The organism is Streptomyces sp. NPDC047880 (assembly GCF_040706515.1).
Lineage (GTDB): Bacteria > Actinomycetota > Actinomycetes > Streptomycetales > Streptomycetaceae > Streptomyces.
The window spans coordinates 223619-278565 of sequence record NZ_JBEZOK010000004.1; the positions used below are offsets into that span (position 1 = coordinate 223619).

The 54947-nt window shown below is 69.7% G+C and carries 61 protein-coding genes and 2 pseudogenes (1 of these 63 cut by a window edge); 22 read left to right on the forward strand and 41 right to left on the reverse strand.

From position 1 onward, the window contains the following. The 8 genes in view from nuoH to AB0937_RS08920 are tightly spaced (at most 13 nt apart) and all read right to left on the reverse strand, a layout consistent with a single transcriptional unit that may run on beyond the window. Nucleotides 1–266 carry the start of an NADH-quinone oxidoreductase subunit NuoH gene (gene nuoH, locus AB0937_RS08885; RefSeq protein WP_366710494.1) on the reverse strand. It extends 1108 nt beyond the left edge of the window, so the window shows 266 of its 1374 coding nt (coding positions 1–266); its start codon is at nt 264–266; the stop codon falls past the left edge of the window. Next, nucleotides 263–2767 (reverse strand): NADH-quinone oxidoreductase subunit G, encoded by a 2505-nt coding sequence (locus tag AB0937_RS08890; protein WP_366710495.1) that lies wholly within the window; start codon nt 2765–2767, stop codon nt 263–265. The genes nuoH and AB0937_RS08890 overlap by 4 nt, the downstream gene beginning before the upstream one ends. Beyond that, nucleotides 2764–4113 carry an NADH-quinone oxidoreductase subunit NuoF gene (nuoF, locus tag AB0937_RS08895; protein WP_366710497.1) on the reverse strand — a complete coding sequence of 450 codons (1350 nt, stop codon included), beginning with the start codon at nt 4111–4113 and terminating at the stop codon, nt 2764–2766. Before nuoF ends, AB0937_RS08890 begins: the two co-directional genes overlap by 4 nt. Next, a complete protein-coding gene (gene nuoE / locus AB0937_RS08900) occupies nt 4110–4970 on the reverse strand; it encodes an NADH-quinone oxidoreductase subunit NuoE (RefSeq protein ID WP_366710498.1) in 861 nt (286 codons plus the stop codon). The genes nuoF and nuoE overlap by 4 nt, the downstream gene beginning before the upstream one ends. Continuing rightward, the gene (locus AB0937_RS08905; RefSeq protein ID WP_053669589.1) at nt 4967–6289 is read right to left on the reverse strand and encodes an NADH-quinone oxidoreductase subunit D; all 1323 of its coding nucleotides are present in this window, start codon (nt 6287–6289) and stop codon (nt 4967–4969) included. Before AB0937_RS08905 ends, nuoE begins: the two co-directional genes overlap by 4 nt. Further along, nucleotides 6286–7026 carry an NADH-quinone oxidoreductase subunit C gene (locus tag AB0937_RS08910; RefSeq protein ID WP_366710500.1) on the reverse strand — a complete coding sequence of 247 codons (741 nt, stop codon included), beginning with the start codon at nt 7024–7026 and terminating at the stop codon, nt 6286–6288. Before AB0937_RS08910 ends, AB0937_RS08905 begins: the two co-directional genes overlap by 4 nt. Next, the gene (locus AB0937_RS08915; protein ID WP_007383964.1) at nt 7023–7577 is read right to left on the reverse strand and encodes an NADH-quinone oxidoreductase subunit B family protein; all 555 of its coding nucleotides are present in this window, start codon (nt 7575–7577) and stop codon (nt 7023–7025) included. Before AB0937_RS08915 ends, AB0937_RS08910 begins: the two co-directional genes overlap by 4 nt. Nucleotides 7578–7590: 13 nt before the next feature. After that, the gene (locus AB0937_RS08920; protein WP_003992243.1) at nt 7591–7950 is read right to left on the reverse strand and encodes an NADH-quinone oxidoreductase subunit A; all 360 of its coding nucleotides are present in this window, start codon (nt 7948–7950) and stop codon (nt 7591–7593) included. Between the two features lie 724 nt (nt 7951–8674). Here AB0937_RS08920 and AB0937_RS08925 point away from each other — a divergent pair. Beyond that, complete coding sequence (locus AB0937_RS08925) at nt 8675–9514, forward strand: C40 family peptidase (protein ID WP_366710661.1); 840 nt, start codon at nt 8675–8677, stop codon at nt 9512–9514. A gap of 419 nt (nt 9515–9933) precedes the next feature. Here AB0937_RS08925 and AB0937_RS08930 read toward each other — a convergent pair whose 3' ends face one another. Continuing rightward, complete coding sequence (locus tag AB0937_RS08930; protein WP_366710502.1) at nt 9934–11226, reverse strand: geranylgeranyl reductase family protein; 1293 nt, start codon at nt 11224–11226, stop codon at nt 9934–9936. Nucleotides 11227–11324: 98 nt separating this feature from the next. Here AB0937_RS08930 and AB0937_RS08935 point away from each other — a divergent pair, with 98 nt between their 5' ends. Beyond that, complete coding sequence (locus tag AB0937_RS08935; protein ID WP_366710503.1) at nt 11325–11849, forward strand: GNAT family N-acetyltransferase; 525 nt, start codon at nt 11325–11327, stop codon at nt 11847–11849. Nucleotides 11850–11923: 74 nt separating this feature from the next. Beyond that, nucleotides 11924–12271 carry a PASTA domain-containing protein gene (locus AB0937_RS08940; RefSeq protein WP_366710504.1) on the forward strand — a complete coding sequence of 116 codons (348 nt, stop codon included), beginning with the start codon at nt 11924–11926 and terminating at the stop codon, nt 12269–12271. On the opposite strand, the gene AB0937_RS08945 is transcribed toward AB0937_RS08940, so the two are convergent. The 3 genes and pseudogenes from AB0937_RS08945 to AB0937_RS08955 form a co-directional block, all read right to left on the reverse strand. Beyond that, on the reverse strand, nt 12258–12953 hold the full coding sequence (locus AB0937_RS08945; RefSeq protein ID WP_366710505.1) for a demethylmenaquinone methyltransferase: 696 nt from the start codon (nt 12951–12953) through the stop codon (nt 12258–12260). The two genes, AB0937_RS08940 and AB0937_RS08945, sit on opposite strands and share 14 nt — an antisense overlap. Next, a pseudogene (locus AB0937_RS08950) lies at nt 12950–13102 on the reverse strand (acyltransferase); the annotation flags it as partial. The pseudogene AB0937_RS08950 and the gene AB0937_RS08945, both read right to left, overlap by 4 nt. Beyond that, nucleotides 13093–13325, reverse strand: a pseudogene (locus AB0937_RS08955) (bi-functional transferase/deacetylase); the annotation flags it as partial. The pseudogenes AB0937_RS08950 and AB0937_RS08955, both read right to left, overlap by 10 nt. Before the next feature lie 573 nt (nt 13326–13898). On the opposite strand from AB0937_RS08955, the gene AB0937_RS08960 reads away from it, so the two are divergent. Continuing rightward, entirely contained in the window at nt 13899–14921 is a 1023-nt protein-coding gene (locus AB0937_RS08960; RefSeq protein ID WP_366710506.1) for a chitinase, read from the forward strand. A gap of 13 nt (nt 14922–14934) precedes the next feature. Here AB0937_RS08960 and AB0937_RS08965 read toward each other — a convergent pair whose 3' ends face one another. The 3 genes from AB0937_RS08965 to AB0937_RS08975 all read right to left on the reverse strand — a co-directional run bounded on the left by AB0937_RS08965 (nt 14935) and on the right by AB0937_RS08975 (nt 17864). Next, on the reverse strand, nt 14935–15612 hold the full coding sequence (locus AB0937_RS08965) for a hypothetical protein (RefSeq protein ID WP_366710508.1): 678 nt from the start codon (nt 15610–15612) through the stop codon (nt 14935–14937). A 7-nt stretch (nt 15613–15619) separates the two neighbouring features. Continuing rightward, nucleotides 15620–16819, reverse strand: a complete 1200-nt coding sequence (gene mqnC, locus AB0937_RS08970; protein WP_030839983.1) for a cyclic dehypoxanthinyl futalosine synthase — start codon at nt 16817–16819, stop codon at nt 15620–15622. A 70-nt stretch (nt 16820–16889) separates the two neighbouring features. Further along, nucleotides 16890–17864 carry a type II CAAX endopeptidase family protein gene (locus AB0937_RS08975; protein WP_366710510.1) on the reverse strand — a complete coding sequence of 325 codons (975 nt, stop codon included), beginning with the start codon at nt 17862–17864 and terminating at the stop codon, nt 16890–16892. A gap of 80 nt (nt 17865–17944) precedes the next feature. Here AB0937_RS08975 and AB0937_RS08980 point away from each other — a divergent pair, with 80 nt between their 5' ends. Next, nucleotides 17945–18253: a hypothetical protein gene (locus AB0937_RS08980; protein ID WP_366710511.1), complete on the forward strand. Its 309-nt coding sequence runs from the start codon at nt 17945–17947 to the stop codon at nt 18251–18253. Nucleotides 18254–18278: 25 nt separating this feature from the next. Here the strand turns inward: AB0937_RS08980 and AB0937_RS08985 are convergent, their stop codons facing one another. Both AB0937_RS08985 and AB0937_RS08990 read right to left on the reverse strand, forming a co-directional pair. Further along, the gene (locus AB0937_RS08985) at nt 18279–19007 is read right to left on the reverse strand and encodes a prepilin peptidase (protein WP_366710512.1); all 729 of its coding nucleotides are present in this window, start codon (nt 19005–19007) and stop codon (nt 18279–18281) included. After that, nucleotides 19004–22006 carry a BTAD domain-containing putative transcriptional regulator gene (locus AB0937_RS08990; RefSeq protein WP_366710513.1) on the reverse strand — a complete coding sequence of 1001 codons (3003 nt, stop codon included), beginning with the start codon at nt 22004–22006 and terminating at the stop codon, nt 19004–19006. The genes AB0937_RS08985 and AB0937_RS08990 overlap by 4 nt, the downstream gene beginning before the upstream one ends. 319 nt (nt 22007–22325) lie before the next feature. Here AB0937_RS08990 and AB0937_RS08995 point away from each other — a divergent pair, with 319 nt between their 5' ends. The 4 genes from AB0937_RS08995 to AB0937_RS09010 all read left to right on the forward strand — a co-directional run bounded on the left by AB0937_RS08995 (nt 22326) and on the right by AB0937_RS09010 (nt 25057). Further along, on the forward strand, nt 22326–22973 hold the full coding sequence (locus AB0937_RS08995) for a hypothetical protein (protein WP_366710514.1): 648 nt from the start codon (nt 22326–22328) through the stop codon (nt 22971–22973). Further along, nucleotides 22970–24022: a hypothetical protein gene (locus tag AB0937_RS09000; RefSeq protein ID WP_366710515.1), complete on the forward strand. Its 1053-nt coding sequence runs from the start codon at nt 22970–22972 to the stop codon at nt 24020–24022. Before AB0937_RS08995 ends, AB0937_RS09000 begins: the two co-directional genes overlap by 4 nt. Nucleotides 24023–24348: 326 nt before the next feature. Next, nucleotides 24349–24603 carry a contact-dependent growth inhibition system immunity protein gene (locus AB0937_RS09005; RefSeq protein WP_366710516.1) on the forward strand — a complete coding sequence of 85 codons (255 nt, stop codon included), beginning with the start codon at nt 24349–24351 and terminating at the stop codon, nt 24601–24603. 100 nt (nt 24604–24703) lie between these two features. Beyond that, on the forward strand, nt 24704–25057 hold the full coding sequence (locus AB0937_RS09010) for a hypothetical protein (protein ID WP_366710517.1): 354 nt from the start codon (nt 24704–24706) through the stop codon (nt 25055–25057). Nucleotides 25058–25122: 65 nt separating this feature from the next. Here the strand turns inward: AB0937_RS09010 and AB0937_RS09015 are convergent, their stop codons facing one another. From AB0937_RS09015 to AB0937_RS09060, 10 genes are all read right to left on the reverse strand, one after another. Beyond that, entirely contained in the window at nt 25123–25350 is a 228-nt protein-coding gene (locus AB0937_RS09015; RefSeq protein ID WP_366710518.1) for a hypothetical protein, read from the reverse strand. Nucleotides 25351–25672: 322 nt separating this feature from the next. Then, on the reverse strand, nt 25673–26119 hold the full coding sequence (locus AB0937_RS09020; protein WP_366710662.1) for a pilus assembly protein TadG-related protein: 447 nt from the start codon (nt 26117–26119) through the stop codon (nt 25673–25675). Nucleotides 26120–26148: 29 nt separating this feature from the next. Continuing rightward, on the reverse strand, nt 26149–26577 hold the full coding sequence (locus AB0937_RS09025; RefSeq protein WP_366710519.1) for a TadE/TadG family type IV pilus assembly protein: 429 nt from the start codon (nt 26575–26577) through the stop codon (nt 26149–26151). Continuing rightward, nucleotides 26578–27039 (reverse strand): TadE family protein, encoded by a 462-nt coding sequence (locus AB0937_RS09030; protein ID WP_366710521.1) that lies wholly within the window; start codon nt 27037–27039, stop codon nt 26578–26580. It abuts the gene before it with no gap. A gap of 46 nt (nt 27040–27085) precedes the next feature. Then, nucleotides 27086–27337 (reverse strand): hypothetical protein, encoded by a 252-nt coding sequence (locus AB0937_RS09035; RefSeq protein WP_010041603.1) that lies wholly within the window; start codon nt 27335–27337, stop codon nt 27086–27088. Nucleotides 27338–27410: 73 nt separating this feature from the next. Continuing rightward, nucleotides 27411–28334, reverse strand: a complete 924-nt coding sequence (locus AB0937_RS09040) for a type II secretion system F family protein (protein WP_366710522.1) — start codon at nt 28332–28334, stop codon at nt 27411–27413. Further along, on the reverse strand, nt 28334–29284 hold the full coding sequence (locus tag AB0937_RS09045) for a type II secretion system F family protein (protein WP_366710664.1): 951 nt from the start codon (nt 29282–29284) through the stop codon (nt 28334–28336). The genes AB0937_RS09040 and AB0937_RS09045 overlap by 1 nt, the downstream gene beginning before the upstream one ends. 46 nt (nt 29285–29330) lie before the next feature. Next, nucleotides 29331–30638: an ATPase, T2SS/T4P/T4SS family gene (locus AB0937_RS09050; protein ID WP_234848657.1), complete on the reverse strand. Its 1308-nt coding sequence runs from the start codon at nt 30636–30638 to the stop codon at nt 29331–29333. Continuing rightward, on the reverse strand, nt 30635–31525 hold the full coding sequence (locus AB0937_RS09055; protein WP_366710524.1) for a hypothetical protein: 891 nt from the start codon (nt 31523–31525) through the stop codon (nt 30635–30637). The genes AB0937_RS09050 and AB0937_RS09055 overlap by 4 nt, the downstream gene beginning before the upstream one ends. 17 nt (nt 31526–31542) lie before the next feature. Beyond that, entirely contained in the window at nt 31543–32280 is a 738-nt protein-coding gene (locus AB0937_RS09060; protein ID WP_366710526.1) for a hypothetical protein, read from the reverse strand. Between the two features lie 608 nt (nt 32281–32888). Between AB0937_RS09060 and AB0937_RS09065 the strand changes: the two genes are divergently transcribed. The 3 genes from AB0937_RS09065 (at nt 32889) to AB0937_RS09075 (ending at nt 36971) form a co-directional block, all read left to right on the forward strand. Continuing rightward, nucleotides 32889–34940 (forward strand): hypothetical protein, encoded by a 2052-nt coding sequence (locus AB0937_RS09065; protein ID WP_366710527.1) that lies wholly within the window; start codon nt 32889–32891, stop codon nt 34938–34940. Beyond that, entirely contained in the window at nt 34930–36189 is a 1260-nt protein-coding gene (locus AB0937_RS09070) for a hypothetical protein (protein WP_366710528.1), read from the forward strand. The genes AB0937_RS09065 and AB0937_RS09070 overlap by 11 nt, the downstream gene beginning before the upstream one ends. Before the next feature lie 77 nt (nt 36190–36266). After that, entirely contained in the window at nt 36267–36971 is a 705-nt protein-coding gene (locus AB0937_RS09075; protein ID WP_366710529.1) for a hypothetical protein, read from the forward strand. A gap of 59 nt (nt 36972–37030) precedes the next feature. On the opposite strand, the gene AB0937_RS09080 is transcribed toward AB0937_RS09075, so the two are convergent. From AB0937_RS09080 to AB0937_RS09090, 3 genes are all read right to left on the reverse strand, one after another. Next, complete coding sequence (locus AB0937_RS09080) at nt 37031–38089, reverse strand: LCP family protein (protein ID WP_366710530.1); 1059 nt, start codon at nt 38087–38089, stop codon at nt 37031–37033. Between the two features lie 151 nt (nt 38090–38240). Continuing rightward, entirely contained in the window at nt 38241–40166 is a 1926-nt protein-coding gene (locus AB0937_RS09085) for a glycosyltransferase (RefSeq protein ID WP_366710532.1), read from the reverse strand. Nucleotides 40167–40565: 399 nt separating this feature from the next. Further along, the gene (locus AB0937_RS09090; protein WP_033309133.1) at nt 40566–40793 is read right to left on the reverse strand and encodes a GntR family transcriptional regulator; all 228 of its coding nucleotides are present in this window, start codon (nt 40791–40793) and stop codon (nt 40566–40568) included. 162 nt (nt 40794–40955) lie between these two features. On the opposite strand from AB0937_RS09090, the gene AB0937_RS09095 reads away from it, so the two are divergent. From AB0937_RS09095 to AB0937_RS09110, 4 genes are all read left to right on the forward strand, one after another. Continuing rightward, nucleotides 40956–41258: a hypothetical protein gene (locus AB0937_RS09095; protein WP_366710534.1), complete on the forward strand. Its 303-nt coding sequence runs from the start codon at nt 40956–40958 to the stop codon at nt 41256–41258. 11 nt (nt 41259–41269) lie between these two features. Next, the gene (locus AB0937_RS09100; RefSeq protein WP_366710535.1) at nt 41270–41596 is read left to right on the forward strand and encodes a hypothetical protein; all 327 of its coding nucleotides are present in this window, start codon (nt 41270–41272) and stop codon (nt 41594–41596) included. Nucleotides 41597–41812: 216 nt separating this feature from the next. Continuing rightward, the gene (locus AB0937_RS09105; protein WP_366710536.1) at nt 41813–42484 is read left to right on the forward strand and encodes a hypothetical protein; all 672 of its coding nucleotides are present in this window, start codon (nt 41813–41815) and stop codon (nt 42482–42484) included. Nucleotides 42485–42537: 53 nt separating this feature from the next. Beyond that, nucleotides 42538–43566 carry a hypothetical protein gene (locus AB0937_RS09110; RefSeq protein ID WP_366710537.1) on the forward strand — a complete coding sequence of 343 codons (1029 nt, stop codon included), beginning with the start codon at nt 42538–42540 and terminating at the stop codon, nt 43564–43566. 77 nt (nt 43567–43643) lie between these two features. On the opposite strand, the gene AB0937_RS09115 is transcribed toward AB0937_RS09110, so the two are convergent. The 5 genes from AB0937_RS09115 to AB0937_RS09135 all read right to left on the reverse strand — a co-directional run bounded on the left by AB0937_RS09115 (nt 43644) and on the right by AB0937_RS09135 (nt 45748). Beyond that, nucleotides 43644–43937: a hypothetical protein gene (locus tag AB0937_RS09115; protein WP_366710539.1), complete on the reverse strand. Its 294-nt coding sequence runs from the start codon at nt 43935–43937 to the stop codon at nt 43644–43646. Nucleotides 43938–44048: 111 nt separating this feature from the next. Beyond that, the gene (locus AB0937_RS09120; protein ID WP_366710540.1) at nt 44049–44222 is read right to left on the reverse strand and encodes a hypothetical protein; all 174 of its coding nucleotides are present in this window, start codon (nt 44220–44222) and stop codon (nt 44049–44051) included. Between the two features lie 70 nt (nt 44223–44292). Continuing rightward, nucleotides 44293–44721 carry a hypothetical protein gene (locus AB0937_RS09125; RefSeq protein WP_366710541.1) on the reverse strand — a complete coding sequence of 143 codons (429 nt, stop codon included), beginning with the start codon at nt 44719–44721 and terminating at the stop codon, nt 44293–44295. Further along, nucleotides 44718–45020 (reverse strand): hypothetical protein, encoded by a 303-nt coding sequence (locus AB0937_RS09130; protein ID WP_366710542.1) that lies wholly within the window; start codon nt 45018–45020, stop codon nt 44718–44720. Before AB0937_RS09130 ends, AB0937_RS09125 begins: the two co-directional genes overlap by 4 nt. 65 nt (nt 45021–45085) lie before the next feature. After that, nucleotides 45086–45748 carry a hypothetical protein gene (locus AB0937_RS09135; protein WP_366710543.1) on the reverse strand — a complete coding sequence of 221 codons (663 nt, stop codon included), beginning with the start codon at nt 45746–45748 and terminating at the stop codon, nt 45086–45088. A 687-nt stretch (nt 45749–46435) separates the two neighbouring features. Here AB0937_RS09135 and AB0937_RS09140 point away from each other — a divergent pair. The 5 genes from AB0937_RS09140 (at nt 46436) to AB0937_RS09160 (ending at nt 49851) form a co-directional block, all read left to right on the forward strand. Next, a complete protein-coding gene (locus tag AB0937_RS09140; RefSeq protein WP_366710544.1) occupies nt 46436–46750 on the forward strand; it encodes a hypothetical protein in 315 nt (104 codons plus the stop codon). 3 nt (nt 46751–46753) lie between these two features. After that, nucleotides 46754–48055, forward strand: coding sequence for a putative T7SS-secreted protein (locus AB0937_RS09145; protein ID WP_366710545.1), 1302 nt, complete (start codon nt 46754–46756; stop codon nt 48053–48055). Between the two features lie 196 nt (nt 48056–48251). Then, on the forward strand, nt 48252–48521 hold the full coding sequence (locus tag AB0937_RS09150; protein ID WP_366710546.1) for a hypothetical protein: 270 nt from the start codon (nt 48252–48254) through the stop codon (nt 48519–48521). After that, nucleotides 48518–49201, forward strand: coding sequence for a hypothetical protein (locus AB0937_RS09155; protein ID WP_185012749.1), 684 nt, complete (start codon nt 48518–48520; stop codon nt 49199–49201). Before AB0937_RS09150 ends, AB0937_RS09155 begins: the two co-directional genes overlap by 4 nt. After that, nucleotides 49198–49851, forward strand: a complete 654-nt coding sequence (locus AB0937_RS09160; RefSeq protein ID WP_185012750.1) for a hypothetical protein — start codon at nt 49198–49200, stop codon at nt 49849–49851. Before AB0937_RS09155 ends, AB0937_RS09160 begins: the two co-directional genes overlap by 4 nt. 276 nt (nt 49852–50127) lie before the next feature. On the opposite strand, the gene AB0937_RS09165 is transcribed toward AB0937_RS09160, so the two are convergent. Genes AB0937_RS09165 through AB0937_RS09185 form a run of 5 tightly spaced genes read right to left on the reverse strand, consistent with a single transcriptional unit; the run spans nt 50128 to nt 53534 of the window. After that, entirely contained in the window at nt 50128–50667 is a 540-nt protein-coding gene (locus AB0937_RS09165) for a hypothetical protein (RefSeq protein ID WP_366710547.1), read from the reverse strand. Between the two features lie 32 nt (nt 50668–50699). Further along, on the reverse strand, nt 50700–51368 hold the full coding sequence (locus AB0937_RS09170) for a hypothetical protein (protein ID WP_366710548.1): 669 nt from the start codon (nt 51366–51368) through the stop codon (nt 50700–50702). Further along, entirely contained in the window at nt 51349–51942 is a 594-nt protein-coding gene (locus tag AB0937_RS09175; RefSeq protein WP_366710550.1) for a hypothetical protein, read from the reverse strand. The genes AB0937_RS09170 and AB0937_RS09175 overlap by 20 nt, the downstream gene beginning before the upstream one ends. 36 nt (nt 51943–51978) lie before the next feature. Continuing rightward, nucleotides 51979–53226, reverse strand: a complete 1248-nt coding sequence (locus AB0937_RS09180) for a putative T7SS-secreted protein (protein ID WP_366710551.1) — start codon at nt 53224–53226, stop codon at nt 51979–51981. Further along, nucleotides 53223–53534, reverse strand: coding sequence for a WXG100 family type VII secretion target (locus AB0937_RS09185; RefSeq protein ID WP_031105198.1), 312 nt, complete (start codon nt 53532–53534; stop codon nt 53223–53225). The genes AB0937_RS09180 and AB0937_RS09185 overlap by 4 nt, the downstream gene beginning before the upstream one ends. A gap of 141 nt (nt 53535–53675) precedes the next feature. Here AB0937_RS09185 and AB0937_RS09190 point away from each other — a divergent pair, with 141 nt between their 5' ends. Continuing rightward, nucleotides 53676–54356 (forward strand): hypothetical protein, encoded by a 681-nt coding sequence (locus AB0937_RS09190; RefSeq protein WP_366710553.1) that lies wholly within the window; start codon nt 53676–53678, stop codon nt 54354–54356. Between the two features lie 104 nt (nt 54357–54460). On the opposite strand, the gene AB0937_RS09195 is transcribed toward AB0937_RS09190, so the two are convergent. Then, nucleotides 54461–54763, reverse strand: a complete 303-nt coding sequence (locus AB0937_RS09195; protein WP_033309092.1) for a WXG100 family type VII secretion target — start codon at nt 54761–54763, stop codon at nt 54461–54463. Between the last annotated feature and the right edge of the window lie 184 nt (nt 54764–54947).

Sequence of the window (54947 nt, forward strand, 5' to 3'; positions counted from 1 at the left end):
ACCGCCTTGTCCGCGCGCTTGACGATCACGTCCTCCTTGAGCATCAGCTTGATGCCGTCGGCGAGCGACTGGAGCATGCCCCAGGGGCCGTGCCGGTTCGGGCCGATGCGCAACTGCATCCAGGCGACGACCTTGCGCTCCATGACGATGGAGATCAGCACGGTCACCATCAGGAAGGCGAAGCAGAACACCGCCTTGATGACGACCAGCCACCACGGGTCGGTACCGAACATGGAGAGGTCTTCTGCGGCGAGGTACGGGCTCATGCCTCCACCTCCTTGGGGGCCTCGCCGGCGAGCGTCGCCGGGCCGATGCGGACGAGGGAGCCGAGCCGCGCCCCGGTGTCGGAGGCGACGCCGCCGCCGGTGGAGTTCAGCGGCAGCCACACCACCCGGTCGGGCATGTCGCTGATCTGGAGCGGGAGTTCCACGACCCCCTGGGGGCCGGTCACCGCGAGCAGGTCGCCGTCCTTGACGCCCGCCTCGGCGGCCGTCGGGGCCGACACCCGCGCGCGTGCCGCGTGCCGGGTGCCGGCGAGTGCCTCGTCGCCCTGCTGGAGGAGGCCCTGGTCGAGCAGCAGCCGGTGCCCCGCGAGGACGGCTTCTCCGACGGCGGGCCGCGGCAGCGCGGCCGCGGTCTCCAGGGGCTCACCGGCCCGCGGGCCGCCCCAGGCGCCGAGCCGGTCGATCTCGCCGCGCACGGTGCGCAGGTCCGGCAGCCCGAGGTGGACGTCCATGGCGTCGGCGAGCATCTGCAGCACGCGCGCGTCGGTGGGCGCGGAGCGGCGGGTCAGATGGTCCGGCTTGAGCGCGGCCTCGAAGAAGCGGATCCGGCCTTCCCAGTTGAGGAAGGTGCCGGCCTTCTCGGCGACCGCGGCGACGGGCAGGACGACGTCGGCCTTGCGCGTGATCTCGCTCGGCCGCAGTTCCAGCGAGACCAGGAAGCCCACTTCGTCGAGCGCCGCACGCGCGCGTGCCGGGTCGGGCAGGTCGGCGACCTCCACACCCGCCACCAGCAGGGCCTGGAGCTCTCCGGTGGCGGCGGCCTCCACGATCTGGCCGGTGTCACGGCCGTAGCGGTGCGGGAGACCGGCGACGCCCCACAGGGCGGCGACCTCGTCCCGCGCGCGCGGGTCGGTGGCCGGGCGCCCGCCCGGCAGCAGCGACGGCAGCGCGCCCGCCTCGATCGCGCCGCGCTCCCCGGCCCGGCGCGGGATCCACACCAGCCGGGCGCCGGTCGCGGCGGCGGTGCGGACGGCGGCGGTGAGCCCGCCGGCCACCGACGCCAGCCGCTCGCCGACGACGATCACCGCACCCTCGGCCCGCAGCGCCTCGGCGGCGAGCGCGCCGCCGTCCTCCAGGCCGGTGCCGCTCGCGAGCGCGTCCAGCCACTCGGTCTCGGTGCCGGGAGCCGCCGGAAGCAGGGTGCCGCCGGCCTTCTCCAGCCCCCGGGTGGCGTGCGTGGCGAGCGAGAAGGTCCGCTGCCCGTGCTTGCGCCAGGCCTTGCGCAGCCGCAGGAAGACGCCGGGAGCCTCCTCCTCCGCCTCGAACCCGACCAGCAGGACGGCGGGGGCCTGCTCCAGCGCGGTGTACGTGACGCCCGTGCCGTCGAGGTCCCGGCCGCGCCCGGCGATCTGGGCGGCCAGGAAGTCGGCCTCCTCGCTGCTGTGCACGCGCGCGCGGAAGTCGATGTCGTTGGTGTCGAGCGCCACGCGCGCGAACTTGCTGTACGCGTAGGCGTCCTCGACGGTGAGGCGGCCACCGGTCAGGACGCCGGTGCGGCCCCGGGAGGCCAGCAGCCCCTGGGCCGCGATCTGGAGCGCCTCCGGCCAGGAGGACGGTTCCAGCTCGCCCTCGGCGTTGCGCACCAGCGGCGTCTGAAGCCGGTCCCGCTGCTGGGCGTAGCGAAACCCGAACCGCCCCTTGTCGCAGATCCACTCCTCGTTGACCTCGGGGTCGTTCGCCGCGAGGCGCCGCATGACCTTGCCGCGCCGGTGGTCGGTGCGGGTGGCGCAGCCGCCGGAACAGTGCTCGCACACCGACGGGGAGGACACCAGGTCGAAGGGCCGGGAGCGGAATCGGTACGCCGCCGAGGTGAGCGCGCCGACCGGGCAGATCTGGATGGTGTTGCCGGAGAAGTACGACTCGAACGGGTCGCCCTCGCCGGTGCCGACCTGCTGGAGCGCGCCGCGCTCGATCAACTCGATCATCGGGTCGCCCGCGACCTGGTTGGAGAACCGGGTGCAGCGGGCGCACAACACGCACCGCTCGCGGTCGAGCAGCACCTGCGTGGAGATCGGGACGGGCTTCTCGTAGGTCCGCTTGCGGCCGTCGAAGCGGGAGTCGGCGTCGCCGTGCGACATGGCCTGGTTCTGCAGCGGGCACTCGCCGCCCTTGTCGCAGACCGGGCAGTCCAGCGGGTGGTTGATGAGCAGGAGCTCCATCACACCCTTCTGGGCCTTCTCCGCGACCGGCGAGGTGAGGTGGGTCTTCACCACCATCCCGTCGGTGCAGGTGATGGTGCAGGACGCCATGGGCTTGCGCTGGCCCTCGACCTCGACGATGCACTGGCGGCAGGCGCCGGCCGGGTCGAGCAGGGGGTGGTCGCAGAACCGGGGGATCTCGATGCCGAGCTGCTCGGCGGCCCGGATGACCAGGGTGCCCTTGGGCACGCTGATCTCCGCGCCGTCGATCGTCAGCGACACGAGGTCCTCCGGCGGGACCGCCGCCGCTCCCCCGCCGGAGGGAGAGCTGGTGGTCACGGTCATGCGTTCACCTCCGTGCGGTCGGCCCAGGCCGTCGACTTGGCCGGGTCGAAGGGGCAGCCCCGGCCCGTGATGTGCTGCTCGTACTCCTCGCGGAAGTACTTGAGCGAGGAGAAGATCGGCGAGGCGGCGCCGTCGCCGAGGGCGCAGAACGACTTGCCGTTGATGTTGTCGGCGATGTCGTTCAGCTTGTCGAGGTCGGACATCCGTCCCTTGCCGGCCTCGATGTCACGCAGCAGCTGCACGAGCCAGTAGGTGCCTTCGCGGCAGGGCGTGCACTTGCCGCAGGACTCGTGGGCGTAGAACTCCGTCCAGCGTGTGACGGCACGGACCACGCAGGTCGTCTCGTCGAAGCACTGGAGTGCTTTCGTGCCGAGCATGGAACCCGCGGCGCCCACTCCTTCGTAGTCAAGGGGGACGTCGAGGTGTTCGTCGGTGAACATCGGCGTCGAGGAGCCGCCCGGCGTCCAGAACTTGAGGCGGTGCCCGGGCCGCATCCCGCCGCTCATGTCGAGCAGCTGGCGGAGCGTGATCCCGAGCGGCGCCTCGTACTGGCCGGGGCTGGCGACGTGGCCGGAGAGGGAGTAGAGCGTGAAGCCGGGCGACTTCTCGCTCCCCATCGACCGGAACCATTCCTTGCCCCGCTGCAGAATCGCGGGAACCGACGCGATCGATTCGACGTTGTTCACCACAGTCGGGCACGCATAGAGGCCCGCGACGGCAGGGAAGGGGGGACGAAGCCGCGGTTGGCCCCGGCGGCCTTCGAGCGAGTCCAGCAGTGCGGTCTCCTCACCGCAGATGTACGCGCCCGCGCCCGCGTGCACGGTGATGTCGAGGTCGAGTCCGCTGCCCAGGATGTCCTCGCCGAGGAAGCCCGCCTCGTAGGCCTCGCGCACGGCGGAGTGCAACCGCCGCAGTACGGGGACGACTTCACCCCGCAGATAGATGAAGGCGTGCGACGACCTGATGGCGTAACACGCGATGATCATGCCCTCGATGAGGCTGTGCGGGTTCGCGAAGAGGAGCGGGATGTCCTTGCACGTCCCGGGCTCCGACTCGTCGGCGTTGACAACTAGATAGTGCGGCTTTCCATCCCCCTGGGGAATGAACTGCCACTTCATCCCGGTGGGGAATCCCGCGCCGCCGCGCCCGCGCAGACCGGAGTCCTTGACGTACGCGATCAGGTCGTCCGGCGACATGGCGAGCGCCTTGCGAAGCCCTTCGTAGCCGTCGTGCCGCCGGTACACGTCCAGCGTCCAGGACCTGTCCTCGTCCCAGAAGGCCGACAGCACCGGTGCGAGCAGCTTCTCCGGGCTCATGTCCTTCAGCTCGGGTGCCAAGGTCATCACTCCCCCTCCTCGGCGGTGGGCCCGGCCGGGTGGGCCGGGTCGGAGGCCGACGTGTCCTGCGGCGCGTCGTGCGAGCTCAAGTGCTCCGTCGGTGACGGCTCGTGCGGTGCCCCGGTCCGGGCCGCCTCACCACGCGGGTGCACCACGCGCGCGGGAGAGGCCTCGCCCTTGGCGAGCTTCAGGCCGACCAGGGAGGCGGGTCCCGCGCTTCCCCCGGACTCCACGGCCCCCTCCCGCTCGTCGGGGAAGCCGGCCAGGATCCGGGCGGTCTCCTTGAAGGTGCACATGCGCGCCCCGCGGGTGGGGGTGACCGGCCGTCCCGCGCGCAGGTCGTCGACGAGGCTCTTGGCGCTGGCGGGCGTCTGGTTGTCGAAGAACTCCCAGTTGACCATCACGACCGGCGCGAAGTCGCATGCCGCGTTGCACTCGATGTGCTCGAGGGTGACCTTGCCGTCGCCGGTGGTCTCGCCGTTGCCGACCCCGAGGTGCTCCTGGAGCTCCTCGAAGATGGCGTCCCCGCCCATCACGGCGCACAGGGTGTTGGTGCACACCCCGACCTGGTAGTCACCGCTCGGCCGGCGGCGGTACATGGTGTAGAAGGTGGCGACCGCGGTGACCTCGGCCGTGGTCAGGCCGAGCACGTCAGCGCAGAACTGCATACCGGTGCGGGTGACGTGCCCTTCCTCGGCCTGCACCAGGTGCAGCAGCGGCAGCAGGGCGGACCGGGAGTCCGGGTAGCGGGCGACGACCTCGCGCGCGTCCGTCTGCAGACGGGCCCGGACGTCGTCCGGGTAGGCGGGTGCGGGCAGTTCGGGCATGCCCAGGCTGACGCCCCGCTCGGAAGACGATGTGGTCACCGGTCGACGCCTCCCATCACGGGGTCGATGGACGCCACCGCGACGATGACGTCGGCGACCTGGCCGCCCTCGCACATCGCCGCCATGGCCTGCAGGTTGGTGAAGGACGGGTCGCGGAAGTGGACCCGGTAGGGGCGGGTGCCGCCGTCGGACACGACATGCACCCCGAGTTCGCCCTTGGGTGACTCGACCGCCGCGTACGCCTGTCCCGGCGGGACGCGGAAGCCCTCGGTGACCAGCTTGAAGTGGTGGATCAGGGCCTCCATGGAGGTGCCCATGATCTTCTTGATGTGGTCGAGGGAGTTGCCGAGGCCGTCGGGCCCCAGGGCGAGCTGGGCCGGCCAGGCGATCTTCTTGTCGGCGACCATGACCGGGCCGGGCTGGAGCCGGTCCAGGCACTGCTCGACGATCCTCAGCGACTGGCGCATCTCCTCCAGCCGGATGAGGAAGCGGCCGTAGGAGTCGCAGGTGTCGGCGGTCGGGATCTCGAAGTCGTACGTCTCGTAACCGCAGTACGGCTGCGCCTTGCGCAGGTCGTGCGGCAGGCCGGTGGAGCGCAGGATCGGGCCCGTCGCGCCGAGGGCCATGCAGCCGGCCAGGTCCAGGTAGCCGACGTCCTGCATGCGGGCCTTGAAGATGGGGTTCCCGGTGGCGAGCTTGTCGTACTCCGGGAGGTTCTTCTTCATCTTCTTCACGAACTCGCGGATCTGGTCCACCGCGCCGGGTGGGAGGTCCTGGGCGAGTCCGCCGGGGCGGATGTACGCGTGGTTCATCCGCAGGCCGGTGATCAGCTCGTAGATGTCGAGAATGAGTTCACGATCACGAAAGCCGTAGATCATGATCGTGGTCGCGCCGAGTTCCATGCCGCCGGTGGCGATGCACACCAGGTGCGAGGAGAGCCGGTTCAGCTCCATCAGGAGGACGCGGATGATCGAGGCCCGGTCGGGGATCTGGTCCTCGATACCGAGGAGCTTCTCCACGCCGAGGCAGTACGCCGTCTCGTTGAAGAACGGCGTCAGGTAGTCCATGCGCGTCACGAACGTGGTGCCCTGCGTCCACGTCCGGTACTCGAGGTTCTTCTCGATGCCGGTGTGCAGGTAACCGATTCCGCAACGGGCCTCGGTGACGGTCTCGCCGTCGATCTCCAGGATCAGGCGGAGCACCCCGTGGGTGGACGGGTGCTGGGGGCCCATGTTGACGACGATGCGCTCGTCGTCGGCCCGGGCCGCGGTCTCGACGACCTCGTCCCAGTCGCCGCCGGTCACCGTGTAGACGGTGCCTTCGGTGGTCTCGCGAGGAGAAGCGTGCGAGGTGCTCATGAGTACGACCTCCGCTGGTCCGGAGCCGGGATCTGGGCGCCCTTGTACTCGACGGGGATGCCGCCGAGGGGGTAGTCCTTGCGCTGCGGAAAGCCCTGCCAGTCGTCCGGCATCATGATCCGCGTCAGGGCGGGGTGGCCGTCGAAGACGATGCCGAAGAAGTCGTACGTCTCGCGCTCGTGCCAGTCGTTCGTCGGATAGACCGAGAACAGCGACGGGATGTGCGGGTCGCTGTCGGGGGCGCTGACCTCCAGGCGGATCACCCGGTTGTGGGTGATGGAGCGCAGGTGGTAGACGGCGTGCAGCTCGCGGCCCTTGTCGTGCGGGTAGTGCACGCCGCTGACGCCGGTGCACAGCTCGAAGCGCAGCGCCGGGTCGTCGCGCAGGGTGCGGGCGACGCGGACGAGGTGCTCGCGCTCGATGTGGAAGGTCAGCTCGTCCCGGTCGACGACCGTCTTCTCGATGGCGTTGTCCGGGAGCAGGCCCTGTTCCTCCAGGGCGCCCTCGAGCTCGTCGGCGACCTCGTCGAACCATCCGCCATAGGGGCGGGTCGCCGGTCCCGGGAGCCGGACCGAACGGACCAGGCCGCCGTAGCCGGAGGTGTCTCCGCCGTTGTTGGCACCGAACATGCCGCGCTGGACGCGGATCTCTTCACCGCCCTGGCCGCGCTGGCCCGGGAGGTTCTCCGCGGAGAGGTCCTTCTCGGGGTTGACCCCGTTGCCGTTCGCGTCGCTCACCGCAGCAGCCCCTTCATCTCGATGGTGGGCAGCGCCTTGAGCGCCGCTTCCTCCGCCTCGCGGGCCGCCTCCTCGGCGTTCACGCCGAGCTTGGAGCTCTGGATCTTCTGGTGGAGCTTGAGGATCGCGTCCATGAGCATCTCCGGCCGGGGCGGACAGCCGGGGAGGTAGATGTCGACCGGCACGATGTGGTCGACGCCCTGGACGATGGCGTAGTTGTTGAACATGCCGCCGGACGAGGCGCAGACCCCCATGGAGATCACCCACTTGGGGTTCGGCATCTGGTCGTAGACCTGCCGGAGCACCGGCGCCATCTTCTGGCTCACCCGGCCCGCGACGATCATCAGGTCCGCCTGGCGCGGCGAGCCCCGGAAGACCTCCATGCCGAAGCGCGCGAGGTCGTAGCGGCCGGCGCCGGTGGTCATCATCTCGATGGCACAGCAGGCGAGGCCGAAGGTGGCGGGGAAGACCGAGGCCTTGCGCACCCAGCCCGCGGCCTGCTCGACGGTGGTCAGCAGGAAGCCGCTCGGCAGCTTTTCTTCGAGTCCCATGACGTGTGGCCCCTCAGTCCCATTCCAGGCCGCCGCGCCGCCATACGTACGCGTACGCGACGAAGACGGTGAGCACGAAGAGCAGCATCTCCACGAGCCCGAAGATCCCCAGGGCGTCGAAGGTGACGGCCCAGGGGTAGAGGAAGACGATCTCGATGTCGAAGACGATGAAGAGCATCGCCGTCAGGTAGTACTTGATGGGGAAGCGCCCGCCGCCGGCCGGCGTGGGGGTCGGCTCGATACCGCACTCGTAGGCCTCGAGCTTGGCCCGGTTGTACCGCTTGGGCCCGATCAACGTGGCCATGACCACGGAGAAGATCGCAAAGCCTGCCCCGAGGGCTCCCAGTACGAGGATGGGCGCATAAGCGTTCACCGCTCCTCGCTCCTCTCAGTCGGCACTGACTGCTGGCGGTTTGCATCGGGCTCACATCCGCCCCACCCGTCCCTCGAACCCCGCCCGCCCCGGCGAAGATCGGGAACATGTGAAGCAGGTCACAAGCCCAACCGCGTGCATCTTATGCCCGACGCTCTGTGATCTGCGACACGGGGTATTGCACAAGCTTTGTGATCTCCACCACCTGACGATCGATCATGAAGTCGGATGAGCGGTGATCTTCACACGCGAAGCGTCCGAGTGATCACGAGAGGTGACATTTTGGCTCGTCAGCGCAGGCCGGAGGGTGCGTCTCAATATCAAGAGGGTTCTCTTGCATGCAAATTGGCGGTGGACTTGATCTCTTGATAGAGGCGCGTTCACACGTGAGGGGGTGCCCGGGGCGGAGTGTGGACGCGTGCACGCGTTCACGATCTCCGCGAGCCCGTGATCCGGTCGTGATCTACGCCCCTGGACGCGACCGGAGGGGCGGCCGTTCCGTGACCTCCGCCACATCGATGAGAGGTCCATGAGAACGGGGCTTGGCCAATCAACCCAACCGATGGTAGGCGCGGGGCAATTCGGGCGTATTGATCAAACGCCGTGATCACAGGCCGATCACGGTGCGCCCGCAATGTCCGTTACGGCGTCAATAAAGAGCCTCGTTCGGGGGTTTTGGGGGCCCGATTGAGTAACTGTGGCGCAGCACACGTTTCTTGAAGATATGAAGGAGCCCCTGGTACCGGTTATTCCCATGTCCCACACCGCTCACATACGCAGCCACCGGAAACCCCGCCGCAGCGCGACCTCATCGATCGCCCTGCGCGCCGGAGTGGCCGGTGGCGTTCTCAGCATGGCAGCGGCGGGTGCGTCGGCCTCGGCGAACGCCGCCGAGCCGGTGACGCAGACCATCGAACTGCCCACCCTGACGGCCGACATGTCCGCTCAGGTCGCCCAGTCCGCTGCCGCCACCCAGCAGGCCGCCGCGAACTACGAGCTGCGCGCCGAGCGTGACGCCGCCGCCGCCAAGGCCGCCGCGGAGGCCAAGAAGGACCTCGCCGAGGCGAAGAAGAAGGCAGAGGCCAAGAAGAAGGCCGCCGAGGCCGCCCGCAAGGCCGCCGCCGAGCGCGCCAGCCGCAGCACCGAGCGCGCCACCCTCTCCGCGTCCACGTCCACGTCCGCCTCCACGTCCGTGTCGGCGCCCGCCAGCGGCAGCGTCGCGACGGTCATCGCGTTCCTCAAGGCCCAGGTGGGCGACGCCTACGTCATGGGTGCCACCGGTCCCAACGCCTGGGACTGCTCCTCCCTGGTGCAGGCCGCGTACAAGCAGGTTGGTGTGGACCTGCCGCGCGTCTCGCAGGACCAGTCGATGGCCGGTACGGACGTCCCGCTGTCCAGCGTCCAGGTCGGCGACATCCTGTACTGGGGCGGCAAGGGCTCCGCGTACCACGTGGGTGTCTACATCGGGAACGGCCAGTACCTCGACGCGGCCAACCCCTCCAAGGGCGTCGTCATCCAGGACCTGTCGGGCTACCCGGCGTCGGGCGCGGTGCGCGTCCTGTGACGTCGCACACCGTCTGACCCTTTCCGCACATACGGGCTCGGGGGCCGCTGCCACACCATGGCAACGGCCCTCCCGGCCTGTCCGGGGCCCGTCGGGCCCCCCGGCCCCACCCGTGCCCCCGAGGCGCTCCAGTGGCCCCCAGAAGCCGCCCTGGAGGCCACACGGCTGACGACCCGGCCCGGCGCTTCCTTCACTCCGGCACCTTGCGCCCGAATCGTCACGACGTGACCGGGTGTTGAGGGCGGGTGGCACGAGTGCGCCGCCCGCGCCGCTCCGTTGGCGGGCCTGTTGTCCCGTACGCCCGAAAAGCCCCTTGCCCGCGTCGCGGCGTTGAACGTCCGACGGCAGGCCGGGGCACCACGGGCACTCGGGCCCGACCGTCACCCGCACCCGCAGGCCGGGCGCGCCCGTCCGTTCGTTCAGGCCTTCGGGGCCACCCGGCTCAGACCGTTGATGATGCGGTCCATCGCGTCGCCGCCCGTGGGGTCGGTGAGGTTCGCGAGGAGCTTCAGCGTGAACTTCATCAGCATGGGGTGCGTGAGACCGCGCTGGGCCGCGATCTGCATGACCTTCGGGTTGCCGATGAGCTTCACGAAGGCGCGTCCGAGCGTGTAGTAGCCGCCGTAGGTGTCCTTCAGGACGCGCGGATAACGCTGGAGGGCCAGTTCACGGCTCGCGGGCGTCGGCCGGGCGTGGGCCTGGACGATGACGTCGGCGGCGATCTGCCCGGACTCCATGGCGTAGGCGATGCCCTCGCCGTTGAACGGGTTCACCAGGCCGCCGGCGTCACCGACGAGCAGCAGTCCCCTGGTGTAGTGCGGTTGGCGGTTGAAGGCCATCGGCAGGGCGGCGCCGCGGATCGGGCCGGTCATGTTGTCCGGTGTGTAGCCCCAGTCCTCCGGCATCGACGCGCACCAGGCCTTGAGGACCTCGCGCCAGTCCAGCTCCTTGAAGGAGTCGGAGGTGTTGAGCACGCCCAGGCCGACGTTCGAGGTGCCGTCGCCCATGCCGAAGATCCAGCCGTAGCCGGGCAGCAGGCGGTCCTCGGCGCCGCGGCGGTCCCACAGCTCCAGCCAGGACTCCAGGTAGTCGTCCTCGTGGCGCGGGCTGGTGAAGTACGTGCGCACCGCCACGCCCATCGGCCGGTCCTCGCGGCGGTGCAGGCCCATCGCCAGGGACAGCCGGGTGGAGTTGCCGTCGGCGGCGACGACGAGCGGCGCGTGGAAGGTGACCTCGCGCTTCTCCTCACCGAGCTTGGCGTGCACGCCCGTGATGCGGCCGGTGCGGTCGTCGATGATCGGCGCACCCACGTTGCACCGCTCGAACAGCCGGGCACCGGCCTTCTGGGCCTGCCGGGCGAGCTGCTCGTCGAAGTCGTCGCGCTTGCGGACGAGGCCGTAGTCGGGGAAGGAGGCGAGATCCGGCCAGTCGAGCTGGAGCCGCACCCCGCCGCCGATGATGCGCAGGCCCTTGTTGCGCAGCCAGCCGGCCTCCTCCGAGATGTCGATGCCCATGGCCACCAGCTGCTTGACGGCACGCGGGGTGAGCCCGTCGCCGCAGACCTTCTCGCGGGGGAACTCGGTCTTCTCCAGCAGGAGGACGTCGAGCCCCGCCTTGGCGAGGTGGTAGGCGGTGGTGGAGCCCGCCGGCCCCGCGCCCACGACGATCACATCGGCGGTGTTCTCCGAGAGGGGCTCGGTCACGACACTCACGGCGGGATCTCCCCAAGGTTCGGAATTGATGTGCCGACCGGCACCCGACATGGGCAGTCTATGCAGCGGTATTCATCACCCGGCTGAAGGGCTGCCCCGTGAATCGAGCTCTCCCCGCCGTACGGCTGCGCGTCCCCACGCACGAGGACGCGTTCGCCTGGCACCGGATCTTCGACGACCCGGACGTCATGGAGTTCCACGGCGGCAGGGCCGCGGAGCTCTCGGTCTACGAGGAGCTCACCGCCCGCCAGCGCCGGCACGACGCCGAGCTCGGCTTCTGCCTGTGGACCGTGCTCGACGAGTCGGGGCAGGTCATCGGCTTCACCGGTGCCCAGCCGTGGGAGCGGTCCTGGGGCCCGGCCGGCGAGATCGAGATCGGCTGGCGGCTGGGCCGGAAGCACTGGGGCAAGGGCTATGTGACGGCTGCCGCGCAGCGGACCCTGGAGCGGATGCGGGCGGTCGGCGTCCCGGGCGTCGTCGCGATGGTCGACGCCCGCAACAGCCGGTCCATCGCGGTGACGCAGCGGCTGGGGATGCGCCTCGCCGAGACGTTCACGACCCCGGCCTCGCAGCGCACGGGACACTGCTACCGGCTCGACCTCCGGGGCGTTGACGGACGGTAGTCGTCTGCCACAGAAAGACATCCGTCGCTTCCGGTCGGTACGGGGCGGGAGTTACCCTTCCCGTACCGCTGGGGGTGACATCTGTGCACATATCCCGCAAGACACCCGAAGTGTGCGTACCGCGTCTGGTCGGGCTGATGGCCGTGGACGCGCGGGAGACGGCCCGGGCGCGGGGTCTCCTCCTCACCACGCCGGACCGGCCCGAGCCCCCGCTCACCGTCGTCGACTACGTCGTGCGCCAGTACCCGCAGCCCGGAGCCGAGGTGCCGCGGGACTCGATGGTCTACGTGTGGTTCGACTTCGGGCCCGGTGAGGGCGGCGGGGGCGTGCACGAACCGCGGATCCCCCGTCCGCCCCGGGGCGGTCTGCGGCGCGAGCTGGACGAGCCGGGCGACCCGTCCATGGCGCTCAGCTCGCCTTGAAGCCCCGGTGCAGGGCGACGATCCCGCCGCTCAGGTTGCGCCAGGCCACCCGGGACCAGCCGGCCTTGCCCAGCCGCTCGGCCAGCGCGGGCTGGTCGGGCCAGGCGCGGATGGACTCGGCGAGGTAGACGTAGGCGTCGGGGCTGGAGGACACGGCCCGGGCGACCGGCGGCAGGGCGCGCATCAGGTACTCGGTGTAGACCGTGCGGAACGGCGCCCACGTCGGGTGCGAGAACTCGCAGATCACGATGCGCCCGCCGGGCCGGGTCACCCGGAGCATCTCGCGCAGGGCGGCGTCCGTGTCCTGCACGTTGCGCAGCCCGAAGGAGATGGTGACGGCGTCAAAGGTGTCGTCCTTGAAGGGGAGCCGCGTGGCGTCGCCGGCGGTGTACGGCAGCCAGGGCCGGCGCTGCTTGCCGACCTGGAGCATGCCCTGCGAGAAGTCGCAGGGGACGACGTAGGCGCCGGTGCGGGCGAAGGGCAGCGAGGAGGTGCCGGTGCCCGCCGCGAGGTCGAGGATCTTCTGCGCGGGGCGCGCGTCGACCGCCTTGGCGACCTCCTTGCGCCATCGCCGGTCCTGGCCGAGGGACAGCACGTCGTTGGTCAGGTCGTACCGTTCCGCCACGTCGTCGAACATCGAGGCGACTTCGTGCGGCTGCTTGTCCAGGGATGCGCGGGTCACGGGCCCATTCTTGCAGTACCCCCTCCGGGCAGGAGCCTCGGCTTCTTCCGTGCCGTCACGTCCTCCACCCGGCCGCACAGCAGCACGAACACCGCGATCAGCACCCAGCCCACACCGGACAGGAACCACTGACTGCCGAGAAGGTGAGCGCGATGGTCTGGTCGGGGACGGAGACGGTCGTGGCCTGTCCGCCGCGGAAGGTGACGATCGGCGCGCGCAGACAGCCGTCGAGGAGCATCACGCAGGTCGGTGCGAGCAGGAGCAGCAGGGCGAGGACGACGCGCGGCCGCTGCGACGCGGCGGCCTTGCCCGCGGCCCGTTCCATCCGGGAGGGGCGCGGCGCCGGCCGCGCGAAGGGGTGGTCGTGGTCATGGGACGCCCCGGTCAGTCGGCGCCGGCGGAGGCGGACGGGGACGCGGTGTGGCGCTCGCGGCCCCCGGGCCGGAGTCGACGGGACGCCGCTCGGGCCGGCCCCCCGGGCCGCCTGGAGCCCCCTCCGGCCCGTCGGCGCCGGGCCACGCACCCGCGAACGGCAGCAACTGCGACGGCGTCAGGTACGTCCCTCAACCCATGAAGGCAGCGCCGAAGACGGCCGCGTATATCCGAGGCGGACGGCCTCCAGCAGGAGGCCGAACCGGCGCGGCAGCCGGGCCCTGCGACCGGAGTCGTCGCCGAACACGGGGCCTTCCGCGGACCCGTTGCCGCGTTTGCAGCGGCGACCGCGAGGGGCGTGGTTTTCGACGGCAGGCCCGGAATGCATTCACCGGACAGTAGGGCACCTTTATGTGCTCTAAACTCGGGTTTTCTCGTGAGGGACCCCTTTCTCCGAGAGTTCTCGGGAAACCCAGCGGAACTCGCCGTGCGCAACCGGCCTCGTGAGACGTTTGCTGCCGGGAAACGTATTCCTGTCCGACCACCACCCTCACGAGAACGGGAGCGCACGTCATGAGGAGTTACCGGAAACCGGTGGCGGCCGGGCTGGGCTGTCTCTTCGCCCTCGCCACCGCCGCGTGCTCCGGGCAGGACGACGCGGCCCCTGCGGCCTCAAAGGCCCCCGCGTCCGCCACGTCCCCCACGGCGCCGGCCGCGGCCGGCGTCTCGTACGCCCCGTACCTCAGCGCCACCGAGGCCGCCGGCACCGACACCGCCGGCTCCCCCACGACGTACAACCTGGCGTTCGTCATAGCCGACGGCGACGACTGCACCCCGCGCTGGAACGGCACGCACGCCATCGACGACGCGAAGGTCGCCTCCCGCATCGCGAAGCTCAAGGCGGACGGCGCCCGGCTCCGGGTCTCCTTCGGCGGCGCCTCCGGCAGGGAACTCGCGGTGAACTGCGACAGCGTCGCGAAGCTGGCGGCGGCGTACGGCGAGGCCCTCGACGCGGCGGGCGCCACCCTGGCCGACTTCGACATCGAGGGCGACGAACTCTCCGACTCCGCCTCCATCGCCCTGCGTTCGGAGGCGATCGCGCGGTTGCAGGAGGAACGGGCCGGCCTGAAGGTGTCGTTCACGCTCCCGGTGATGCCGTCCGGGCTCGACAAGGACGGCCTCGCACTGCTCGCCTCCGCCAACGACAAGGGCGTACAGGTCTCCACCGTCAACCTCATGACGATGAACTACGGCTCGTCGTACGACGGTGACATGGGCGGTTACGCCCTCACGGCCGCCAAGGCCGCGCACACCCAGCTGAAGAAGACCTTCGGCACCTCGGACGCGACCGCCTGGCGGGGCATGGCGCTCACTTCGATGATCGGCGTCAACGACGTCGCGAACGAGACGTTCACGCTCGCGGACGCCGCCGAGGTGCGGGCGTTCGCCGAGGAGAAGGGCATCGCCTGGGTGTCGATGTGGTCGGCGGCCCGGGACCGGCAGTGCGCGGACGGCTCCGACTCGGCGAAGGCGGCCACCGATTGCAGCGGTGTGACGCAGGGTGCGGGGGCGTTCGGGAAGGCGTTCGCGGGCTGACCCGGCCCCGGGGTCAGCGGGCCCGGTACACCAGCCGTCCGGCCAGCACGGTCGCCACGCAGGTGGCCGCGCCGCGCTCGCGCAGGGCCGCCTCGTCGGGTACGTCGAACACGGCCAGGTCGGCCCGGCCGCCGACGGACAGCGGGCCGTGGACCGTGCCGGGGAGGTCGTACCCCTCCGCGAACGGATCGAGGTCGGGCCGCTCACCGAGGAGCGTGCCGGGAGCCCCGGTGGTCCCCACGACGGTCAGCCCGGACCGCGCGACGGCCGTGGCCACCAGGGGATCGCGGAAACGGGCGCCGGGCGAGGCGACCGCGGTCGTGCCGTAGCGCAGCATCCGCTGCACTCCGCGCCGTACGCTGCCCGACCAGCGGGTCTCGGTGAGGTCGCCCAGGGCGGCCAACCGCTCGCCCCACAGAGGCTGTTCGCCCAGCTCGTCGGCTTCGCGTGGGTCGGGGTGGTAGCACCGGCGCAGCAGCCACAGCGCGTGCCACTGGCGCAGCCCCGGGGTGAGGACGCCGGGCCAGCGTCGCACTCGCGCGCCCGGCGCGTCCTCGACGGCCTCCTCGAACGGCCCGACGGCGATGATCCGGTCGCCGTCCACCACGACGGCGCCGTCCACGACGGGTGCGTCCATGCCGGGTGCCGCACCCGCCGGGAGGACCAGCGGGGCGGCGTGGATCGTCAGCACCGGCGGGTCAGTTGGGGGCCAGCAGCTTCAGCTCGGGGTGAGCCGTGCCGCCCTCGATGGCCGTGGAGGAGATGTGCGAGACCACGCGGTCGTCGACGGGGTCGTTCGCCGGGTCGTCGTGGACGACGAGGTGCTCGTACGTGGTGGCGCGCTGGGCGGGCACCCGGCCCGCCTTACGGATCAGATCGATGATCTCCATCCGGTTGGACCGGTGCTTGGCACCGGCCGACGACACCACGTTCTCCTCCAGCATGATGGAGCCCAGGTCGTCGGCGCCGTAGTGCAGGGAGAGCTGGCCGACCTCCTTGCCCGTGGTCAGCCAGGAGCCCTGGATGTGGGCGATGTTGTCCATGAACAGCCGCGCGATGGCGATCATCCGCAGGTACTCGAACAGCGTCGCCTGCGTGCGGCCCTTCAGGTGGTTGTTCTCCGGCTGGTAGGTGTACGGGATGAAGGCGCGGAAGCCGCCCGTGCGGTCCTGGACGTCCCGGATCATGCGCAGGTGCTCGATGCGCTCGGCGTTGGTCTCGCCGGTGCCCATGAGCATGGTGGAGGTGGACTCCACGCCCAGGTTGTGGGCGATCTCCATGATCTCCAGCCAGCGCTCGCCGGACTCCTTCAGCGGGGCGATGGCCTTGCGGGGCCGCTCGGGCAGCAGCTCGGCACCGGCACCGGCGAAGGAGTCCAGCCCGGCGGCGTGGATGCGCTGGATGGCCTCCTCGACGGACACCTTCGAGATCCGGGCCATGTGCTCGACCTCGGACGCCCCCAGGCTGTGGATGACCAGCTGCGGGAATTCCTTCTTGATCGCCGCGAAGTGCTTCTCGTAGTACTCGACGCCGTAGTCCGGGTGGTGGCCGCCCTGGAACATGATCTGTGTGCCGCCCAGCTCGACGGTCTCCGCGCAGCGGCGCAGGATGTCGTCCAGGTCACGCGTCCAGCCCTTGTCCGTGGCCTTCGGCGGGGCGTAGAACGCGCAGAACTTGCACGCCGTGACGCACACGTTCGTGTAGTTGATGTTGCGCTCGATGATGTACGTCGCGATGTGCTCGGTCCCGGCGTACCGGCGGCGGCGTACCGCGTCGGCGGCGGCTCCAAGGGCGTGCAGCGGGGCGTCCCGGTACAGCACGAGCGCCTCGTCCGGGGTGATCCGCCCACCGGCGGCTGCACGGTCGAGGATGGGCTGAAGGTCGGCCTTCTCGGTCACCGGGCGTCCCTTTCGTAAGGGTTGTGGACGGACCAGCCCAGCGTACGCCAGGGGTTCCGCGGGCCGGACGTCAGGCCGAGCGGGCGGGGTCGTACGGCGGCGGGGCCGAGAGGCGCTGCGGCTTGCGCCGCCGGGCCAGCCACAGCACGATCGCGGCGTAGAGCAGGTCGGTGACCACCGCGGCGAGGGCCAGCTGCCAGGGCGCGTCGGCCGCGGTCTCGTCCGATGCCAGTCCGTCGACGACCGCTGCGGAGGCGCCGAAGGCCAGCAGGTTGTTCAGGGTGTGCAGGGCGATGGCCGCTTCCAGACCGCCGGTGCGGATCGTGAGCAGGCCCGCCACCAGGCCGTTCACCAGCAGACCGAGGAAGCCCCACCGGGTGCCCCAGCCGTGGGCCGCGGCGAACAGCACGGCCTGCGGGAGCACGGCGATCCACGGGGAGCGCACGAACGCCCCGACCGCCTGGGTCAGCCAGCCCCGGAAGACGTACTCCTCGGCCGCGGCCTGCAGCGGGACGAGGAGGGCCAGGACGGCCAGCGCCACGAGGAAGGAACCCCAGCCCACCCAGGTGCCGGAGTCGCCCGTGTCGTCCGGCAGGAGGAAGGCCGTCCCCGTGAGCAGGAGGACGGGCGGCAGCCCGGCCAGCAGACACCACCCCAGCCAGCGGGCCCGCAGCCGCCCGGTGACCGACGTGACGGTGCCGGCGGGCCGTCTCGCCGGCCACAGCGTGGCCAGCAGCACCAGGGGCAGGGCTATCGCGAGGGACACCAGATCCATCGCGGTGTTCCCGAGCGGCCCTAAGTCCACACCCCCGTCGGGCAGTTCGGGGGCACCGAGCGCCGTACCGAGCCCGAAGGAGAAGACCAGCAGCACGAGCAGCATCACGAAGTAGCCGACGGCCAACAGCACCGTCCCGACCAGCGGCCGCCACCAGCGGTGACGACCTGTGGTGCGGTCCAGGCGGTGGTAGGGGTGAGGCTCAGGGTCCGGGAACGGGCCGGCAGGGTGAGGGGCCGGGTAGGCGGGATAAGGCGATGCGTTTGTCATGATCAGCATCATGACAGCGCCGATTGCGTGGATCACACGCGTTCGAGCGCACACCCACCCCGCTTCCAGGAGGCACCCCGATGATCGACTCCGCCCGCCCCGCTGAGCCCCGGGACTTCGGCCCCGCTCGGTACATCGCCCCCTACCTGCTGCTCGTCCTGGCCGACGCCGGGACCGCGAAGACGCCGGTCGGCGACCGGCCCGTGCTGTTCGGGCTGTTCACGGCCGTGGCCGTGCTCGGCGTGGCGAGCGCCACCGTGTGTCTGCGGCGGATGTGGGCGGCACACCAGCTCCGCGCCCTGCCCGGCTGGACACGCTTACTCGGCGTTCTCCTCGCCGCCTACGGCCTGTACGTCACGTATCGCGTCCTGAACGGCATCACGGGATGACCCCGTGAGGCGCCGCCCGCCGGTATCAGGCCGTGTACGCGCCCACCAGCAGGCCCAGGAACGCGCCCGCGATCAGGAACGGGCCGAAGGGGATGGCCGTCTTGCGGGTGGCCCGGCGGGTGAGCACCAGGGCGGCGCCGTACAGGGCGCCCAGCAGGAAACCGGCGAAGGTGCCGAGCATGACCGTCGGCCAGCCGTACCAGCCCAGCGCGGCTCCGGTGCCCAGGGCCAGCTTGACGTCGCCGAAGCCCATGCCGGCGGGGTTGATGAGGAACAGGACGAAGTAGCCGCCGCCCAGGGCGAGGGAGCCCAGCAGGGCGGTCGTCCAGTGGCCCGCGTGCTCGGGGACGAGGGCGGTGAGGCCGAGCAGGGCCAGGGCGGCCGCGGCGAACGGGAGGGTGAGCGGGTCGGGCAGGCGCCGTACGCGGAAGTCGACGACCGTGAGCAGCACCCCGGCCGGGGCCAGCAGCAGCCAGACGCCGAGCTCGGGGCGGGTGCCCGTCGCGGCGGCCAGAGCGGCGCAGACCAGGGCGGTGGCGATCACCAGCGGTGCCGTACGCGGCCCGTATTCGGACTCGGCGCACTCCGGGCACACCGCCCGCCCGAGCCAGCCCTTGACGGCGTGCCCGCCGGGGCACTCCTCCCGCCACGCCTCCCCCGACGGCGCGGAGAAGCGGTAGGCCGCACGCGGCAGCAACGCTCCCGCCGCCGCGCCCCACAGCGCGGCGGCGACGGCCAGCAACCCCGTGCTCATCCCGCCGCGGCGATCGCGTCACGCCACGTCGGCAGCAGCTCGTCGAGCAGTGCCTCGGTGCGCGGCGGCAGCCCGCGGGCCCCGCTGCGGCCGATGAGGTCGGTGGCGAGGGCGGTCAGCCGGTCCGAGTCGCCCGTGGCCTGCGTGGCGCGCAGCAACTCGTGCCACAGGCGCTCGTCGGCCGGGGCGGTGCGCAGGGCCGCGTTCAGCGCCTCGATGGCCTTCTCCGCACGGTCCTTCTCCATGTGGAACTCGCACAGCGCGAGCCCCGTGTCCGCGACGAGCAGCGGCAGCTGGGCGTCCACGATCTCGTGGGTGAGCCACCGGTAGCGGCCCTCGGGCCGGTCGGCGAGCAGCGGCCCGCGCACCAGCACGAGCGCGTCGGTGAGCAGCCGCCCGCGCACGGCCCGGCTGTCGACGCCCCTGCCCTGCGTGGCCTCGTGGTAGAGGGACCGCAGCACGTCCAGGTCGGAGACGACCGTCTTGGCGAGCGTGAGCCGGCCGGAGCCGTCGGTGGCGAGGCGGGGCGTGCCGTCGGGGTCGGTGCCGAGCCACTCGCGCAGCCGGTCGAGCAGCGCGCTTCGCACGTCGTCGGTGACACCGCGCGGCCACAGCGCCGAGGACAGCACCCGCGGGTGCACACCCTCGCGGTGCAGGAGCAGCAGGGCGAGTGCCTCGTGCAGCAGCGCGCTGCGCTCCCCGTCCGGGTTGTCCAGGCCGATGATCTCGTACGGCCCGACGAGCCTGGCGTACACGGCCGGACGGCCCTGCTCGCTGATGTCGACGAGGAACGGCGGGGTGGTCGCGGGTCCGTCGGTCTCGCGCTCCGGGTCGGCCTCCACGAACAGCTCGACCACGGCCCGCTGCTGGGTCGCGGGCAACAGCTGCGCGTCGAGTTCGAGCCCGAGGAGCGGCGCGAGCAGCTTGCCCTGGCCGGTGATCTCCATCTCCCAGGCGGCGCCCGGCAGATCGCCGGTCTCGGTGCCGACGAGGTAACCGATGCCGAGACGGCTCGCGTCGGCGGCCAACTCGGCGAGCTTGACGGCGTCCTCGGCGGACGGCTGGGCGGCGAGCAGCACGAGGTGCGGGGCCCAGCGGGTGTGCTGGGCGGGTCCGGTGCGCCCGGTGAGGACGGAGTCGTGCCCGGCGGCGCCCAGCGCTCCGCGCCGCTGCCGGGTCTCGGCCTCCATGGTCTCGAGGAGGGCCTCGACGTCCTCCAGGTGCCGGATGCGATTCGGGGCGAGGGGCGTGAGGTCCTCCCCGAATCCGACGAGCGTGATGGTCATGCGGTCCGACCAGCCATTGGTCGCCAACTCGGCGGCCACGGACGCGAAGACGGCCGCCCGGTCGGCCTCCCGGCCGCTCAGCGACACGATGCCGGGCACGGCCTCCAGGTTGAGCAGCAGCCGCGAGTCGTCCATGGTGCCGAGGCTGACGAGGCCGGGGTAGGGCGCGGCCGTGTCGACGTCCTCGTAGCGCTCGGCGTCGGTGCGGGCCAGCATCCAGAACGTCTGGTCCTGCCCCTGCTGCCAGGGGGCCGGGGGCTTCCCGGCGGGCTGGGCGAGCTGGAGGTGCAGGTCGCCGTTGCTGAGCCAGGCCGCGTAGACGACCGGCAGTGCGCGCGACTCCTCGGCGAGAGAGGCGGCGAGACCCCGCAGGGACCGGTCGAGCAGCCGCACGCCCTCGGGGTCGGCACCGACGAGCAGCGCGTCCTGGACGTCCTGCGCGTCACCGCTCGGCGTGGGCGGCTCCATGCCGCGCCGCCCACCGACGGCCCCGAACGCCGACTGCCACAGCGCCTGCCGGCGACGCCGGCCCAGGGCACCGAGGAGACCTGCGGCGAGGAGGGGAGCGGTGAGGAGGGCCTCGGGGAGGCCGAAGGAGCTGTCGGACCCGGCGCCGACGGCGGTGGCCTGCTGGTGGCCGGTGTCGTGGGCGGGCCGCTGCTGGTCGGGGACGGACACGTGGGTGGCGCCGCCACCGGCCTGCTCGTGCCCGCCGCCCTGGGCTCCGGAGCCACCACCCTGGGCGTGATCGCCGCTCTGGGCGTAGTCGCTGATCTGCTGCTGCACGTCCGGCGACACGACGGGGGCCTCGTCGGGCATCTCGACGAGGTCGCCGCCGCGGGCGTCGCCGGGCATCTCCATGATCCAGCCGGGCCGGATGAGACTGGCCTCGGAGAGCCTGGACCCGTCGGGCTGCACGCGGTCCTTGTTGAGCTCGAAGATCTCCTTGTAGCGGCGCCCGTCACCGAGGTGCCGTTGGGCTATCTCCCACAGGGAGTCGTGGTGACGCCCCTCGGGCGGCTGGATCCGGTAGTACTTCGTGTCGCCCTGCTGGGCGGTGCTGCCGCCGGCGTCGGCGTGGGCGGCTGCGTGCGAGGCCTGCTCGGCGAGGGCGGCCGCGGCGCCGGAGGCCTGCTCCTGCTGCTGGGCGAAGATCCCCGGGGTGGCCTGGGCGGCGGCGACGGCCGGCTTCTGGTTGGCGTCGTAGCTGTGCCCGAGCTGCGACAGGCCGGGGGTGAAGCTGGCGGCGGTGGCGCCGACGAGCAGCAGCGCGGCGACGAGCTGCCGGGCGAGCAGCTGGCTCGGCCCCGCGCCGGGCACCCGCCCCGGCACGCCGACACCCGACAGCGCGGCTTTCATCTCCACGAGCACGCACGCGGTGAACTGTGCCCACGCCAGCCACACGATGACGGTGAGGATGTTCAGGAACGTGTGGACGGTGATCTCTTGCTGGAGCCAGTCGAGACCGGGCATCCCGTCCGGCAGCGGCCACCCGATCTGGGTGGCCAGCGCGCCCGGCACACCGACGAGCAGCACGGCCAGGGCCACGAAGGCGAGGAACGCCTTGACGAAGTCCCCGAACGACCGCCGCCGGATCGTCACCGGCTGCGGGGTCCGGTTCCTGGGCGCGGCCGTGGATCCCGCCGCTCCCGTCGTACTTCCCGACGTACTTCCCGTCGAGCTTGACGAGCTTGAGGTGCGGCGTCGCGGCATGGCGGGTGTCCTGGGGTCGTGTGTGGAGTGAGGTGAGGCCGAGCTGTGAGTAAGGGGTGTGCTGAGCCTACAGAGATCTTATGGACTCTCCTCGGGGTCGTCGAAGGGCATCCGTAAGGAGCGTCACTGCCGTCCGATTTGCCCCCGAAGCCAAGGGGGTTCGTCCCTGGGCCGGGCACCGGAGAGCACCGCCTTCGCAATTGCCACGCAGGCCTCTCACGATCCCCACGCAATCCACCACTGGCCCTCAAAGCACCATGTCCCACCCCTGATAGCTTCGTTCCCTGTCGCGTACACCGAAACTCACGGGAGATCAACTGTGGCCCGCCGCGCACTGACCACCACTGCCGCAGCGTTCGCCACGGCGGCAGCGCTGCTTCTGACCGCCTGTGGCGGGAGCGATGACGCGCCGTCGGACGACATCAAGGGCGCGGGCGACAGCTCACCCAGCCCGGCGGCCTCGAAGTCGTCCGCGGCACCGGACGTCAAACGTCCCGTCATCAAGCTTCCCAGCAGCTTCCAGCTGACGTTCGAGAACTGGACGAGCAGCGATCCGGTGGAGCAGGCGGTGCTCGACGACGGCAAGGAGCAACTCCGCGCCGGGTACGAGGCGATCATCGAGAACGACCCCGACAGCAAGGACCGTGCCTTCTACGACACGAAGAACGGTTTCCTGCAGAGCCAGCAGTGGATCAGGACCTACACGGACAAGAACCTGACCGTCATCGGCAAGTTGCCCGTGTTCGACCCCAAGGTCACCCTCTCCAAGGACAAGGCGGCAGCGTCCCTCTCCTACTGCACCGATGAGAGCAAGGCCTCCACGAGGAACCGCAAGACCGGCGAGGTCAAGGGCAACCCGGCGGGCACGGACCCCGAGGTCTTCTACGTGATCTCCATGGGCAAGAGCCCCCAGGGGGTGTGGCAGGCAGTGTCGGCCCGCTCGGAGCGGGGTGGCTGCCCCCAGTGAGGTCCTCCCACACCTCCCGGCCTCTGCTGGTCCTCTCGCTCACCGGGGTGCTGCTCGCACCCGTACCCGCCGTCGCTGTCGGCGGCGAGGGCAGCTACGGCGGCGGAGCCAGGAACGACGAGATATCCGCTTCCGCCTCGCACTCCCGCATCAAGGTCACCCAGACGAGCGGCCCCACCGGCGGCAAGCAGGGCACCGTCGCGTCGACGGACGTCAACTGGAAGCCGCCGCCGTGCTGGTACGAGCCCGTCTTCACTCCTGAGCAGCTGAAGGACTTCTCGGAGAACGACGGCAGCGGTGACGCCGGTCTGCGCGACGGCTGGTACGGATCGGAGCTCTGGACCGACCACTTCAGGGACGAAAAAGACGCCACCACCATCTTCACGAAGCCGGCGACCGTGAAGGGGTACAAGAACTACAACCTCGGCAAGAAGGGTTACTTCTGGCGCGGGGTCGCGCCGAAGGTGACCGAGCTCGACGACACGTCCCTGTGCAGCCGGCTGATGTTCTGGCAGGACGCGGGCGAGATACCCGACGTCCCGAACGCCCCCACGCCGGAAGTCCTCGCCGACTACGCCTACGACAAGGTCAAGGTTCCGGCGACCGAGGTGGAGCTGAAGCCGGCGGCCAAGTCGACGGTGAACCTGCCGACGTGGGTCTGGCTGGACAAGGGCACGTTCAAGGACGTCAAGGTCCGCGCGGAGCTCCCCGGCACGGGCCTGTGGGCGGAGACGACGGCCCAGCCGGTCGCCCTCCACCTGGACCCGGGCACCGAGGACGCCGAGGTCTTCCCCGCCTCCGGCGACTGCGAGATCGACGACGACGGCTCCATCGGCACCCCGTACACCAAGGGATCCGCCGACAGGACCCCACCGTGCGGCATCCGCTACCTCCGCGCGACCGACGGCACTCCCTACCGGCTCTCCGCCAGTGTCACCTGGAAGATCACCTGGGAGGGCTCCGACGGCACGGGCGGCGACCTGCCCGACGGCACGTTCGAGACGACGCAGGACATGAACGTCCAGGAGATCCAGTCGATCAACCGCTGAGTGACGCGACCGCAGCGACGGTGCAGGAAGGGCATGGGCGAGGCAGTCGGTTCCTCTCGTGGGGTGGTGGGACAAGGGCTCCTGGGTCCGAGACCGTCCTCTGGTCGTTGCACCGGAGCGAGATCGTCGGCGCGGAGATCAGGCGGTTCGGCTTGACGGCGTCCGACTTCACGGTCTTCTTCCGGGACGGTTCGCGGGCCCGGCTGACGAGTTCGCCGTCCCGGTGCACAGCGGATCGTCGACCTGCTCGGCCAGAGGACGCCTCAAAACGTCCCCGCGAGCGCCCCGTCGTGAGCGGCGCCTTTCACAAGAAGGGAACCCCGTCGATGCCTCAGCCCGTCGATCCTGCTCAATCCCTCGAGCAACTCGAAGGGCGGCGCTGGCCGGATCCACCTCAGGACACGACCTCGATGGTCAAGGCCGTACACGAGCTGCGCCGGCGCCCCGTCGGGACGCTGGAACCGGACGAGCTCGCCCGGTTGATCACTCAGGACGTCGGTCTGGAGATGCTGACAGATCTCTCCCGTTACGTGAAGGAAGAGGTCGATGGCTTCCTGGCATCGCTTCCCAAGGGAATGTGACGTCGCACGAGACCTCCGGTCGGGTTGCGGGTCGGCGGTCGAGGGGCTCGCGACACCCGTCTGCTATATCGTCTGATCGTCCGACCTACTGGGGGAATCCATGGCCAAGGGCAAGAGCGATCTCGCGCTTCCGCTGACCGAGTTGGAGAGCTACGGGCGTCGGCTGCGGTCCATCAAGACCCGTCTGAATCACACCAAGAAGCTCTTCGAGTCCTACCAGGACGACATCGGCGACGGCAGCGTCAATGACGCGCTCGGCGATTTCGAGTCCAACTGGGAAGACGGGCGCGAGGACATCACGCAGCAATTGGACGCGCTGGCGAGTATGTCCGATGCCGTCGTGCGCGAGTTCAAGAAGCTGGATGACGAACTCGCCAAGAAGGTGAACGACGCCATGAAGACCGAGGACAAGCGGGGCAGCAAGGGCAGTAAGGGGGACGGCGGGGGGAAGTAGGCCCCGGCCCGAGCGATGCGAAAAGGGCCCCGGGGCCGATGCCCCGGGGCCCTTTCATGCGTTCGTCAGTGCGCGACGGCCGCGTTGACGTGCAGGTCCGCCGCGATGCCCTGCGGCGAGACACTGAGGCCCACACCGCCGCCGACGCCCGCGGTGAGGCCCGCGGCCGTGGTCTCGACGTAGAGACCGGCTGCGGCGCCGGCACCCGCGGCAGCGCCCGCCTGGCCGCCGGCGATGGTGTCCAGTTCGGCGTCGGACATCTGGGCGGTCTGGATCTGCGGGGTGAAGGCCATGGGGGGCGGTTCCCTTCGGTTCAAAATTCGAAATGCTCGAGCGCGAACGATCAAAGCACGCCGGAGTAGGGGCGGCCAGTCGGTGCCCGGTCCGTGGAAGGGAAAGCGGACGGAAAGCAGGGGGCGCATTCATGAGTGTGACCATTCGGTCACCGGCGACCTTGCGACCTTCACATTTTCTGCCGTCTCGCGATACAGGAATGCAGTACGCAGCGCGGAAAACGGTCCGGGCCGGGCTGCTGCCCCATCCCGTCCCGACCTCACAGTGAACGGTGTGCAGATTCGCGGGATGTTCGGGATCCGGCTCAGCCGACGTCGTCGCTCAGCCGACCTCGTTCTCCGCCACCGCCTGCCCGTGGACCACCACGTCCCCGCCGTAGAACATGCCCGTGAAGACCGGCGAGTAGGTGAGCTGCACCTCGACCTCGACCGCCTGGGCGTTCGCCGCCACGCAGTGGGTCGCCCCGATGTCCGCGCCCGTCATGTCCATCTCGCGGGCGAAGGCCTTCACACGGGCGTTGCAGTTCTCGAAGTTGATCGGCGCGGGGCCGCCCTCGTTCTCGTAGAGGGCGTCGCGGTCGATGTCCTGGGCCGCGTAACGAGCCGCCTGTTCGGCGATGTCCGCGGCCCGTTCCCGCTTGGAAATGGACAGGCCGCCGTCGATGACGAACGCGGAGAGGGAGAGGAAGACGAGCGTGAAGATGATGACCGCGCCCGCACCGGACCCGCGGTCGTCCAGACGCACGCCACGGGCCGCCCACCACGACAGCCGGAAGGGCCGGAAGGGCCGGAAGGGTCTCACACCGTCCTCCGGAACGGGTCGAGCGGTGAGCTGAAGCTCGCCGTCAGCGTCGTCGGCACGTCCAGGCCGAGCATGGCCAGACCCCGCACCTGGCAGCTCACCTCGACCGTGAAGATGGTGTCCGGTTCGAAGCCCTGGCTGGTCTGCACGACGTTCACCGGGCCCGAGCAGACGTCCGCCAGGTTCGCCTCCGCGGCCTTCTTCGCCTCGGCCATGGCCGTCGCGTGGTCCTTCTGGATCGAACCCGCGCGGGCCGCGTCCCTGGCCGCGCCGTCCAGCGCTCCGCGGCCGTCCACGAGCTGGCCGAAGGCCACCAGGACCAGGATGAACAGGATCATCACCGGTGCGAGGATGACGACTTCGACGGTGGACAGGCCGCTGTCGTCCGCGGACCGACGGCCTCCTGGCAGAGGAGGGACGGACATTCAGTTGCCCTCTTCCTGTACGAACCGCTCCACCGGCCCCGCCGACTGCGCGTGCACCGTGAGGTCCAGCCCGGGGAACACCGTCGGGACCCGGGCCGCGATCTCCACGCCCACCGTGTTCGGCTCCGGCTGCACCATCGTCACGTCCGGGGACAGGACCAGTTGCGGACCGAGCTGGCGGATGTAGCTGTCGACGACGTCCCGTGCCTCGCCCCGCCACGCGCCGGGCTGTTCGTCGGCCGTGGCGCGGGCCTTGCGGGCTCCGGCCTGGGCCGCCGCCTGGGCGACGTGGTCCGCGAAGAAGTACAGGGCGAACTGCACGGTCGCGAAAATCATGAAGAACAGCACCGGGGTGAGCAGCACGAACTCGATCGCGGTCATGCCCGAGTCGCCGCGGGTGGCCGCCCGTTCCCGTGCGGCCCGCACCCAGCGGCGTATCCGTCTGCTGACGTCTGCCGGCATCCCCGTGATCCCCGTTGCCCTGATGCTCCTTGTGATCCCGAGGCGGTCAGCAGGTCTTGCCCGCGTCCGCGCCCTTGATGCAGTCGCCGACCTTGTTGGCGCCCTCGCTCAGCGCGGCGTTGATGATGGCGGCCACGACACCGACGATCGCGACGACGACCGCGGAGATGATGACCCACTCGACCGCGGAGGCACCGCGGTCCAGCTCGCCGGAGCGGGCCCGCTCGGTGCGGGCCTGGAGGAAGGTGACGAGGAAGTCCACGGCGGGAATGCCGGTGTGGAAGTTACGTCCGTTCATGACGTCTTGTCCTTTCGAAATCGATTCGCGGAGTTCTGGAGTTGTGAAGGTCGCTGCAAGGCTCATGCACGGCTCACTGCACCTGGAACACCCGCATCGCCGCCGGAAAGATCAGGAACACCAGGAACCCGGCGCACAGCAGCAGCTGGGCGACGAGCATCGACTGGGACTTCTCGCCCGCGCTGCCCTCGATCTCGGCGAGTTCGCGGTGCCGCATGGTCTCGGCGCGGGAGGCGAGGGACTCGCGGACCTTGGCACCGTCGTCCGCGACCAGGGCCAGGGAGGCGGAGAGGTCCTTGAGCTCCTCCACGCCGATCTCCTCGCCGAGCGCGCCGAGCGCCTGCCACTGGCTGACGCCGGTGATGCGGGCGTCGGACAGGGCGTTGCGGATGCGCTGGTTGGCCCAGCCGTCGGACACCTCGGCCGCCGCCATCAGGGCCTCGGGCAGACCGCGTCCGCCGGCGAGGCTCATCGACACCAGGTCGAGGTAGGCGCCGATCACGCGCCGCAGGTCGCGCCGCTTCTCGGCGGCGTCCCGCCGTACTTCCAGGTCCGGCAGGAAGAAGAAGACGACCGCGAAGAGCAGGGCCAGCCAGACCGGGATGATCGGGCTCCGGCCGAAGCCGAGCGTGTAGACGATGGCGAACAGGAACGGGCCGAAGAACAGACCGGCCACGCCCAGCAGCACCTTCGTCGCCAGGAACTTCTCCCAGCTGCGGTCCAGCACCGCCAGGTCCGCGCGCAGCGAGCGCTGTTCCCAGCCCTGCTGGAGGTAGAACTCCGAGACACGCAGGCCGACTTCGGCCCGTATCGCGCCCAGGCGTCCCTTCTCCCGTTCGACGCGGGCAGACTCGTAGGCCGAGCCGCGGGCCCGCATCGCGTCGATCCGCGCGACCTGTGAGATCGCGCTGCGCTTGCCGGGCATGAGGGCACGGACGAGGGCGTAGATGCCCAGGCCGATGACGGCGCCGACGACGAGCGGCATCGTGAGGTCCATCAGCGCGCCCCTTCTTCCTGCGGCAGCCGCTGCTGGGACTGCGCCCCCGACGGCGTCCTCGGGCGGACGAACTGGACGGATGCCTCGTCGCGGACGAGGAAGCGTTCGGGCGTCTCGATGGTGGACAGCTTGCGCAGCCACCAGAAGCCGAGCGCGAACAAGCCGCAGACACAGGCCAGGACGAGCTGGCCGACGGCCGTTCCGTACGGCGCGACGAAGTCGCGGTTGAAGATCGACAGGCCGAGGACGAAGGCGATGGAGACCGCGACGACGATCTGCACGGACCTGCGGGTCGAGGCGCGCTGGGCCATGACCCGCTGGCGCATGTCGACCTCCTCACGGGCCGACTTGGCCAGGGCGCCCAGGACTTGGCGCAGACCCGGGCCGCGCAGGCGGGCGTTGAGGATGAGGGCCGCGACGATGATGTCGGCGGAGGCGTCGTCGATCTCGTCGGCGAGCTGCTGGAGTGCCTCGGGCAGCGGGGTGCGGGCGCGCAGCCGGTCGACGAGGGCGTCGAGGTGGGGTCGCAGGACGGGGGCCGCGGCGCGGGCGGAGGCCGGGATGGCCTGTTCCAGGCCGACGGCGCCGGCGATGGTGTCGCGCAGGGACTCCGTCCAGGAGGCCAGGGCCTCCACGCGGCGCATGGCGGCCCGTTCCTCACCGGCGCCGCCGAACAGGCGGTCCCAGAAGAAGACGAGGACTCCGGCAGCGATGCCCGCGACGGCCCAGCGGGTGAGGACGAGGACGACCAGGCCGACGATGGCGGCGAGCGAGCCGCGCTGACCTGCGAAGCGGATGAGTTCACTCGCCCGCTCGGCGGCCTTCTGCTTCTCGTGGTCGGGTTTGGCGGGCAGCCCGCGTACGGCGACGAGGAGCAGGGCGAGGCCGCCGCCGACGGCGACTCCGCTCCCTATCGAGTACAGGACGGTGGTGGAGAACAGGCCGCCCATGGAGCCGAGCGAGCCGAGTGCGGCGAGGTTCGTGGTCATCCCCGGCTCACCCCCAGGTCCCGGTCGGCCGGTAGCCGTGTGCCATCAGTTCCTCCAGGCAGGCTATGGGGGCGTGCGGCACGATCCGGCCGTCGGGGGCCTCCGCGAACACCTCGCTGGACAGCACGCGTCCGTCGACGCCGTTGACCTCGCGGACGGAGGTGACCATGCGCTGGAGGCGGCCGCCGTTGCCGTAGTTGTTGCGCCGCTGGATGAAGACGACGAAGTTGACCGCGCCCGCGATCAGCATCTGGCTGGCCTCGATGGGCAGCCGTTCCGTGGCCTGCAGCGCGTAGGTGGAAATACGGTTGAAGACCTCGTGCGAGCTGTTGGCGTGGATCGTGGACAGCGAGCCGTCGTTGCCCTGCGACATCGCGTTGAGCATGGTGACGATCTCGTCGCCGAGGACCTCACCGACGATGACGCGGGAGGGGTTCATGCGCAGCGAGCGCCGCACCAGCTCCGCCATCGAGATGGTGCCCTGCCCCTCGGAGTTGGGCAGGCGCTCCTCGAAGGCCACGACGTTGGGGTGCAGGTCGGGGAAGGTGTCGAGGCCGAGCTCCAGGGCCCGTTCGACGGTGATGAGGCGCTCGTGCGGCGGGATCTCGTTGGCGAGGGCGCGCAGCAGCGTGGTCTTTCCGGCGTTGGTGGCGCCGGCGATCATGATGTTCTTGCGGGCGCGGACCGCGCAGGCCATGAAGTGGGCGACCTCGGGGGTCAGGGTGCCGTTGCCGACCAGGTCGGAGATGAACACCTTGCCCATGCGAGCCCGGCGAATGGACAGCGCGGGGCGCCGGGTGACGTCCATGACGGCCGACAGACGCGAGCCGTCGGGCAGGCGCAGGTCGAGCTGCGGGTTGGCCGAGTCGAAGGGCCGGGAGGACAGACCCGAGTAGGCGCCCAGCACCTGGATGAGCTCGATGAGCTCCTCGTCGGTCTCGGCGACGGGGTCGCCCTGCACCTCACGGCCGTCGGCGTACCCGATGAACACCTGGTCGCAGCCGTTGATGTCGATGTTCTCGACCTCGGGGTTGTCCAGCAGCGGCTGGAGCCGGCCGACGCCGAACAGCGCGGCGTGCACGGCGGCCGCGTACTGCTCCTCGGTCTCGGCGTCCAGCGGCGTACGGCCCGCGTTGATCTCGGCGCGGGCGTACTCCTCCAGGATCTGGGCTATGACGGCGCGGGCGTACTGCCGTTCGTCCTCCGTGGACATCGGAGTGACACCGGCGACCTGGTCCTGTCGGCGCTGCTCGGCGATGCGGTCGCCGGCGTCCTGACGGAACCGCTTGACCAACTGGTGGTCGACAGCGGTCATGCTCCGGCCCCCGCGTGGCCCTGCGTCCGGCCCGGGGCGTGCGGGGCGTGGTGGGCCTGCGGTGCCTGGTTGGCCTGCGCGGAGGCGGCCCAGGCGGCGCCGTACTGCTGGTAGAGGTCGGCGGCGACCTTGCGGGCCGAGCGGATCAGCAGCGACTTGTCGAGGCGACCGCGCTTGCGGCCGGCCAACTGGTCGGCGCCGGCCGGGTCGTCGGCGATGGTGCCGACCACGCGGGCGCCGGTCTGGGCGTGCACCAGCATGTCGTTGACCTGCGAGGCGAGCTTGCCGGCCGTGCCGGTGTCGGCGATCAGGACGACACCGATCACCGGGTTGGCGAGGCTCGCGGCGCCGCGCGGCCCGCCGTGCAGCTTGTTGGCCAGGGCGGCGGCGCGGTCACGGACGCGGGCGAGGGCCTCCGGCTCGGTGCGGGAGAGCAGCAGCACCAGCGAGGCGTGCGGGAACAGTTCGACGGCCGGGGTGTCCCCGCTGACGCGTCCGCAGTCGGCGATGACGTCGGCGGCGGCGTTCGGGGAGTCGGCGAGGGAGGCGAAGGCGTGCCCGAGGGTCGGCCACAGCCCCGCGAGCCCGGCGGCCTGCTCGGCGACACCGAGGCCCACGAGGACTTCCAGTCCTCCGCTCAGCGGCTGTACGTGGTCCCAGAGCTGGTCGGGCACGAGGCCGCGGCGCGCGGTGGCCGCGATGGACAGCATGCCGGTGTTGGGGTTGAGCGGTCCGCCGTGCGCGGCGGCACTGCGGTAGACGAGGTCACCGCCCGCCGGGTCCGCCTCGGCGAGCAGGACACGCCGCGGCCAGACCGCCGCGAGTGCGACGGCCGCGGTGGTGACGCCGGGGGAACCCTTGTCGGCGGCGAGAGCGATGAGCGCCATGGGTCGAGTGCCGCCTTCTAGTTGCCGGAGTTACCGGGGACCTTGACGAGAGCGACCTCGCCGTTGGAGGCGGCCTGCGCCAGGGCGGCGGCCTTGTCGCTGTCGACGGTCAGGGTGACCGCGAGGTTGGTGCTGCCGACGAGTTCGTCGCCGCTGTCCTTCGGGCCCGGGACGTAGCTGACGCGGCCGCTGTCGACGATGACGGAGCTGTCGGCCGCCGAGGACGACGAGGAGTTGCTGTTGCTGTTGCCCGAACCGGAGGCGGAGCTGACGCGATAGGCCGCGACGGTGTCGCCCTCCTTGATGCCGGTCGGGTACTGGCCGGCCTTGAGGGACAGACCCACGGTGGCCTTGCCCGGGGCGACGCCCGCGGCGTCGCCGAACATCTCGCCGACCGCGACGACCCCGGCGGGGATGGGGTTGACGGCCTTCAGCTTCTGCAGCTGCTTCAGCTGGCCGTACTCGACGTAGTGGATGCTGTCGTCCTTGGCGACCATGACAGAGGTCGTGTTCGACGTGCTGACCGAGCCGCCCGCGGGGATCTCCTGCGTGACCTTGACGACCTCGATGCGGTCACCGGCCTGGAGGACGAGCATCGTCGCACCCAGCGCGCCCACCAGGATGAGCAGCACCGCGAGCGCGGCCAGTGCCGGTTTGCGCTCGCGAGGCGGGGTGGGAAGCCGGTCGCCGACCGACGGCTGAGCCGGAACGGCAGAACGACCTGCGCCCGCCCCCGTACGCTCTTGGATCTTCACGCAACCGCTCCCCGTACACCCAAGAAGATGTCTGTCATCTGCTTTCACATTCGGACACTTCACCCGCGACGACCCGCACGGAGAAGTACGGGACGGGCCGGACGTACCCGCCCGACCTGGGCGAATAGCCAGCACTGAGGGTGAGTGTCAAGCCATCGCACCGTATCAGCCGCACATAAGCCCCTCAAGGCGCGTCCGGCCCCACGGGCCGCAGGGCGCGGCCTGTTATCCATCTGCAACGTCGGACCCACCCAACCCGCCCGGGACCAGCCCCACATGCCGCCGTCACCTGTGCGCGAGCGAATCGCCCGGGGCCCCAACACCCCTTGCCAGCAGACTCGTTCGTCACCTATCGGCCATCATGCCTGCACGATTCACTCACGAAGTCGGGTGCGGGACTGTTCCGTTATCGACACTCTTGGGAGTAAAGGCAGACCCTCAACGGATGCCCTCACCGCCTGAGGTGAGGGGCTGCTCCGGACGCCCCACGGCAACCCGGCGGCCCCCTCCGGAGAACCGGCCGATCCGCAACCCGGCGACCTGTAGCACTCGCGAAGCCCCGAGTAGAGTGCGGCGCGGACAGCGATCGGACCGCGGGGGGCTCACCGGTGAGGGCAGTCACGACCAACAGCACCTGGACAGCGGGGACATGGGCCCGCGACATGGGCCGCGCCCGCGTGCTCGGGCTGCTCCTCGCCCTCTGTTCGCTGGCGGCCCTCTTCGCAACCGCCACCCCCGCCGGCGCCGTGGACACCACCACCCAGAGCTCGTACCTCGCCGACCGCCTCCGCGAGAACCCGGTCTACGTCAGCGACCAGCTCCCCCGCGAGGTCCCGCTCTCCACCGCGCCCGACTTCGCCCGGCTCGCGAAGAAGACCGGCGTCCCGACCTACCTCCTGGTCCTGCCCATGCTGAGCAGCTCGGACGGCAGGCAGCTGCTCGGCGCGGTGCACGACCGGCTCGGGCGCGACGGGTTGTACGTCCTGATCGAGGGAACGGACGTCGCGCAGGCCACGGCCTGGGGCGTGCGCGTGCCCGCCGAGGCGGCCGCGACCGTCGCCCTCTACGAACTTCCCTATGACGCGGGCCCGTTGCGCAGCTTCGAGTGTTTCGTGGAGGTCATCGCCCAGGGCGGCCCGAAGGCCGCGGCGCGGGCGGAGGCGGCGCGCGAGAGGTTCCGGGACGGCGGCGAGCCGGCCGAGATGTACATCGGCCCGTCCGACCGCAACAACCAGTCGTTCCTCACGGGGAGCCTGCTGACCGGCGTACCACTGCTGATCGTGCTGACGGCCGGGTACGTGCGGCGTCGCCGTCGGCGTTCCGGCGCCCGGCGGCGCGTCCCCCGCTGGGTCGTGCCCGGAGCGGCAGTCCTCACCGCCGCGGCGATCGCCCTGACCGCTCCCGTCGTCTTCGACCAGACCACGTCGAGCGCGGCCCGGCCGCCGACCCCCGCCGACCTGTCCGCCCGGGTGGAGCGGGTCGCGGCCGGGCTGAAGCAGGACCCCGTCTACGCCGACCCGGAGAGCCCCCGGGTCCTCGACACCCGGCAGCGGGAGCGGCTGCACGAGCGGATCAGCGACTTCCGGCGCTCCGACGGCGGCGGCCCGGTGTTTGTCCTGCTCGTGCCGCAGACGCCGGAGAGCGAGGCGGCCGGCGACGCCGAGCTGTTCGCCGCGGCGGTGCACGCCAAGGTGGGCCGGGACGGGGTGTACGTCGTCGCCGACCCGGACGACGGCACCATCGACGTCGTCAACCACGGGCTGCGCCTGGACTCCGGCCGGCTGTCCTTCGGGCTGCCGGACTCCCTCACGTTCGGGGACAGCAAGGCGGACGAGGCCGACGACCACCTCCTCGGCGAGCGCCTCGACGCGCTGATGACCCACCTCGACAAGGCTCCGCGCACGGACCGTCCGCAGAGCGTGTACACCCCGCCCGCCGCCCCGAGCGCGGCCCACGAGAACGACCTGCCACCCCTGTTCGCCACCGACTTCTGGCCCGGCCTGTTCGTGGGCGCCTTCGCGGCACTCCTGCTGTCCGGTGTGGTGGCCGGGCTGACGTGGGGTGTCGGCAGCCTGCTGCGGTGGCGATCCCCCGCGCCGGAGCCGACGGACCGTCTGTCCCGCACGGCCCCGACGGAGCCGTCGGCGTCCTACCTCCGGCGTACCGCGCACGCGGAACTCACCGCGTTGACGCGCGAGTTCGGCAGCCGGGACGAGCACGGCCCCGCCTGGGACCACCTCGACGCGGCGATGCTCCTCCTCGACGGCGACCTCGACCGCGCCCGGCAGTCCGGCACCGACCCCGCGACCCTGGTCGCCGTCATCGTGCTGGCGCGAGCGGGCCGCGCCGCGCTCTCCGGCGGCACGACGGACCGGTGCTGCGGTGTGAACCCCCTGCACGGGCCCGCCGTCGGCCGCCATCACGTCCGCGTCTCGGCGGAGGGTGCCGCCCGCCGTCTGCTCCCGGTCTGCGAGGCCTGCCGCACCACCGCCATCGCCCACCCGAGCGGCATCCCGGACCGTCTGCTGAAGCTGCCCGCCCCGTCCCCGGGCGACGGCAGCCTGCCCTACTACGACGCGACCGACGGCCCGCTGACCGCCGTACCCCACGGAATCGCACGGCTCGTCGACAAGGTGAGGGAGACCGCGGGTGTCCACTGACGTCAAGCGCCTGATCACCGTCCTCGCGGCGCTGCTGCTGGCGGCGCTCACCACGGGCACCGCCCACGCGGCCGGCGGGGACGGCGGCCCGAGCGCCGGGCAGCGCATCGCGAACGCGCTGCGCACCTCCCCCGTGCACGTCGACGAGGCCTACGCCGCTGCCGTACCGCCGTCCCGGCAGCGGCAACTGGCGGAGCGGATCCGCCGCACGGGTCTGCCCATCAAGGTCGTCCTCACGCCCCTCACCAAGGGCGACGCCTTCGACGGCGACTCCGAGGTGCTGGCGGGAATCGTCCGCGACCGGTTCCCGGACCAGCGCGAACTCATCGTCATCACGACGGACGGCGACTTCTCCGACTCGCTGGAGGGCTACGAGTGGCCCTCCGACGCCCACCAGGCCCGGGACGCCGTGGCCGCCGCCGGCTTCCTGGACGAGACGCGCGACGCGGGGCTGGCGGACCTGACCGCGAAGGCCGTGGACCTGGTGGCGGAGGGCAAGGGCGAGCAGCGGTACGAGGAGGCGACGAGGGATCTGGACGCGGCCCCGGACGGTTCGGCCCCTCCCGCGCAGTCCGGACCCGGTTCCGCGGCCGGCGGATCCGGCTCCGGGGTGACCGGCTGGTGGCTGCTGATCGCCGTACCGGTCCTGGCGCTGACCGTGTTCGCGGCCCGCGCCGCCCTGCTCCGTGCGCGAGAGCCCTACCCGGCCGTCCCCCAGCTGGTGTTCGCGTCGGCCCGCGCGGCCGACGAGGCACGGGTGCGGCGCCGGGCGGAGGCGGAGGTACTGGAACTGGGCGAGTCCACCCAGGCCGCCGACGTCGCCACGACACCCGGACTCCAGCGCGCCCTCGACGCGTACGCCGCCGCCGGGAAGGTCCTCGACAGGGCCCGGGGCCTGCCGGACCTGGCGGGCGCCCTGGCGCTGGCGCAGGAGGGCCGCGACGCCCTCACCGGCTCCCAGGACCTTCCGCTCTGCTTCTTCAACCCCCTGCACGGCCGCGCCGCCCTCCGCACCGGCTGGCGCCGGATCGGCCGACGGGACCGGCTCGACGTGGCGGTGTGCCAGGACTGCGCGGACGCGCTGCGGGACCACCGCGCCCCGGAGGTGCTCACCGACACGGACGAAGGCGGCCGTAGGGTGCCCTACTTCGAGGTCGCGGCCGGGCGGAGCGTGTGGGCTGCGACCGGGTACGGCTCGCTGATGTCGCCGCTGGACGGTTTCAGCTCCGCGCGGCTGAAGGCCCGTTGATCCACACAACCCGATCACGAACCTCCCGGGCCACCGTGCCATGATCTTCGCTCAAATCAGCCACCGAGGAGCCCCCATTGAAGCGCGCCGCCCTGGCCGTCGTCTCCGTCCTGGCCCTGACCTCCGCGTTGACCGCCTGCTCGGGCGGCGAGGACAAGCCCTCCGCATCGCCGTCGGCGCCGGAAGCCAAGCAGATCACTCCGGCGCAGCGGCTGGCGAAGGTCATCGTGACGAAGGGCGACCTGCCCGGCTACAACGTGTCCGAGCCGGAAGCCGAGTACGCCTTCGCCGCATCCGCCGACGAGGTCACGGTCGACAAGCCCGGCTGCGCCCCGCTGGCCTACGCGATGAACCAACTCCCGCTCGGTGAACCGCAGGCCGACCTCACGCGCAGCGCCGGGGCAGGCTACGGCAAGGAAAGCACGTACATCACTCTCGCCTCGTACGAGCCGGCGGCAAAGGCCGAGTCGGTGCTGGCCGGGTTGGCGAAGGCGGTACCGGAATGCGCCGGCGGGTTCACTGCGAAGGCGGGCAAGAACACCACGGCGTACGACTCGGTCACCGCCGAGAAGGGGACGACGACCGGTGCCGTCGCCTTCCGTTCGACGATGACGTTCCGGGGTGTCACCCACACACTGCGCACCGAAGCCGTCCGCAGCGGCGACGTTCTCGCCGTCTACTTCGCGGTGAACGGCTTCGCCATCGCCGACAGCACGCGGCCCAGCGACGCCAGGATGCCCGCGAAGGTGGTCAGCGCGCAGAACGCCAGGCTCGCCAAGTGAGTGCGCGGCCCACCGGAGCGGAGGACCGGGGTCGGCCCCGGGCCGGGACGCCCCGCCGATCAGCCAGGTGATCGGTCCTCCCGCAGGGCCGCGAACAGGGCGCGGGCCCGCCGGTCGTCCCACTTCACCGCGCTGCCCTTGGAGGTACGCAGGTCCGGGTCGGCCACGGGCACGTTGAGCCGTCTGCCGTCGCCGGACGCGGCCTTGCGCATGGTCTCGAACAGGGCCATGAGGTCGGGCAGTTCGGTGCCCTCGTCGACGATGAGCGTGTCGAGACCGGCCCGCAGGGTCGGGAAGGACCTGGACGGGTCGGCGAGCGTCGAAGGGGTGGCGGCCTTGCGGGCGAGGGCCGTGAGGAACTTCTGCTGGTTGCGGGTGCGGCCGAGGTCCCCCTGGGCCTCCTGCTTGCGCTGCCGTACGAAGGCCAGTGCCTCGGCGCCGTCGAGGGTCTGGCAGCCGGCGGGCAGGTCGGCGCCGGAGTCCTCGTCCCGTACGGCCTTGTCGAGGCACAGGTCCACACCGCCGACCGCGTCCACCACACCCACGAAGCCGGCGAAGCCGATCTCCGCGTAGTGGTCGATGTGCACGCCGGTGTTGCGTTCCACGGTCCGCACGAGCAGGTCGGGGCCGCCCAGCGAGAACGCGGCGTTCAGTTTGTTCGGCGCGGCGCGGTAGCTGCGGCCGGTGCCGGGGTCGACGTAGGGCGGGAGGGTCACCCAGGAGTCGCGCGGCAGGCTGAGCATGGTGGTGCCGTTCGCGCCGGTGTGCAGCAGGATCACCGAGTCGGTACGACGGCCCTGGGCCGAGCCGGTGTTGAGGTTCTTCCGGTCCCGCTCCGACAGTCCCTCGCGGCTGTCGGAGCCGACGACCAGGTAGTTGGTGCCCTCTGTGGCCGGCACCCGGGCGCCGAGCGCACCGAGGTCGACCTGCTGGTTGAGCCGGGTGTCGGCCCACACGTACGTACCGGCGCCGCCGAGCAGCAGCACGCACGACAGGACACCGGCCGTACGCAGGAACCGGCGGGACCGGCCCGCCCGGCGCCGCGGGTTCCTGCTGCCGCGTCCGCCGCGTGGGTGCGGGCCGCTGTCGTAACGGCCGGGTGCGGCGGGCGAGGGCATGCCGGGCAGGGGGGCGGTACGGGTCGAGGGCGGAGGGGCGAGGGAGGGCGCGGGAGGCTCCCGCCGTGGGGCCCACTCCGTGGGGGATTGTCCCGGACGGTCGGTCCAGTCGCTCATCGACGCCTCGAAGGTGCTGTGGGGGGCTCTCGGGTCAGCGCATCGGCACACTCCTGTACGGAACGGGCCCACCGATCTGTTCAGCCGCCGTCCCGGACCGCTTCATCCGCTGCCACCTCAGCCGACTGCCGAGCAGCAGCGCGACCAGCGACTGGATGACGACGAGATACATCAACTGCCGGTAGACGACGATCTGGAACGGCATCGACCACAGCGCCCGGACCGGCTCGCCGTCGAGTCTCAGCGCATAGCCGGAGCAGACGATCTGCACGCCGAGGAAGGCGAACCAGACCACGGCCGACTCCCACGGGTCGCGGAACAGTACGCCGTACAGCGCGTACACGTCGATGACGGGTGCGAGCAGCGGCAACGCGACCTGGAACAGCGCGAGATACGTCAGCCCGCGCCGCCCGAACCGCCCTGCGGGCCCGGTGGAAACGAGAGCGCCCCGGTGCTTCCACATCGCCTGCAGCGTGCCGTAGCACCACCGGTACCGCTGCCGCCACAACTGCCGGATGCTGGTGGGCACTTCGGTCCAGGCGACGGCGGATTCCTCGTACAGCACCCGCCAGCCGGCCCGCCACAGCGCCATCGTCAGGTCGGTGTCCTCGGCGAGGGTGTCCTCGCTGACCCCGCCGACACCGATCACCGCGTCCCGCCGGAACGCCCCGATGGCACCCGGCACGGTCGGCATGCACTCCAGCACCTCGAACATCCGCCGGTCGAGATTGAACCCGAAGACGTACTCCAGGTGCTGCCATCTGCCCAGCAGGCTGCGCCGGTTGCCGACCTTGGTGTTCCCGCTGACGGCGCCCACGGCGGGATGCGCGAGCGGCTGCACGATCCGCTCGACGGCATCGGGCTCGAAGACGGTGTCGGCGTCGACCATCACGACGATGTCGTACCGCGCGTGGGCGAGCCCGGTGTTGAGGGCGGCGGCCTTTCCGGCGTTGGCCTGCCGTACGACCTCCACCCGGGGGTCCCCCATGGTCTCGGCGATGCCGGCGGTCCGGTCGGTGGACCCGTCGTCGATGACGACGATCTGCAGCTCCCTGTGTCGGGAATCGAGCAGGGACCGCAGGGTCGATCCGATCCCGGCCTCCTCGTTGTACGCCGGGACGAGCACGGTGACCGGCCCGGACGTCTCCCGCATCCAGGGCGCCCCGGTCCGGAACCGTTCCAGCCGCCGCACATGGGCCCGGGCGAAGAGCGCGAGCAGCAACAGCCGCAGCACCCCGAGCCCGCCGGCGACGCCGAGGATCCAGATCATGGCGGTGGAGAAGACCTCCCCGAGGGCCGTGATCCGGATGAGCCCCTGCCCGGCCCATCGCTGGACGAGGGAGGGAGATGTGTACGGCACGAGCCCCAGCCCGTCCGAGACGGTGGTGAACCGTTCGACGGCCCGGTTCCTCAGCAGCCTGCGCGCCTCCTGGTACGCGCTCTCCGTCTGGCTGAGCTGCCGGACGATGCCCTGTGCGGGCCTGCGCGACCCCTTGTCGGCGGCGACGAGCACGTACCCGTACCCGGCGGCCCGCCGGGCGGCCTGCCATTCCCGGCCGCACAGGGTGTCGGGGCTGGTGGTGCGGGGCATCCGCAGCAGGTTCGTCCGCCGTCCGGTGGCCCCGGCGAGGGCGCTCTGGGTCATCTCGAGCTCGGCCCGGAAACGGGGTGCGGAGGACTCCCCGAGCACGGCCCCGGTGTACGTGTTGGACCCGATCTCGTGCCCCTCGGCCCGGATCCGCCGGACCAGCTCCGGGTGCCGGGCGGCCTGGGCCCCGTGCACGAAGAAGGTCGCCCGCGCGTTGTGCCTGCGCAGCAGGTCGAGGAGCCGGGGTGTCCAGACGGGGTCGGGCCCCCCGTCGAAGGTGAGCGCGACGGTCCGGGCGGGCATCGCCCCGGTCCGTATCCCGTCCTGGTTGATCCCGATCACGGGCCCACCCTTCGCTACGGCGTCGGGCACGGGGGCCGTACAGGGCGACCGCGTCTTGGCGGCATCAACCTCGTGCTGGGTCCAGCCCTGGAAGATCAGCAGGGCGAAGAGGAGGGGGAGCGTGAGGGCGAGGAGGAGCCCGTGGGCTCGGGGGTCGCGGGAGTGTTTGTGGCGGGGTTTGGTGCGACGGGATGGGGTTGGGGGGAGGCGGGACTGCTCAGGGGGCGTCACCGCCCTCTGCCTCTCCTTCACGGCCTCCTCGGGAGGCGCTGTCTCTTCTCGGCTTGGGGCGCTTGGTGTTGTGGGGGGTACGCATGGGCCGGGAGTGTAGTTACGGGCTGGCGCATGGATGGCCGTAACAGCACATTCCCCAGGGCCTCGGCGTGCCTGACCGCATGCCGGTTCCCCACCGAGACCGCCCGGAGTCGCTCAGCGCTCCGCGACGAACGATCCCATACCCCGGGTGGTGACGATCAGCCCTTCCTCCCGCAAAGCTGCCGTGGCCTTACGAACGGTTTCCCGAGCAACTCCGAACTCCTGCTCCAGTTTCACCTCGGAGATCAAGCCTCGCACCGGGTACTCGCCACTGGCGATGCGCTGCCGGACCACTTCGGCGATCTGCTGCCACTTCGGCCTGGTGGGGTCAAATTCGAACACCAGTGAACTGTACGTACGACCCTGCATGGAGGCATAGAAGCACTTCTAAGTGCATATGGGTAGACAGGCATCTACAGGTAGCCATACGGTTTGCCACGACAGACCCCGGCAACGGTTGGTGGCCGTCCCGGGGCATGGCCAACGCTGACTTGGAGCGTCGACATGCTGGACCTTACCGTCCGCACCCTCGCGTGGATGCTGAGCCTGTGCACCCCACGCCCACATGGCCGTCACCGCCTCGGCGCGGTGCCGCCCCTGCGGATCACCCCTATCCCGCCCCCGCCGCCCCGCTTCACCGAACCGCTCGACGGCACCGCATGCCGCCTGGTACGCCCGTACGTCCTGGACCCCGACGAGCGCCGCCGCCAACGTGAACGCCGTCGAGCCGCCCGCCTGGCCACCCTCGGTATCGACGTGGGCGCGAAGCGCATCGCCGGCGTACGGGTACCGGCGGCCACCCGATGACGCGCCCGGCGATGCGGATGTGTACCCGCTGCGAGCGCTCCACGGGTGCACCGGTCCCCGTCCGGCAGTTCCACGCCCCAACAGGCCCGACCCTCACCATCTACGCCTGCCAGGAGTGCGTCACTCACTACCCGGCCCTGGAGGGCGCGGTCGATCTCCTGCAATCTCCCTACCGCCACTCGCGCATGACGCTCCACGTCTACAGAGTCGACGCCGACGGCGTCATCACGGAGGACCGCGGCAAGGTCGAGATCACGGCCGGCGGCCCCGGCGAGCCCGTGCCCTACACGTCCACATATCCGCCGTGCGCGTGCACCGGCTGCAGGGCGACGCGATAGCAAAACTCCCGGCAGCAGTGATGATCCCGGACGCAGGCGAGCAAGCGTCCGGGGCCGCCATCGCCGAGGCACGATCTGAACACAACTCCGCGCCACAACACCCTCATACGCCCCAAATGCCCTGTGCGTCGTCCAGTTCACTCTGGCGAAACCGAGAACCTCACCGATAGCGTCTGTCTCTCCGACCTCACATCTGTCTCACGGGGAGAGCCCACTGTGAAGCGCCGCCCTTTGCCCGTTGCTGCCGCGCTGGCGGCGACGGCAGCACTGCTGTTGACGGCCTGCGGTAGCGGGGACGACAAGTCCAGCGACAACGACAAGATCGCAGGCGCAGGCCAGGGGGCGGAGACGCCGAAGGAGTCGGCGTCCGCCTCGGGAGCACCTGCGGGGAACAAGCCGGACGGCGTGGACGTGTCCCTGCCGAAGGACATGAACCTGGTCTTCGACTGGGACAAGCCGAAGGACAAGAACGAGGCGGCGGCGATGGATGACGCCGCGAACTTCGTCCGGGCCATCTACCGAGGCGTGGACAAGCGCACGACCAAGGACGCCTCCCTGGTCGCCTACTCGACAGGCGATGGGACGAGCTACGCGAAGACGCAGATCAACGCCCGACTGGACGGCGGCTGGACGGCATACGGCACCCGGCGCCATTACCAGGCCACCACCCGGTCCGCGCCGAACGGCAACTCCGTGGAGGTTGCGTTCTGCGTGGATTCGAGCAAGTTCTACTCCAAAGAGATCAAGACCGGAAAGGTCTTGAAGGGTGCCCCCAACATCACAGACTTCGACTACTTCAAGATCATCATGGTCAAACTCCCCACCGGAGATGGTCTGTGGCAGGCGTCCAAGGTGTTCGTCGAGGCCAAGGCGGCGAAGTGCCAGTGAACAGGTCACGACATCTAGCCCTCAGCGCAGGCGCAGCTGCCCTGGGGCTGACCGTGGGCGTACTCGCCCTTGCGGAACCCGCCTACGCGGGCGAAGAGCCAGCCAACTCCCAGGGCGCCAACACAGAACAGTCGGGTGGCGGCAACGGCAAAGGCATCTACGCCGCCGCCCGCATCCAGTACTCCGGATCCGTAGCGAAAGGCGGCGGCGCCGGAAACGTGACGTCCTCCGACGTCAACTGGACGCCTCCGCCCTGTTGGTACGCCCCGTACCTCGGCGCCAAGGACTTCAAGAAGGAGATGTCGAAGCACATCGACAGCCAACTGAAGGCACCCGGCATGGGCGGAACCGCGGGGTCGGCTATTGGCGAAACGAAGCGCCACTACGAGGACGGGTACGGCTGGGCCGACACTCCCGGCTACAAGGACTACAACGTCGAGAACGACGGCAAGGGGATGTTCTGGGCCGGCGTCGAGAACCCCGACGAGCCGGACTACCTCAAGCGGTCCTCCTGCACCGACCTCCCCTTCTGGGTCGAGAACGGCGATGCGCCACCACCCCAGTACGAAGAGGCCATCTCACCGGAAATACTCGCCGCCCTCGCCTACCAGCACATGGAGCTCCCCGACACCAAGGTCACCCTCGCCCCCGAGGCCACCACCAAGGTGAACCTGCCGACCTGGGCCTGGCTCGACAAGGCCGTCTTCGACGAGGTCCAGGCGACGGCGGCCCTCAACGCCCCGGGCTTCAACATCCAGGCCACCACCACCGCCAGGCCGGTCTCCCTCAAGCTGGAGCCGGGCACCAAGGACGCCGTGACGTACCCGGCCTCGGGCGAGTGCGTCATCAACGCGGACAAGTCCATCGGCGAGCCCTACGCCAAGGGCAAGGCCGACGAGATCCCACCGTGCGGAATCAGGTACCTCCGCTCCTCCGGCAACGGCACGTACAAGCTCCGGGCCACCATCACGTGGGAAATCAACTGGACCGGCACCGGCGGCGCCGGCGGCGACCTCCCGAACGGCACCTTCGGCAACGACCAGAACGTGACCGTCCAGGAGATCCAGTCCGTCAACAGGTGACCGGGCGAAGAGGGGGGCAGCGAGGGTGCAAGGTGCAGCGAGCACCGATTCGACAGGGATAAGTACCCTTCACTCGCTCACTCCCCCACATGTTCCCGATCCCACCGACTCTGCCGCACACCACCCCACGTCCCCATCCCTACCGCGAGCACGAACAGGACGGCGAGGAGCCCGGCCTCAGAGCCGGTCTCCTCGTCGGTGGTCGGCCTGGCAACGCCTTCGGGGTCATACCGGACCCGCAGCTTGGAGCCCGCCGTCACCCACTCCCCGCATCCCTCGCCTTCCGAGAGCGCGGGCGAGATCTCGCGCCCGTCGGCTGTGCGCAGGTCGCAGAAGTTGGTCTTCCCGCTGTCGTCCTTCCGTACGACCACGGCGTCGCTCCATGTGCCCCGCTCTGCCAGGGCGGCCTGGTCACCGGCCTCCCTGCCGAACACTCCCAGCGCAACCCCGGCGACAACGGGGAAGAGGAACTGCCAGGCGGCCTACCGCCGCTTGCGCGGAACCCTCCGCAGCACCAGAACCGGCACGAGAGCCGCAGCGAGCGGCAGCACGATCCAGGCGAGGAGCAGAGCCACCCCGCCCACTGGCCTCGGCAACGGCACGACGGGCCCGAGCCAGGCGAGCCCGAGCGAACCGCCGGCACATGCGACGCTCAACGCCGCCCACCGCATCAAGTCGCAGCGCCACCAGGCTCCTTGACCGCACCGCGATACCCGCACCGCGGTCTCAGACATGGTCTCCGCCGGTCGAACGGTTCACTGCCTGGGCTTCCTTGACCGTCACATCTTGCTCGAACGTGGACAGCCCGTCCGGCAGCCCCGACTGCCGCGCTGGACCGTCCGGGTCGGCCGAGTCGGTCCAGGTCACCGTCCAGGTGATCGACGCCTTGAAAGGGTAAGTACCGTTGCCGGACGCCCGGAGATACGTGACGTTGCAGCCGACACCCTCACTGTCGGCCGTGTAGCCGCCCTTGCCCTTGACCAGGTCATACGTGCAGCTCTGCGGGTCCGCGTCGGTGGTACCCGCTTCGACCTTGAGCGCCACCGGCGTGGCCACGGTGGTGGCGGCGAGCTGGACGCCCTTGTAGTCGAGGCTGGCGGTCGTCCACACGCGGTCGAGATCGCCCTTGAACTCGACCCGCGTACCGAGGTTCACGAGCAGCCGGTCCGCGAGATGAACGTCTCGTACTCCTCCCCCGTGTACATGGGCTCGTACCAGCACACGGGCGGTTCCCAGTTGGCATCGGCGGAGGTGGCGGACGCGGTGGCGCCGCTCGAGGCCAGGGTGCTCTGGTTGATGCGGATGTGGGCACCGATGGAACCCTTGCCGGACTTGGCGCCGGCATCGGTGCCGACGCCCGACTCGGCACCCGGCTGGGCGGTCTCAGTGGTGCCGCTGTCACCGCTGACCTGGCCGTCACCCGCGTACGCAGGGGAGCCGAGGCACAACGTCACCAGGAGCCCCGTGGCGGCGGCCGCGCGGAGAATCGGACGACGATCCTGCCGAGCCGCCCGTACCCCTACCCCTGAACGCACGACGCGTCCCCCTTCTTCCAGCTCTGCTTCTGTACCTGCCAGTCACCCCGCGAGTCCCTGGCGGCCTGAAGGGTGTACAGGATGAAGTCCTTGTCGCTCGGCTGGGTACGCAGCACCTTCTTCGTGCTGATTTCCTTGCTATACCCCTTGCTCTGGTCCTCGCAGTAACGGACCGCTGTGGTCTTGCCGTTCGTCACGTCCGTGACCTCGAAGCCAAAGTATCGATAGTCACCACTGACGGTGAGCCCGTCCTCCTTGACCGCCGCGATCCGATCGGTCCAGTAGGTAAGGGCCGAGGCCGCAAAATAGCGGTTCATGTTCGCCGTCCGACCACTGCCCTTACTGAAGGCCTCCAGGCGTGCCTGAGCCGAGTACGCCACGTCTCGCAGGATCGCGTCCTTCGTAGCATCTCCGGTCTGCTCGTTCTCGACCGCAGCCTTGACATCCGACGGGAAGTCGAACGTCGGCGCGCCTTCCTCCGGCGCAACGGATGCGGACGACGACGATGATCCCTTACCTCCCCTACCGGCTCCTGCGATCTCGTCGCTACTCGATCCGTCATCCGAATCGCTGCTGCAACCAGCCGCAGAGAAAGTGACAGCAGCAAGGAGGCAGGCCGCAGCCACCCTCCGGCGGGTAGTCAGCATGGCGCTCGTCCTCAGAGGTAGATGGTCGGCGTGACAACGGATGATCCCATGGGGCGCAGCCGTTCACCGAAACGCCTATCAGGACCGGTACGGTCGTGTGATCCATGTGGAGACCCCTTCACATGGAGGATCGCCCGCGTCTACGAACCTTCACCAGCTTCACGTCTCGAAGAAGATGACGCGCCGCCTATGCACACCCCCAACTCCACCCGCAAGCACAGGAATCACCCCCTTCACCGAGAGGCTCTGCCCGACAGACCGCGGAACCCAACAGATACCGTCGGCGTACCTGGCACACCGTTCTCGCTCTCGGGGTGAGTCACTTGATACGCCGTCTGCAGTTCCGCCCGCCGCCGCGTCCGCCACAGGCTCTCCGTTACGGCTCACGCCACGGACCGTTCGGCCAGACGCTCGGCGCCACCGCCTGGGCGTGCACGACCGCCGACCGCTGACCGGTTACAGGCGCGGTCCGCCACTGGCAGGTCACGGACCTGCGACGACCGGTGTCGGCCGTGACCGGCGGCGGTGCTGCCCGATCCGGCCCCGCACATCATTGGGTGCCCACATTCACGAGCAAGGCCCAGGGACTGCGCCCTGACGAGCGGGGAGGCGTTTGCGGTGACCGTGCCAGCGGGTTGAACCCGCACAAGAGTATTTTTGACGACGCACGTACAGATGGAGGGACCCATGGGGGAGCACGACCGCCTGGTGGTCGACTACAAACTTCTGGAGTCTTCGAAGACAAATCTCAGGGACATCAAGAGAGCCCTCAAAGGCATCGATAAGCATCGTTCCGACATTCATGACATCTGGGGCCATGAGAGCATCTCCGGAAAGATGGACGAGTTCGTCAGCAACTGGGACAACTATCGACGTGAACTCCTCGAAAACGTCGAGGACTTGGGCAAGCAAGTAGAGACCTCACTCAAGAGCTTCGAAAAGCTGGACCTCGACCTCAAGAAGGCGAGCGAGAAAAAGCACAGCCAGAACGGGGGAAACTGACCGATGGGCACAGGTAAGGGAAAACGCCGACCGGTCGACTGGCATCCGCTGGCGGAGAAGGACCCGATCCCCGGCGATCCGGAGGACATCCGAGACGAGGTCCGCAGAATGAAGGACCTCGCCTCGACCCTCCGCGACCAGGCCGGCATCCTACGCAAGGCCGCTGACGGCGACGCCCTGCAGGGCAAATACGCCGACAAGATCCGCGAGAAGTCCGGCGACCTCGAGAAGCGCTTCCGCGAGACAGCGGGTCGCTACGAACGCGTGGTGGGCGACCTCGGCAGTTGGGCCAACGAGCTGGAGGGCTTCCAGGAGCGGGCCGACGGCGTCCTTCGAGCCGCGAAGCAGGCTGACGAGGAACACGCTGCCGAGGTGAAGAAGAAGGAAGCCGAGGCCAAGAAGGACGGCAAAGACGGCGACAACAAGTCGTCGGAGGAGTCCGATCCCAACATCCACCTGGCGTCTTACCACAAGCAGCTCAACCAGGTCATCTCCGACCGCAACTCCCGTGCCCAGTACTACGCCAAGAACATCGGCGCTGACATCTCGGATGTCATCAAGGACAGCAAGTGGGAGAACTTCAAGGACTGGGTGCACGAGCACGCGGATACGATCAAGAGCGTCATCGAAGTACTGAGCTGGGCCGCGACCATCATCGGGGTCATCGCCCTCCTCTTCACACCGGTCGGCTGGCTGGCGACCCTCATCACGGTGACCACCCTCAGCCTCACGGCACTTGTCGGCGTCGGGCACACGTTGCTGGCCCTCTCCGGTGACGGGAACTGGGCGGACGTCGCCATGGACGTCTTCGCGCTGGCGACGCTGGGATTCGGCAGCATCGCGATGAAGGGTGTGAAGGCGGCAGCGACGACGCTCAAGACCGCCAGTAGGGCGGGGCGATTCCAGCGCTATGCGAATCTGCGCAAGCTGCTCGACAAGAACGTCATGCGATACGGTGCCGACTCGGCCCGCGGCGCGAAAGCAGTGCGCGCGAAGGATGCGCTGCGTCAGATCGGGGCGAAGGAAACGCGACCCGGGACGACCCGGCTGGACCGCCTGCTGAGCGGCGAGGGGGAGGTCGCCAGCGCCTCCAAGTTCGCCAAGGCGATGCGGGCCGAGTTCGGCGGGAATGCCACCGTGCGGGCGGCGGCCGATGCAACTGACAAGGCCGTAAGGAATTTTCGTTTGAACTACGGAGCAGCTACCTTCGTAGATCTCGGCGACAAGGCCGGAGAAAAGCTTGGCGGGGACGCTTATGGAGATGCCAAGGATGTTCTGACACGTGAAGTCGGGAGTCGCTGGTGACTCCTGCGCTAGGTTCGACCCACAGAGACCAGACACAACAAGATGTGAAGCAAGTTTCTTTTTGGAGTGGGAGATAGTGGCAACAGCCCCGGCGAAAAGCCCGGAAGAGTCTCGGGCCATGAAATTCCTTGCCGCGTTCACCTTGGTGCCGATCCTATGCTTCGCCTTCCAGGACCTTGGAAGCAAGTATGGAGGGATGGACTGGCTCACCAAAGGTTACGCAGCTTGGCCGATGATGGTGGCACCCGTCTTGATGCTGCTCCTGTTCATCAAGAATCGGGAGCTGATCCGCGACCCGAGGAGGGGTGCCAACTTCTCCCAGGTGATCAAGATTGTCTCCTGCCTCTTCCTGCTCCCGAACGTATTCGCGGCCCTCGGCTACAGCTGGCTGGCCGTGATCTCGGTGCTCTCCTCCCTCACGATCCTGGTGGCCGACCGGCAGCTCAAGAAGCAGGCAGGCGCGTGAGTACGTCCGATCTGGAGCAACAGCCATCCCCCGTCAAGCTGGCCGCTCCCCGCGGCTATGAGCTCGTCCTGCCACCCGGTTGGGTTCGCATCCCCCTGCGCGAGGGCACCAAGGAAGCGCTCGAGAATGTCCTCTTCTCACACATGGGGCAAGTCCCGGAAGGCATTCCCCGGGACGAGGCGATGCGCTTCCGACTGGACATGCGTCGCCAGATGGAGAAGCAGGCCCGTGCAGCCAGGAGAAACGGCGGCCTTGACCTCTACCTTCCGGTGCTCCCACGCGGGGGGATCTTCCTGATGGCCTCTTTCATCGTTGCCGAGATGCCGATCGGTCAAGACCATGCGGTTCCTCCACAGGCAGTGATCGCTCAACTGGCCGACGAAGGCGTCCCCGACGGAACGGCGACGGAGGTCGAGGTGGCAGGGGCTCCCGCGCTCCGCCGCGCCTACCGTTCCGCCCCTGCCGAGGAGGAGCTGAGTTCCGCCCCCGAAGCCGTACGGCAGACCGCCCTGCCGACGCGGCGGGTCGAGTATGTGCTCCCCGTGGCCGACGGTCCCGGTCGCTGGATCAGCATCAACTTCTCCACACCAGGTGACGGCGATCTGGAAAGTGAGTTCACCGGCGTACTGGTCGAGTTGTTCGACGCGGTGGTCGGCACGTTCAGATGGAGTTATGAGTGAGCTGGCTCAACGTCAAGCACGCCATGGATCTGGCCCCCTGGATCCGCATCCCGCTCATGTGGCCGGAGCCTGGCCTTGAGGACGTCGAGGAGGCACAGACGCCTGAAGCGTGGGCACGCTACTTCGCCGAGGGTCTCTGGGCGGATTTTGCGTCGGAGAAGCCAGAGCCGGGCGAAGTCGACCTGCTGACCAACATCCTGTTGATGTACGCCCTCAGGGCCCCCGCGGCCTTTCCGGACTTCGAGGTCTTCCTCCATCTCCCGCACCCTCGGGAGATCCCGCTTCCGGCGTATGTCGATCTGGTGCAGATCGAGGAGGGCGAAGACCGGGAAACGGCATTGCGGGAGCTCACCCATGCCGATGCGAGTTACACCGTGGAGCCCCCCATCGTCGAGGACTTCGACTCTCCGCACCTGGGAGCCGGCTTGCGGGTGCTGCGCTACTACCAGGACGACGACAGCAACGAGGTGCACGTCGGACTCCGTTACGCCTGGCGCTACGAGAAGGGCGAGGAAGCCGCGGACGTCCTGATCATCCTGGCCGATCCCGACGCCGGCAGGATCCTCCGGGCTCTCGACGATGTCGACGAATTCGCCCGCACCATCCGGATCAGCCCGGATGAGGAAGCCGATACCTGGAAGTCCTCATGACCTCCGCGTGCCAGGCGGATCCCACCCGAGACGCCGGGGGCGCGGCGCAGCCCTCCGCCGCCCCTGGCGCGGTGACAGCACCGAGGACTCCACCGAATGCCCCAGGTCCTGCGGACAGCTCCACGGGCGTCGGGACGGTCCCGCGACGAACCGCTTCCACAGGCCCATGAGCAGCAGGACCTCGCCCGCGCCGACCACCAGGCAGAGACTCACTCCGGCGATTCCAAAGCGGTCGCGCCCCGGCGTCCTCCCGAAGTCTGCGGGCGGCCCCTTACGTCACTCCACCCACCGCAACGACCCCGCGATCGCGTCGCACAAACGCTCCATCGGACCGGCCATCCCCATGACCGGAGCCGCGAAGGAGAGCGTGAGGTAGCCGACCCCGCCCGGCATCGAGACATGCACGCTCAGCGTCGTGGCCCCTATGACGCGCACAGCCGGACCCGTCGGGAGGTCCACCACCGACACCCTCCGCCCGGCGCCTTCCGGCTCACGCAACTCGAGCCACGCCGCGTACTTCTCCGGGTCCGCGGGGGTGTCGCCCAGCGGTATCAGGGACACGAGGAGCGAGGCCGGGAGGCCGCCGTCCTGCGAGGTCGCCAGGAGGAAGAACTCCATGGCCCCGCGCGCCCGGCCGGCCTCCGCAGTGTTGCGCAGGGTGGTCCATACGTCCCGCTTGAGTTCCGCGGAAACGTTCCGGCCTTCCGACTGGCGGTCGACGAACGTCTTGAGTTGGGCGCGCCAGCGGTCCCGCATGAGGTCGACACGGAACCACTCGCGCGGCACCAGCAGCCTGTAGTCCCTCGGCGCCCTCACCGTCGGTGAGGTATCGCCCGGCGCCGCGCCCTTCACCCCGGCATCACCAGCGGAGCTCCATCGGTGTCGAAGAGGCGGACGCTCTTCACCACCCCGGCGAACATCGCGGAGAAGACGTCCCATCCTTCGACCGTCGGCGTGCCCATTTCCAGCAGGAGGACCGTGCCGTTGTTCAGGGGTATCTGGACCTGTATGAAGGACGTCCAGATCGGTTCGTCCCGGCCTGACTGCGTCAGACTGCCGTCGATGTGGGAAGAGCGGTTGCCGACGCATGTCACCGCCGGGCCGCAGGGCAGCTGCACTTCGCCGATGTCTCCGAGCTCCAGGTGCCGCATCGTCGTCGCGATGAAGCCCGCCGGATTGGCACCGGCCCGCTCGTCGAGGTCCAGGAGGCTGACGTTCACCGTGGCCGTGCAGCGGACGCCGTCGACCTCGGTGGTGACGAAGCCGGCGTACTGCACGCCCGCCTCGATGAACTCGTCGTAGTGCGCCGCGCACATCGCGGCGTACTGCACCTGCACTTCCTCGTCGGCACCCGGCAGGGCCTGCTTGGCCAACTCGACGAGTCGCTCGGCCAGCTCGTCCAGATCGTCCGCCTCGAAGGGCAGTTCGAGAAAACCCTCCGGCATGATCCAGCGGACCTCTATGCCGTCGCTTCCCTCGAGGCTGCGCCTGGCTTCCTCAACGGTGTCCGTGGTCATCTGCGCCTTCGTTCTCGAACTTCTCGCGGTCGTCCACCTCAGGACGGAAGGTCGCCGCGAAGGGGTAGGGGCCGTAGTGCGGGTAGAAAGCCGGGATGTCGGCGCCGCCCTTTCGAGCGATGTGTGCGATCTCCCGGTAGCTCTTGGCCCGCGCTCGCAGGTTCTGCCGGACCGGATCACCCCAGTGCGATCGGGCACTTCGTACGAAGAAGAAGAGCTGCGTGAGCAGGACGGCCGCGGCGACCGCCAGATAGGCCGTGCGCGCGGTGGGGCTTTCCCAGTACAGCGCCACACCGCCCCAGTAGAGCACCGCCCCGAGGCCCACCAGCGCCAGGGGCATTCCATGGGCCACACCGGCCTTGAACATGTCCTGCTCGTCGTCGTGACGCCGACGCAGCAGCGACAGCACCGCCCGGTCGTCCAAGAAGTCGAACCGTAGCTTCCGTCCCGCTTCCTCCGCGGCCCGTTTCGCCTCGGGGACAGCGGCGATCATCGAACCACTGACCAAAGTGACGACATCGCCTCCCCGGCGGCCGATGAACTCCCACTGCCCGAGCTCTTGTTGGTCGTCCATGATTTTCAGCCTCCCTCGAACAGGCCGCTGGTGGGCCTACGCCGCCAGGGCCGCGTTGAAGGATGTGGGCGAGACGCTCGGAGCGGGCCCGGGTGAGGGAGAAGGTGAGGGAGTGGACTTCGCCGTCTCCGGCTCCTGGTACCCGGTCCGTTCACCGTTCTCACCGCTCAGCATCCTGTGCAGGGCGCTCCCGAGGCCCGCGCCCTTGATCAGACCCGTGACCTTCCTGCCGTCGACGAGTTCCTTGCGCGCCACCTTGCCGAGGATCTTGTTGGTCACCGTGACACTGACACCGTTCAAGAAGGCGTGTCCGACACCGTCCATTGCAGCCATGCCCCGGAACGACCCAAGAGTCTTCAACGATCCAAATGCCTTGACCTTCGCCAGTCCCTTGAGGCCGGTCAGTGCCCTGAACCCCTTCAAGGCCCCCATTCCGGGCAGGATTCCCAGAGCATCCGCACCCAGCTTCAGCCAGTCGACCTTCCCCCCGCGCACCGACATGTCGTACGCGTGACCGGCAAGGGCGGCAGCGCTGGAAAGCACGGCGAGGGTGGCGAAAATGGGAGTCAGGAACTGCAGCGGTGGCACGAAGGCACAGATGACCGCGAGTACGGACAGCACTGCCGAGATATTTGACAGCATATCCGCCCAGTCAGCCAGGAAGTTCATGAATCCGCCCGGGTCCCGAACGTCATCATGGTGCACGACGTTCTTGATGTGACGAGCGGCCTTGTCTCCCGCATCGTCATAGATTTCCCTGGCGTCCTTCACATCTTTCCGGGCGCCGCCGATGCGCAGCAGCGCCTCGGAGCGCTTTTTGACCCAGCGATCGTACTCGTCCTTCTCTGCCGCCGGTATGTTGTGCGTCGGGTACTTTTCGTCGTACTTCCGCACTTCACGATCCGCAAGATCGTGGTCGCTCTTGGCTTCGCGATAGTCACTCAGCGCCTTGTCGGCTTTGCGCTGCGCACGGCGCATCTCACTGGCGAACTGGTCCGAGCTCCCTTCGCGCACGTCCTCGCCGATGGCCTTGGCCGCCTCGTCGTAGCGCTCGAAGGACTTCTTCAGCTTGTCCGCCGTGCCGCCGGCCAACTCGTGGAAGCCCTTACCGGCCTCACTGTCCCAGCCCTCCACGGAAGCAAGTGCCTTGATGACCCGCGACTGCTCGTCGATCATGTCCGCCATCTTGCGCAACTTGCGCCCCAGCTCGGCCACTTCCTCCGGGTCGCCCGGCGTCGGGTCGTCATGCCACAGAGGGGGCCAGTCGGAGTCCGTCCTGCTCACTTCTTCCCCTTGCTCTGCGCCTTGGCGTCTCGGATGGCCTGCGCCAGCTTCTGGTCGACCTCGTCATACGCTTTGGCGGCGGTGGAGGTGAACTCAGCCAGCTGCTCCAGTTCCTTCATCAGTTTCTTCCGAGTTTTCTTCCAGGTGTCCCCGAAATCGGAGAAGGCATCCTTCAGGCCGCCATGCCCGACAGCCCGGCCGTACTCGTCCGCAGGGTTGCCGTGCCGCTCGAACTCGCCGTGAATCTTGGTGAGATCGCGCGAGCATCGTTTGATGGCGGCAAGGTCCGCCTTGATGTGGTCCCCCATGAGCACTTCTCTTTCTGGTTGTTCTCGGTGAAATCAGATCGCGCGATCACAGTCCGCACGATCGTCACCCTCTCCGCGCCCCGGCACCGGATACGCTCTTGGCATACGGAACCGTTCCGCGTGGACAAGGAGAGTCGTGACGTGACATCCAGGGCCAAGCAGCGTGTGATAGCCGAGCGTCTGGGCATCCACTCCGAAGCGGGGGAATGGTGCACGATCGACAAGATCCCGCAGCCCCCGGCGGAGGTGCTTCAGGCTGCCGGTTCACCTCGCCTTCGGCCTGGAAGACTGCGTCCTCTGGGCATGGTCGGCGCGGTGCTCGCCGTACCGTTCATGCCGCTCCTCATGTTGCTGACCCTTCTGTCCAACATGGAAGAAGCGTTCAAGCGGGCTCTCGCCACGCAAAGCGAGAAGGAGCGACTACGAGCCGCGGACGAGGACGACAGACGTCGGGACGCCATCATCGCCGAGCAGGGACTCGACCGGGTCTTCGACGGCAACTGGCAGGGCTGTGCGGGGCAGCTCCTGCTGCACTGGTACAGCCACTCCACTCATCATCAGCGTCTGGTGCTCGCCACCGAGGATGGGATCGTGCTGGCGGCCCCACCGCAGCGGGTCACCGTCGGAAGGGAGAAGGCCATGCAGGTCGTCGCCCGGCTGCCCGTCGGCGAAGCGATCCTCGTCGACCCGTTCTCCGGGGCGTACGAATCACGGATACTGCTGCTCCGCTTCCGCGACGGATCCTGGCTGCGCGTCGACACGGAAGAGCCCCGCAGCGACCTGCACACCTACCTGCTGCGGCAACCTCTCCCCGACAACTGACGGCCCCCGTCCGGTCGGCGGCCGGCCGGGTGCCGGCAGCATCTCGCTCCCGGCACCCGACAAGCTCCTGAGCTCTGGGCCAGTACCTGCCGAAGCCCCGAGCCCTACTTGCTCCGAGCCTGCTTGGCCAGCTCCTCGTCGATCTGCTCGAACTTGTCCGCGGCCATGGTCAGGTAGTCGCCCATGCCGTCCAGACCGTCCAGCGTGTCCTTCATGCCGCGCACGAACTCGTCGAAGTTCTCGTCGAACGCCTTCGACGAGCTCTTCGTGACGTAGCCGCCCTGGACCAGGTTGTTGATGTACTTCTTGAGGCCCTCGAGCTTCTCCTGGAGCTTTTCCTTCTCCTTCACGACATGCTTGGCTGCATCCCGCATGTCCTGATAAGTGACATCAAGGTCCTTGGCCATGAAGCCGCTCCCTCTCGCAACGCCGCAGGGCCAACCCCCGTGGCTCCCTGTTTGCGGACTCGTCGGCCCTCAGGCCGAGTTGCCGGTCGCCGTGGCAACCGGTGTGATCGTCCGCTCTTGCGTCAGCAGCTTACGGGTGTGGCCTGCGGTGCCCATACCCGCCTTGTGAACGACCCGTCATGAA

What these genes read in the sequence shown, in the direction of transcription:
- AB0937_RS08890 (WP_366710495.1), bottom strand. Translation starts at nt 2,767, where the DNA reads ATGACCGTGACCACCAGCTCTCCCTCCGGCGGGGGAGCGGCGGCGGTC.
- AB0937_RS08905 (WP_053669589.1), bottom strand. Translation starts at nt 6,289, where the DNA reads ATGAGCACCTCGCACGCTTCTCCTCGCGAGACCACCGAAGGCACCGTC.
- AB0937_RS08915 (WP_007383964.1), bottom strand. Translation starts at nt 7,577, where the DNA reads ATGGGACTCGAAGAAAAGCTGCCGAGCGGCTTCCTGCTGACCACCGTC.
- AB0937_RS08925 (WP_366710661.1), top strand. Translation starts at nt 8,675, where the DNA reads ATGAAGGAGCCCCTGGTACCGGTTATTCCCATGTCCCACACCGCTCAC.
- AB0937_RS08960 (WP_366710506.1), top strand. Translation starts at nt 13,899, where the DNA reads ATGAGGAGTTACCGGAAACCGGTGGCGGCCGGGCTGGGCTGTCTCTTC.
- AB0937_RS08975 (WP_366710510.1), bottom strand. Translation starts at nt 17,864, where the DNA reads ATGACAAACGCATCGCCTTATCCCGCCTACCCGGCCCCTCACCCTGCC.
- AB0937_RS08980 (WP_366710511.1), top strand. Translation starts at nt 17,945, where the DNA reads ATGATCGACTCCGCCCGCCCCGCTGAGCCCCGGGACTTCGGCCCCGCT.
- AB0937_RS08985 (WP_366710512.1), bottom strand. Translation starts at nt 19,007, where the DNA reads ATGAGCACGGGGTTGCTGGCCGTCGCCGCCGCGCTGTGGGGCGCGGCG.
- AB0937_RS08990 (WP_366710513.1), bottom strand. Translation starts at nt 22,006, where the DNA reads ATGCCGCGACGCCGCACCTCAAGCTCGTCAAGCTCGACGGGAAGTACG.
- AB0937_RS09005 (WP_366710516.1), top strand. Translation starts at nt 24,349, where the DNA reads ATGCCTCAGCCCGTCGATCCTGCTCAATCCCTCGAGCAACTCGAAGGG.
- AB0937_RS09010 (WP_366710517.1), top strand. Translation starts at nt 24,704, where the DNA reads ATGGCCAAGGGCAAGAGCGATCTCGCGCTTCCGCTGACCGAGTTGGAG.
- AB0937_RS09015 (WP_366710518.1), bottom strand. Translation starts at nt 25,350, where the DNA reads ATGGCCTTCACCCCGCAGATCCAGACCGCCCAGATGTCCGACGCCGAA.
- AB0937_RS09025 (WP_366710519.1), bottom strand. Translation starts at nt 26,577, where the DNA reads ATGTCCGTCCCTCCTCTGCCAGGAGGCCGTCGGTCCGCGGACGACAGC.
- AB0937_RS09030 (WP_366710521.1), bottom strand. Translation starts at nt 27,039, where the DNA reads ATGCCGGCAGACGTCAGCAGACGGATACGCCGCTGGGTGCGGGCCGCA.
- AB0937_RS09035 (WP_010041603.1), bottom strand. Translation starts at nt 27,337, where the DNA reads ATGAACGGACGTAACTTCCACACCGGCATTCCCGCCGTGGACTTCCTC.
- AB0937_RS09040 (WP_366710522.1), bottom strand. Translation starts at nt 28,334, where the DNA reads ATGGACCTCACGATGCCGCTCGTCGTCGGCGCCGTCATCGGCCTGGGC.
- AB0937_RS09045 (WP_366710664.1), bottom strand. Translation starts at nt 29,284, where the DNA reads ATGGGCGGCCTGTTCTCCACCACCGTCCTGTACTCGATAGGGAGCGGA.
- AB0937_RS09050 (WP_234848657.1), bottom strand. Translation starts at nt 30,638, where the DNA reads ATGACCGCTGTCGACCACCAGTTGGTCAAGCGGTTCCGTCAGGACGCC.
- AB0937_RS09055 (WP_366710524.1), bottom strand. Translation starts at nt 31,525, where the DNA reads ATGGCGCTCATCGCTCTCGCCGCCGACAAGGGTTCCCCCGGCGTCACC.
- AB0937_RS09080 (WP_366710530.1), bottom strand. Translation starts at nt 38,089, where the DNA reads ATGCCCTCGCCCGCCGCACCCGGCCGTTACGACAGCGGCCCGCACCCA.
- AB0937_RS09095 (WP_366710534.1), top strand. Translation starts at nt 40,956, where the DNA reads ATGCTGGACCTTACCGTCCGCACCCTCGCGTGGATGCTGAGCCTGTGC.
- AB0937_RS09100 (WP_366710535.1), top strand. Translation starts at nt 41,270, where the DNA reads ATGCGGATGTGTACCCGCTGCGAGCGCTCCACGGGTGCACCGGTCCCC.
- AB0937_RS09135 (WP_366710543.1), bottom strand. Translation starts at nt 45,748, where the DNA reads ATGCTGACTACCCGCCGGAGGGTGGCTGCGGCCTGCCTCCTTGCTGCT.
- AB0937_RS09140 (WP_366710544.1), top strand. Translation starts at nt 46,436, where the DNA reads ATGGGGGAGCACGACCGCCTGGTGGTCGACTACAAACTTCTGGAGTCT.
- AB0937_RS09145 (WP_366710545.1), top strand. Translation starts at nt 46,754, where the DNA reads ATGGGCACAGGTAAGGGAAAACGCCGACCGGTCGACTGGCATCCGCTG.
- AB0937_RS09150 (WP_366710546.1), top strand. Translation starts at nt 48,252, where the DNA reads ATGGACTGGCTCACCAAAGGTTACGCAGCTTGGCCGATGATGGTGGCA.
- AB0937_RS09170 (WP_366710548.1), bottom strand. Translation starts at nt 51,368, where the DNA reads ATGACCACGGACACCGTTGAGGAAGCCAGGCGCAGCCTCGAGGGAAGC.
- AB0937_RS09175 (WP_366710550.1), bottom strand. Translation starts at nt 51,942, where the DNA reads ATGGACGACCAACAAGAGCTCGGGCAGTGGGAGTTCATCGGCCGCCGG.
- AB0937_RS09185 (WP_031105198.1), bottom strand. Translation starts at nt 53,534, where the DNA reads ATGGGGGACCACATCAAGGCGGACCTTGCCGCCATCAAACGATGCTCG.
- AB0937_RS09195 (WP_033309092.1), bottom strand. Translation starts at nt 54,763, where the DNA reads ATGGCCAAGGACCTTGATGTCACTTATCAGGACATGCGGGATGCAGCC.